Origin of the sequence: Hallella multisaccharivorax DSM 17128 (assembly GCF_000218235.1) — a bacterium.
GTDB lineage: Bacteria > Bacteroidota > Bacteroidia > Bacteroidales > Bacteroidaceae > Prevotella > Prevotella multisaccharivorax.
The window spans coordinates 1-55,530 of record NZ_GL945017.1 but is presented as its reverse complement, the minus strand read 5'-3'; the positions used below and the strand labels follow the sequence as shown (position 1 = coordinate 55,530).

Annotated in this window: 51 protein-coding genes, 1 tRNA gene and 5 pseudogenes; 32 read left to right on the top strand and 25 right to left on the bottom strand. The window is 45.2% G+C overall.

Annotated elements, in window-relative coordinates:
- On the top strand, nucleotides 1-488 hold a 488-nt coding region (locus tag PREMU_RS15450; RefSeq protein ID WP_007572298.1), incomplete at its 5' end, for a group II intron maturase-specific domain-containing protein.
- A gap of 73 nt (nucleotides 489-561) precedes the next feature.
- On the opposite strand, the gene PREMU_RS00585 is transcribed toward PREMU_RS15450, so the two are convergent.
- Nucleotides 562-732, bottom strand: coding sequence for a 4Fe-4S binding protein (locus tag PREMU_RS00585; RefSeq protein ID WP_007572297.1), 171 nt, complete (start codon nucleotides 730-732; stop codon nucleotides 562-564).
- 208 nt (nucleotides 733-940) lie between these two features.
- On the opposite strand from PREMU_RS00585, the gene porT reads away from it, so the two are divergent.
- The 4 genes from porT to rplS all read left to right on the top strand — a co-directional run bounded on the left by porT (nucleotide 941) and on the right by rplS (nucleotide 3,919).
- Nucleotides 941-1,681: a type IX secretion/gliding motility protein PorT/SprT gene (gene porT, locus PREMU_RS00580; RefSeq protein WP_007572295.1), complete on the top strand. Its 741-nt coding sequence runs from the start codon at nucleotides 941-943 to the stop codon at nucleotides 1,679-1,681.
- Nucleotides 1,682-1,709: 28 nt separating this feature from the next.
- Nucleotides 1,710-2,486: a 5'-nucleotidase C-terminal domain-containing protein gene (locus PREMU_RS00575; RefSeq protein WP_007572293.1), complete on the top strand. Its 777-nt coding sequence runs from the start codon at nucleotides 1,710-1,712 to the stop codon at nucleotides 2,484-2,486.
- 32 nt (nucleotides 2,487-2,518) lie between these two features.
- On the top strand, nucleotides 2,519-3,367 hold the full coding sequence (locus PREMU_RS00570; protein WP_007572291.1) for a bifunctional metallophosphatase/5'-nucleotidase: 849 nt from the start codon (nucleotides 2,519-2,521) through the stop codon (nucleotides 3,365-3,367).
- A 192-nt stretch (nucleotides 3,368-3,559) separates the two neighbouring features.
- Nucleotides 3,560-3,919, top strand: a complete 360-nt coding sequence (rplS, locus tag PREMU_RS00565) for a 50S ribosomal protein L19 (protein WP_007572287.1) — start codon at nucleotides 3,560-3,562, stop codon at nucleotides 3,917-3,919.
- Nucleotides 3,920-4,105: 186 nt separating this feature from the next.
- On the opposite strand, the gene PREMU_RS00560 is transcribed toward rplS, so the two are convergent.
- Nucleotides 4,106-4,396 (bottom strand): hypothetical protein, encoded by a 291-nt coding sequence (locus PREMU_RS00560; protein WP_007572285.1) that lies wholly within the window; start codon nucleotides 4,394-4,396, stop codon nucleotides 4,106-4,108.
- A 104-nt stretch (nucleotides 4,397-4,500) separates the two neighbouring features.
- Here PREMU_RS00560 and PREMU_RS00555 point away from each other — a divergent pair, with 104 nt between their 5' ends.
- Nucleotides 4,501-5,682 carry a phosphoribosylaminoimidazolecarboxamide formyltransferase gene (locus PREMU_RS00555; RefSeq protein WP_007572284.1) on the top strand — a complete coding sequence of 394 codons (1,182 nt, stop codon included), beginning with the start codon at nucleotides 4,501-4,503 and terminating at the stop codon, nucleotides 5,680-5,682.
- A 12-nt stretch (nucleotides 5,683-5,694) separates the two neighbouring features.
- Nucleotides 5,695-5,892 (top strand): hypothetical protein, encoded by a 198-nt coding sequence (locus PREMU_RS00550; RefSeq protein ID WP_007572283.1) that lies wholly within the window; start codon nucleotides 5,695-5,697, stop codon nucleotides 5,890-5,892.
- 386 nt (nucleotides 5,893-6,278) lie between these two features.
- Here PREMU_RS00550 and PREMU_RS00545 read toward each other — a convergent pair whose 3' ends face one another.
- The 4 genes from PREMU_RS00545 to PREMU_RS00530 all read right to left on the bottom strand — a co-directional run bounded on the left by PREMU_RS00545 (nucleotide 6,279) and on the right by PREMU_RS00530 (nucleotide 8,545).
- Complete coding sequence (locus PREMU_RS00545) at nucleotides 6,279-7,178, bottom strand: IS3 family transposase (RefSeq protein WP_007572282.1); 900 nt, start codon at nucleotides 7,176-7,178, stop codon at nucleotides 6,279-6,281.
- A 5-nt stretch (nucleotides 7,179-7,183) separates the two neighbouring features.
- Nucleotides 7,184-7,558 carry a transposase gene (locus PREMU_RS15445; RefSeq protein WP_007572281.1) on the bottom strand — a complete coding sequence of 125 codons (375 nt, stop codon included), beginning with the start codon at nucleotides 7,556-7,558 and terminating at the stop codon, nucleotides 7,184-7,186.
- Between the two features lie 106 nt (nucleotides 7,559-7,664).
- The gene (locus PREMU_RS00535; protein ID WP_007572280.1) at nucleotides 7,665-8,270 is read right to left on the bottom strand and encodes a LysO family transporter; all 606 of its coding nucleotides are present in this window, start codon (nucleotides 8,268-8,270) and stop codon (nucleotides 7,665-7,667) included.
- Nucleotides 8,267-8,545 carry a LysO family transporter gene (locus tag PREMU_RS00530; RefSeq protein ID WP_007572279.1) on the bottom strand — a complete coding sequence of 93 codons (279 nt, stop codon included), beginning with the start codon at nucleotides 8,543-8,545 and terminating at the stop codon, nucleotides 8,267-8,269. The genes PREMU_RS00535 and PREMU_RS00530 overlap by 4 nt, the downstream gene beginning before the upstream one ends.
- Before the next feature lie 203 nt (nucleotides 8,546-8,748).
- Here PREMU_RS00530 and PREMU_RS00525 point away from each other — a divergent pair, with 203 nt between their 5' ends.
- Together PREMU_RS00525 and PREMU_RS00520 are read left to right on the top strand one after the other, a co-directional pair.
- Complete coding sequence (locus PREMU_RS00525; RefSeq protein ID WP_007572278.1) at nucleotides 8,749-9,288, top strand: hemerythrin domain-containing protein; 540 nt, start codon at nucleotides 8,749-8,751, stop codon at nucleotides 9,286-9,288.
- Nucleotides 9,272-9,616, top strand: a complete 345-nt coding sequence (locus tag PREMU_RS00520) for a DUF488 domain-containing protein (protein WP_007572277.1) — start codon at nucleotides 9,272-9,274, stop codon at nucleotides 9,614-9,616. The genes PREMU_RS00525 and PREMU_RS00520 overlap by 17 nt, the downstream gene beginning before the upstream one ends.
- Here the strand turns inward: PREMU_RS00520 and PREMU_RS00515 are convergent.
- The 3 genes from PREMU_RS00515 to PREMU_RS15360 all read right to left on the bottom strand — a co-directional run bounded on the left by PREMU_RS00515 (nucleotide 9,593) and on the right by PREMU_RS15360 (nucleotide 10,917).
- Entirely contained in the window at nucleotides 9,593-9,895 is a 303-nt protein-coding gene (locus PREMU_RS00515; RefSeq protein WP_174262879.1) for a helix-turn-helix domain-containing protein, read from the bottom strand. The genes PREMU_RS00520 and PREMU_RS00515 overlap by 24 nt on opposite strands.
- On the bottom strand, nucleotides 9,867-10,598 hold the full coding sequence (locus PREMU_RS00510) for an HAD family hydrolase (protein WP_007572276.1): 732 nt from the start codon (nucleotides 10,596-10,598) through the stop codon (nucleotides 9,867-9,869). The genes PREMU_RS00515 and PREMU_RS00510 overlap by 29 nt, the downstream gene beginning before the upstream one ends.
- A 94-nt stretch (nucleotides 10,599-10,692) precedes the next feature.
- Entirely contained in the window at nucleotides 10,693-10,917 is a 225-nt protein-coding gene (locus PREMU_RS15360) for a hypothetical protein (protein WP_217179792.1), read from the bottom strand.
- A 51-nt stretch (nucleotides 10,918-10,968) separates the two neighbouring features.
- On the opposite strand from PREMU_RS15360, the gene PREMU_RS00500 reads away from it, so the two are divergent.
- Nucleotides 10,969-11,042: transfer RNA gene (locus PREMU_RS00500), tRNA-Met, on the top strand.
- 353 nt (nucleotides 11,043-11,395) lie between these two features.
- On the opposite strand, the gene PREMU_RS00495 is transcribed toward PREMU_RS00500, so the two are convergent.
- The 13 genes from PREMU_RS00495 to PREMU_RS00435 all read right to left on the bottom strand — a co-directional run bounded on the left by PREMU_RS00495 (nucleotide 11,396) and on the right by PREMU_RS00435 (nucleotide 24,754).
- The gene (locus PREMU_RS00495) at nucleotides 11,396-11,620 is read right to left on the bottom strand and encodes a hypothetical protein (RefSeq protein ID WP_007572274.1); all 225 of its coding nucleotides are present in this window, start codon (nucleotides 11,618-11,620) and stop codon (nucleotides 11,396-11,398) included.
- Nucleotides 11,617-11,853 (bottom strand): hypothetical protein, encoded by a 237-nt coding sequence (locus PREMU_RS00490; RefSeq protein WP_007572272.1) that lies wholly within the window; start codon nucleotides 11,851-11,853, stop codon nucleotides 11,617-11,619. The genes PREMU_RS00495 and PREMU_RS00490 overlap by 4 nt, the downstream gene beginning before the upstream one ends.
- Before the next feature lie 5 nt (nucleotides 11,854-11,858).
- Nucleotides 11,859-12,062, bottom strand: coding sequence for a hypothetical protein (locus PREMU_RS00485; RefSeq protein ID WP_007572270.1), 204 nt, complete (start codon nucleotides 12,060-12,062; stop codon nucleotides 11,859-11,861).
- A 216-nt stretch (nucleotides 12,063-12,278) separates the two neighbouring features.
- Complete coding sequence (locus PREMU_RS00480) at nucleotides 12,279-12,635, bottom strand: hypothetical protein (protein WP_007572268.1); 357 nt, start codon at nucleotides 12,633-12,635, stop codon at nucleotides 12,279-12,281.
- An 86-nt stretch (nucleotides 12,636-12,721) separates the two neighbouring features.
- Nucleotides 12,722-13,678, bottom strand: a complete 957-nt coding sequence (locus PREMU_RS00475) for a phage/plasmid replication domain-containing protein (protein WP_007572266.1) — start codon at nucleotides 13,676-13,678, stop codon at nucleotides 12,722-12,724.
- 69 nt (nucleotides 13,679-13,747) lie between these two features.
- Entirely contained in the window at nucleotides 13,748-14,266 is a 519-nt protein-coding gene (locus PREMU_RS00470; RefSeq protein WP_007572264.1) for a hypothetical protein, read from the bottom strand.
- The gene (locus tag PREMU_RS00465; protein ID WP_007572261.1) at nucleotides 14,263-14,553 is read right to left on the bottom strand and encodes a helix-turn-helix domain-containing protein; all 291 of its coding nucleotides are present in this window, start codon (nucleotides 14,551-14,553) and stop codon (nucleotides 14,263-14,265) included. Before PREMU_RS00465 ends, PREMU_RS00470 begins: the two co-directional genes overlap by 4 nt.
- Before the next feature lie 181 nt (nucleotides 14,554-14,734).
- Complete coding sequence (locus PREMU_RS00460; protein ID WP_007572260.1) at nucleotides 14,735-15,577, bottom strand: hypothetical protein; 843 nt, start codon at nucleotides 15,575-15,577, stop codon at nucleotides 14,735-14,737.
- Between the two features lie 14 nt (nucleotides 15,578-15,591).
- Nucleotides 15,592-16,761 carry a site-specific integrase gene (locus tag PREMU_RS00455; protein WP_007572258.1) on the bottom strand — a complete coding sequence of 390 codons (1,170 nt, stop codon included), beginning with the start codon at nucleotides 16,759-16,761 and terminating at the stop codon, nucleotides 15,592-15,594.
- A 957-nt stretch (nucleotides 16,762-17,718) separates the two neighbouring features.
- Nucleotides 17,719-19,542: a GmrSD restriction endonuclease domain-containing protein gene (locus PREMU_RS00450; protein ID WP_007572256.1), complete on the bottom strand. Its 1,824-nt coding sequence runs from the start codon at nucleotides 19,540-19,542 to the stop codon at nucleotides 17,719-17,721.
- 189 nt (nucleotides 19,543-19,731) lie between these two features.
- Nucleotides 19,732-21,555, bottom strand: a complete 1,824-nt coding sequence (locus PREMU_RS00445) for an Eco57I restriction-modification methylase domain-containing protein (protein ID WP_007572255.1) — start codon at nucleotides 21,553-21,555, stop codon at nucleotides 19,732-19,734.
- Nucleotides 21,539-24,526 (bottom strand): Eco57I restriction-modification methylase domain-containing protein, encoded by a 2,988-nt coding sequence (locus PREMU_RS00440; RefSeq protein ID WP_007572253.1) that lies wholly within the window; start codon nucleotides 24,524-24,526, stop codon nucleotides 21,539-21,541. Before PREMU_RS00440 ends, PREMU_RS00445 begins: the two co-directional genes overlap by 17 nt.
- Before the next feature lie 27 nt (nucleotides 24,527-24,553).
- Nucleotides 24,554-24,754: a helix-turn-helix domain-containing protein gene (locus PREMU_RS00435; RefSeq protein WP_007572250.1), complete on the bottom strand. Its 201-nt coding sequence runs from the start codon at nucleotides 24,752-24,754 to the stop codon at nucleotides 24,554-24,556.
- A gap of 560 nt (nucleotides 24,755-25,314) precedes the next feature.
- On the opposite strand from PREMU_RS00435, the gene argS reads away from it, so the two are divergent.
- The 7 genes and pseudogenes from argS (at nucleotide 25,315) to tnpC (ending at nucleotide 32,124) form a co-directional block, all read left to right on the top strand.
- Nucleotides 25,315-27,120: an arginine--tRNA ligase gene (gene argS, locus PREMU_RS00430; protein ID WP_007572249.1), complete on the top strand. Its 1,806-nt coding sequence runs from the start codon at nucleotides 25,315-25,317 to the stop codon at nucleotides 27,118-27,120.
- A gap of 4 nt (nucleotides 27,121-27,124) precedes the next feature.
- Nucleotides 27,125-27,617, top strand: a pseudogene (locus PREMU_RS00425) (ribonuclease H family protein).
- Nucleotides 27,618-27,766: 149 nt separating this feature from the next.
- Complete coding sequence (locus tag PREMU_RS14010) at nucleotides 27,767-29,959, top strand: chitobiase/beta-hexosaminidase C-terminal domain-containing protein (RefSeq protein ID WP_007572247.1); 2,193 nt, start codon at nucleotides 27,767-27,769, stop codon at nucleotides 29,957-29,959.
- Between the two features lie 90 nt (nucleotides 29,960-30,049).
- Nucleotides 30,050-30,214 (top strand): hypothetical protein, encoded by a 165-nt coding sequence (locus PREMU_RS00415; RefSeq protein ID WP_156803922.1) that lies wholly within the window; start codon nucleotides 30,050-30,052, stop codon nucleotides 30,212-30,214.
- A 309-nt stretch (nucleotides 30,215-30,523) separates the two neighbouring features.
- Nucleotides 30,524-30,898 (top strand): hypothetical protein, encoded by a 375-nt coding sequence (locus tag PREMU_RS00410; RefSeq protein WP_007572245.1) that lies wholly within the window; start codon nucleotides 30,524-30,526, stop codon nucleotides 30,896-30,898.
- Nucleotides 30,892-31,206: pseudogene (gene tnpB, locus PREMU_RS00405) on the top strand (IS66 family insertion sequence element accessory protein TnpB); the annotation flags it as partial. The gene PREMU_RS00410 and the pseudogene tnpB, both read left to right, overlap by 7 nt.
- 144 nt (nucleotides 31,207-31,350) lie before the next feature.
- The gene (gene tnpC / locus PREMU_RS00400) at nucleotides 31,351-32,124 is read left to right on the top strand and encodes an IS66 family transposase (protein ID WP_007572243.1); all 774 of its coding nucleotides are present in this window, start codon (nucleotides 31,351-31,353) and stop codon (nucleotides 32,122-32,124) included.
- A 93-nt stretch (nucleotides 32,125-32,217) separates the two neighbouring features.
- Here the strand turns inward: tnpC and PREMU_RS00395 are convergent.
- Together PREMU_RS00395 and PREMU_RS00390 are read right to left on the bottom strand one after the other, a co-directional pair.
- Nucleotides 32,218-33,432 (bottom strand): annotated as a pseudogene (locus PREMU_RS00395) (IS4 family transposase); the annotation flags it as partial.
- A gap of 385 nt (nucleotides 33,433-33,817) precedes the next feature.
- Nucleotides 33,818-34,804, bottom strand: a complete 987-nt coding sequence (locus PREMU_RS00390) for a peptidase associated/transthyretin-like domain-containing protein (RefSeq protein ID WP_007572240.1) — start codon at nucleotides 34,802-34,804, stop codon at nucleotides 33,818-33,820.
- A 621-nt stretch (nucleotides 34,805-35,425) separates the two neighbouring features.
- Here PREMU_RS00390 and PREMU_RS14365 point away from each other — a divergent pair.
- From PREMU_RS14365 to ftsH, 10 genes and pseudogenes are all read left to right on the top strand, one after another.
- Nucleotides 35,426-36,345: pseudogene (locus PREMU_RS14365) on the top strand (IS66 family transposase).
- Between the two features lie 184 nt (nucleotides 36,346-36,529).
- Nucleotides 36,530-38,650 carry a M3 family metallopeptidase gene (locus PREMU_RS00380; protein ID WP_007572236.1) on the top strand — a complete coding sequence of 707 codons (2,121 nt, stop codon included), beginning with the start codon at nucleotides 36,530-36,532 and terminating at the stop codon, nucleotides 38,648-38,650.
- A 295-nt stretch (nucleotides 38,651-38,945) separates the two neighbouring features.
- Nucleotides 38,946-39,275 carry a cupin domain-containing protein gene (locus PREMU_RS00375; RefSeq protein WP_007572234.1) on the top strand — a complete coding sequence of 110 codons (330 nt, stop codon included), beginning with the start codon at nucleotides 38,946-38,948 and terminating at the stop codon, nucleotides 39,273-39,275.
- Nucleotides 39,276-40,370: 1,095 nt separating this feature from the next.
- Nucleotides 40,371-41,789 (top strand): AMP-binding protein, encoded by a 1,419-nt coding sequence (locus tag PREMU_RS00360; protein ID WP_007572233.1) that lies wholly within the window; start codon nucleotides 40,371-40,373, stop codon nucleotides 41,787-41,789.
- A gap of 13 nt (nucleotides 41,790-41,802) precedes the next feature.
- A complete protein-coding gene (locus tag PREMU_RS00355; RefSeq protein WP_007572232.1) occupies nucleotides 41,803-42,048 on the top strand; it encodes an acyl carrier protein in 246 nt (81 codons plus the stop codon).
- Between the two features lie 18 nt (nucleotides 42,049-42,066).
- Nucleotides 42,067-43,437, top strand: a complete 1,371-nt coding sequence (locus PREMU_RS00350; protein ID WP_007572231.1) for an MBOAT family O-acyltransferase — start codon at nucleotides 42,067-42,069, stop codon at nucleotides 43,435-43,437.
- A gap of 107 nt (nucleotides 43,438-43,544) precedes the next feature.
- Nucleotides 43,545-44,456 (top strand): hypothetical protein, encoded by a 912-nt coding sequence (locus tag PREMU_RS00345; RefSeq protein WP_156803921.1) that lies wholly within the window; start codon nucleotides 43,545-43,547, stop codon nucleotides 44,454-44,456.
- Between the two features lie 65 nt (nucleotides 44,457-44,521).
- Complete coding sequence (locus tag PREMU_RS00340; protein WP_040557907.1) at nucleotides 44,522-45,559, top strand: sensor histidine kinase; 1,038 nt, start codon at nucleotides 44,522-44,524, stop codon at nucleotides 45,557-45,559.
- The gene (locus PREMU_RS00335; RefSeq protein WP_007572228.1) at nucleotides 45,556-46,311 is read left to right on the top strand and encodes a LytR/AlgR family response regulator transcription factor; all 756 of its coding nucleotides are present in this window, start codon (nucleotides 45,556-45,558) and stop codon (nucleotides 46,309-46,311) included. Before PREMU_RS00340 ends, PREMU_RS00335 begins: the two co-directional genes overlap by 4 nt.
- Before the next feature lie 217 nt (nucleotides 46,312-46,528).
- Nucleotides 46,529-48,439 carry an ATP-dependent zinc metalloprotease FtsH gene (ftsH, locus tag PREMU_RS00330; RefSeq protein WP_007572227.1) on the top strand — a complete coding sequence of 637 codons (1,911 nt, stop codon included), beginning with the start codon at nucleotides 46,529-46,531 and terminating at the stop codon, nucleotides 48,437-48,439.
- A 141-nt stretch (nucleotides 48,440-48,580) separates the two neighbouring features.
- On the opposite strand, the pseudogene PREMU_RS15435 reads toward ftsH, so the two are convergent.
- Nucleotides 48,581-49,358: pseudogene (locus PREMU_RS15435) on the bottom strand (glycoside hydrolase family 28 protein); the annotation flags it as partial.
- 184 nt (nucleotides 49,359-49,542) lie between these two features.
- Here PREMU_RS15435 and mnmE point away from each other — a divergent pair.
- The 5 genes from mnmE (at nucleotide 49,543) to htpG (ending at nucleotide 55,142) form a co-directional block, all read left to right on the top strand.
- Nucleotides 49,543-50,904: a tRNA uridine-5-carboxymethylaminomethyl(34) synthesis GTPase MnmE gene (mnmE, locus tag PREMU_RS00320; protein ID WP_007572225.1), complete on the top strand. Its 1,362-nt coding sequence runs from the start codon at nucleotides 49,543-49,545 to the stop codon at nucleotides 50,902-50,904.
- A gap of 25 nt (nucleotides 50,905-50,929) precedes the next feature.
- On the top strand, nucleotides 50,930-51,661 hold the full coding sequence (locus tag PREMU_RS00315; RefSeq protein ID WP_007572223.1) for an SDR family NAD(P)-dependent oxidoreductase: 732 nt from the start codon (nucleotides 50,930-50,932) through the stop codon (nucleotides 51,659-51,661).
- 50 nt (nucleotides 51,662-51,711) lie between these two features.
- Complete coding sequence (locus tag PREMU_RS00310) at nucleotides 51,712-52,230, top strand: KdsC family phosphatase (protein ID WP_007572221.1); 519 nt, start codon at nucleotides 51,712-51,714, stop codon at nucleotides 52,228-52,230.
- A gap of 23 nt (nucleotides 52,231-52,253) precedes the next feature.
- The gene (locus PREMU_RS00305) at nucleotides 52,254-52,814 is read left to right on the top strand and encodes a Maf-like protein (protein WP_040557906.1); all 561 of its coding nucleotides are present in this window, start codon (nucleotides 52,254-52,256) and stop codon (nucleotides 52,812-52,814) included.
- Nucleotides 52,815-53,087: 273 nt separating this feature from the next.
- Nucleotides 53,088-55,142: a molecular chaperone HtpG gene (gene htpG, locus PREMU_RS00300; RefSeq protein ID WP_007572217.1), complete on the top strand. Its 2,055-nt coding sequence runs from the start codon at nucleotides 53,088-53,090 to the stop codon at nucleotides 55,140-55,142.
- The last annotated feature ends 388 nt before the right edge of the window (nucleotides 55,143-55,530 follow it).

The window sequence follows — 55,530 nt, the reverse complement described above, 5'->3', positions numbered from 1 at the left end:
CCTTTTATGTGATGAAAGGCAAATGCCAACTCACTGTGCACCCAAAATCCAAAGCCAAGATGAAGTCAAGGTTGAAAGAACTGACAAGTCGCAGCAATGGATGGGGATATGCCAAGAGAAAGCAAAAGCTGAAAGAATACATAAGAGGGTGGGTTGGCTATTATCACCTTGCCAATATGAAGCGTCTCTTGCTTGAAACAGACGAATGGTTAAGACGTAGAATACGCATGTGTATATGGAAAGCTTGGAAGAAAGTCAAGACAAAAGTGGCAAACCTCATTAGATGTGGTATTAATAAATACCAAGCATACGAATGGGGTAATACTCGTAAGGGTTATTGGCATATAGCTAATAGTCCTATTTTAGCAACTGCAATAAGTAACAACAATCTACGTGCAGCAGGGTATGCTACTTTAATGGGGACGTATCTCGAATGGCACCCCAAAATAGGAACCGCCGTATGCGGGACCGCATGTACGGTGGTGTGAGAGGTCGGAAAACGAAAGTAGGAAGAAAACTACTTCGTTTTCCTCCTACTCGATTCCTTAAAAAGTAAATGATTTACTCAGGAAGGCTGATAGCCTCGTTGGGGCAGACAGAAGCGCATGTGCCGCACTCTGTGCACTCATCGGGGTTAATGTGATAGATTTCGCCCTCGGAGATAGCTCCTACAGGGCATTCGTCGATGCAAGTACCGCATGCGACACAGTTGTCACCAATAACGTATGCCATAATTCTTAGCTTTAAAATTTATAATGTTTTTGTTGAATGAACATAGAAACGCAGGCTGTGGCGCCTGCTCTCTTTTTCGTCATTGCAAAGATAAGGAGTTTATTTCTAATACCTACAAATGAGGATAGAAAATTTGGTTATTTAACATTTTTATCATCATTAATGATGAAAGATGCAATAATAAAAGGGAGAATACGTTTGTAGATTGATGAGAAGAATCGTTATATCTTTTGTATTAGCCATCTGTTGTCTGCCAGTATTCTCTCAGGAGCACACTGTGGAGAACCGGCCATACACCGACTTGCGGCCTTTCCATTTCGGCATCTTGGTCGGCACCCATGCCCAGGATCTGGAGCTCACCAATGTGGGACCGCAGACGATGACGCTTGCCGACGGCTCCCAACAGGTCTATACCATCACCGCTGATCAGGACCGTTGGGACCAGGGTTTCAATGTGGGCGTGCTCGGTGAGGCACGTCTTGATGATTATTTCTCATTGCGCATTGCTCCGACACTCTACTTCGGCAGCCGCCATCTCACTTTCCACAACATGGATTTACAGGCTCCCGACAGTCTGCGTGACCGCACGCAGAACCTCAAATCAGTGTATGTCTCTTGCTCAGCTGACGTGATCTTCGCCTCGAAGCGCGCGGGCAACCACCGGCCCTATCTGTTGGCGGGCCTGTGTCCGGCCATTAATCTCAGCGGAAAGAGCGACGACATTCTGAAACTCAAGCGTTATGATGTCTATTTCGAGACAGGGGTGGGATGTGATTTCTATTTGCCTTTTTTCAAGTTGCGCCCTGAACTGAAGTTCATGTTTGGGTTGACCAACAGTCTTGATACTAAGCATCCTCAACAGTTGCGCGACGCCTCGTTACGTCCGTTCGCCATGAGCGTGAACAAAGCCAAGACGAAAATGATCGCATTGGCTTTTTATTTCGAGTAACCCAACACAATAGTCACACATATTATAAATGAATACAACGTTCAGATCATTGCTTGTGCTGTCGGTCATGGCAGCCACATCGGCCTCAGCTTCATGGCGTCCGAAATATCGCGTCGTGAAGATAGAGCGCAGCCGTATCCTTATTGACAGGAAGTATGACGCATATCCTGACGCACGGGCTGCGGCGTTCATCATGCCTTACAAGAGTGAGGTGGATAGGGAAATGTCGCCTGTAGTGGGGACGACGGCACACCCCATGGCATCGCATAGACCCGAAAGCGACCTCAGCAACTTGCTCTCAGACATTCTGGTCTGGGCAGGAGGCGTTTACCATGAGACACCTGACTTTGGCATTTACAATGTCGGAGGTATCCGCGCCTCATTGCCAAGTGGTACAGTTACTTATGGGGACGTGCTCAATGTAGCGCCTTTTGAAAACCACATTTGCTTTCTGACGCTTTCCGGTGACAAGGTGCTCCAGCTCTTTCGAGAGATTGCAGCGCGAGGAGGCGAGGGTGTCAGCCACAGCGTGAAGATGGTCATTACGGGCGGCCATCAACTGAAGACGGTCACTGTCAACGGTGAGCCAGTTGACCCGCAGAAGTCCTATCGGGTGGTCACTCTGGATTATTTGTCGCAAGGCAATGATGGTATGTCGGCTTTTAAGGCCAAGACCAGCGTCGTCTCACCTACGGAAAATACGGACAATGTAAGGTATATCATTGTAGATTACTTCAAGAAGCTCATGGCTGAAGGCAAGGCTGTCGACGCCAAGGTGGAAGGAAGAATCACGGTAGGGGAGTGAGACGGAAGAAGATTAGGTAAATAATAGCAACGATGAAAACAAGAAAATTATTGCCAGGATATATATTGATGATGTTGTTGCTCTGCGGCAGCCTGATGACTTTTGCCCAGAAGCAACTGACAATTCTTCACACCAATGACACGCACAGCTGCGTTTTCCCGCTGTCAGAGCATCTCTCGGATACACTGCAAGCGGGTAGGGGTGGCTTCCTTCGCCGCATTGACATGTTGAAAGAGGAGCGTGCCAAGGATCCCAAGCTGTTGCTCTTCGACAGCGGTGATTTCTCACAGGGATCGCCCTATTATACCTTATTCAAAGGTGATGTGGAAACAGGGTTGATGAACTTGATGCATTATGATGCAGGCACAGTGGGTAATCACGAGTTTGACTATGGTCTTGAGAATCTTGCGCGCCTCATTAAGCGGCTCAATTTCCCCATCGTTTGTGCCAATTATCGCTTCCATGAGTGCGGGCTCGATAAAATGGTCAAGCCCTATGTGATCATCAAGCGTAAGGGGGTGAAGATAGGCGTCTTTGGTCTCGCACCAAAACTTGACGGATTGGTTGACCATCACAATTACCGGTCGACGGAGTATCTTGATCCTGTGAGTACAGCACAAGAGATGGCCGATCTCTTAAAAAAGAAGCATTGTGACCTTGTGATCTGCATCTCCCATCTTGGTTGGGAGGAGCATGGAATGGGCGACCAGGAGGTCATCCGTAACACACGGGGCATCGACTTGGTGCTGGGTGGGCACAGCCACACTTATTTCAAGCGTCTCCGTTATGTCAACAATGCCGAGGGCACTCCTGTGCCCGACGACCAGAATGGAAAGAGTGGCATCTTTGTCGGAAAGATGATATTGACTTTGGATAAATGACAAAACGGCTGTGGAAGCGGATGCTGTGGTCCTTGAATGTTAAAAAATAATAGAATTCACGGCAATGCTTTTTTCTTTCGTTAAAAGTAAGTACCTTTGCACCGCTTTTCGGCCTGACCGCTGGTTGAGGGAAGAGTCCTCAGGCTATGTCGGGTTGGAGCGACGGACAACATTTAATCATTACAATCAAAAATGGATTTAATTAAAGTTGCTGAGGAAGCATTTGCAACCGGCAAAAAGATTCCTGCGTTCAAGGCAGGTGACACAATCACTGTCGCTTACAAAATCGTCGAGGGTTCAAAGGAGCGTATTCAGCTCTACCGGGGCATCGTGATCAAGATCAGTGGCCATGGAGACAAGAAGCGTTTCACTGTGCGTAAGATGTCGGGTACAGTAGGTGTTGAGCGTATTTTCCCCGCAGAGTCTCCCGCTATCGACCATATTGAGGTCAACAAGTATGGTAAAGTGCGCCGCGCGAAGCTCTACTATCTGCGTAAGCTCACTGGTAAGGCTGCCCGTATTCAGGAGAAGCGCGTCGTTACTGGAGAGTGAACAGAATTTCCTCTTTGAAGAAACAGAAAAGCATGACAGTGTTGTCATGCTTTTTTCTGCTCTGTTTTCTCGTGCTAATGGCTTTAGCGGAAACTTGTTGAATGAGTGGTGTCGTGAGGGTATCGCAGCTTTTGCCATAAGGCTGCACTGATAATCAGTCTTTTCCCTGCTGCAATTGCATGATCATTATTTCACGGTGTAGCTTTTGTCTCCGTCGTCGTTCCCGTGGAGTGCATCGTCGAGATCTCCCCAACTCTGAAAGCCGGCAAAGAGTGCCAGGCGGTTTTTGGCGGCTGTGGAAAGCTTTCGCTTGCCGGTGACAAGCTCCATGAGCTTCTTCAACGATGAGACGCTCAGGTTGATATGATGTCTTGACAGCTTTTTGGATAGGTTTCCCAAATCGCAGTTGATGTCATGTTCTCCCTCTTTGGTCTTGCTTCCTACCTCTTTAAGAAGCGCTTTAATGTCCCTTTTCATTTTCTCACATACTTTTTTCTATAACGTGAGGCAAAGATACGACTTTTTTTTCTTAACTTTGCCAAACAGTTTGGTTAATCTCTCATTAAATCTTTATTATTGTAATGAAGGAATACGCACTAAAGTACGGTTGCAATCCCAACCAGAAGCCCGCACGCATCTACATGGAGCATGGTGAGCTTCCCGTGGAAGTCATCAACGGCCGTGCCGGTTACATTAATTTTTTGGATGCCCTCAACTCTTGGCAGTTGGTTAAAGAGCTGAAGGCTGCCACTGGCCTGCCTGCCGCAGCGTCGTTCAAGCACGTCAGTCCTGCGGGGGCTGCCGTTGGTCTTCCTCTTAGTGAGACGCTGAAGAGAATCTACTTTGTTGATGATGTCGACTTTGAGCTTACGCCCCTTGCCAGTGCCTATGCCCGTGCACGTGGTGCCGATCGCATGTGTTCCTACGGTGATTTTTGTGCGCTGAGCGACCCTTGCGACGAGGCTACCGCAAAGCTCATCAAACGCGAGGTGAGCGACGGCGTGATTGCTCCAGGCTATACCCCCGAGGCTTTAGAGATCTTGAAAGCTAAGCGAAAAGGCTCCTATTGTGTCATTCAGGTGGATCCTGACTATGTGCCGGAGCCTCTTGAGCACAAGCAGGTGTTTGGCATCACGTTTGAGCAGGGCCGCAACAACGTGGATTTGGCCGACTCGAAACTCTTTGAGGACGTGCCGACGCAGAATAAGACGTTTACTCCCGAGGTGCTGCGCGACCTGAAGATAGCCCTCATCACCCTGAAATACACCCAGTCAAACTCTGTCTGCTATACCAAGGACGGTCAGGCTATCGGTATTGGTGCCGGTCAGCAGAGCCGCATTCACTGTACTCGTCTGGCAGGCAGCAAGGCCGATGAGTGGTGGATGCGTCAGAGCCCCAAAGTGCTTGGCTTGCCCTTCAAAGAGCATATCCACCGTGCCGACCGCGACAATTGCATCAATGTCTATCTCTCAGAGGAGTATGAGGACGTGCTGCGCGACGGTGCCTGGCAGCAGTTCTTCACCGAGCAGCCCGAGCCTTTCATGCGTCCCGAGCAGAAAGAATGGATTGCGCAGAATACGGATGTATGTCTCGGTTCTGATGCATTCTTCCCCTTCGGCGACAATATTGAGCGGGCTCATAAGAGCGGCGTGAAGTACATTGCACAGGCCGGCGGATCTATCCGCGACGACAACGTCATTGAGACGTGTGATAAATACGGCATCGCCATGGCCATGACTCACGTCCGTCTGTTCCACCATTAAATGGCTATTGTTATGGATGACATCGAGGAGATCCTTGTCAACGGCATTAACTTCAAGAAGGCTTCTGGGCAGCGTCCGGCTGATGACAAGGTGAAGACCAAAGCCAAGAAGAAGAAATATATCACGGGAGCCCATGGCTCCGGATCGGCACGGCAGAAAGCTAAGTACCGCGAACAGCGGGCTCACCGCAAGACACAGCGCAAGAAATAAGCATAGCGCCATCGTTTGACAGCTGTTTGACAATCGTCAGGCAGCTGTTTTACGATTGTGCGGCAGCTGTCGAACGATTGTGCGGCAACTGCCGAACGATGGTCTGCTTCACAAAATTGTCTTTTACTGAAATCGCTTGTCAAAGTTCGACCAGGTTTACTGAATTGCTTGTCAATATTTAGTCAACTTTACTATTTTGCTTGTCATCTTCGACCTTGCCTTACCGATTGGCTTGTCATAGCCGTTTTGACAGGGGAAGATGGATAATACCTGAGTGAGCCTTGCTTTCCGGCAACGTTCGTCGGGGCCCGATGCCCCGACGGACGTTTGGTGTTGATGGCGTAAACCCGTCGTTCACCTTGTTTCCGGCTCGCCAAAGTTACGGATTATTTTTCATCCGGACAAGAACAGCCGTTGGTCTTCTTCCATAAATTCTTGCCGGGCTCTTCATAGCGATATACGTTCATCGGAATCTTCATACCTATGCTCATGTGAGGCCGCTGATAGTTATGAAACGCTATGGCTTTCTCTATCCCAAGCTTCGCATGCTCATAGTTAAGAAACATATCCTCCAAATACAGTTTTTCCGTTTTGAGGATACCGTTCTGTCTCTCTGCAACAGCATTGTCCGTCGGATTATACCGTTCGGTCATGCTGATCTGAATATGATGTTTCCTCAGCAAATCAACATATGCGTAGCAAGCGTATTGGGAACCTCGGTCAGAGTGGTGTATCGTTCCGCAGAGGTTATCTCCCCCAGCCGTTTGTATGGCCATCTCCAAGGCCTTAACAGTATTCTCTGCCTCCAAGGTCTCAGATAGGCACCATCCTATTATCGCATGCGAGTACACATCTGTTACCAAGTGGAGATACAAGACATCACCCACTATCCAGATATATGTAATATCAGCTACCCATATGTGGTTAACATACTTAGCATCAACGCTTTGTATGAGGTTCGGATATTTATGATAAGGATGGTCAGAATCCGTCGTATACCTACGCTTGAGCTTAGGCAAGATGTATCCTTCCTCTGCAAGAAGGCGTAGAAAGGCATCTCGGCCATGAGTAATTTCCTCACCCAACTCCGCCCTTAGGATAATGTAGAGCTTTACGCAGCCTATACGGGGACATAACCAACGATAGTAGTCCACATTAGCACATATGAGTTTCCTGCGCTGACGCTCGGAGATTACCTTGCCTCTGTTCTTGTAGTACCATTGGCGTTTCTTGCCAAACAGTCCGCAGAGTGTCTCGACTGTAACATCGGGATATTCACTCCGCAGCGCCTCTACTGTTTGACACCACCTTTTTTTAATATTGAGATACCTTCTTCTTTCTCCGCAATCTCTATCATCTTCTCGAAGGCACGGCTGCGCATCTTCTCATAGGCCAAGGCTTGCTCCAGATCGGAGATGCGCTTTTGAAGGATCTCTTCATTCGTCAGTTCTGCGTGCTTCATTCTATATTGGTCTATCACTTCCATTGGCAAAGATAACTCTTTTGCATCAACTGGGCAACTCTTGAGCCAATTAGATAAAGTCGTACGAACGATGTTCCACTTACGGGCGACAGCTGTTATTGACGAGCCGTCGGAATAGTAGTCACGAATAGCTCCTAACTTCACCGATAACGGGAATTTTGCTACTTTTGTTTTTCTTGTCATAGTCTTTTACTTCTTATGAAGGTCAGAACGTGACAAGCTAAATCCGTTCAAGACAAATAGTATCTTGTGGATACTATGGTTCGACTTAAAAGTATCTGAAGAGGGTTTAAGCTAATTCGCAAAAGAACGAGACCAGAAATGGCACACTGAAGTCCATGAGGAAACCATGGGCGATGGAGAGCGTGACGAAGTCCTTGCCGCTGTATAGAGTGATGATGGGTAGCGTGGTGTCCATGGATGTCGCTCCACCCACGCTGATGGGGGCCAACGGGCCGAACCAGCGTGCCAGCAGAGGTGCACCGAGTAGCGTGATGAGCTCGCGCACGATGTTGGACAACAAGGCTACGGTGCCCAAGGCGGCGCCACGGTATTCGGTAATGAAAATACTGGAGAGGGAGTAGTAGCCGAATCCGGAGCCGATAGCGAGACTGTCGGTTAGGCTTATCTCCGGCAAGAGCAGACTGACTCCTAAACATCCGGTCAGTGTGCCGACAAGCGTGCACAGGGGTAGGAGAAATAAGCGAGGGTCGGTGTGGCAGAGTGTCTGAAATACGCGGGAGTCGGAGCCGATGCTTACACCTACGCAGAAGATGAGAGCGCACAGGGCTCCCATGCTTACACTGCTGTCGGAGATGGGCGAGGGCAACAGGTGGAAGAACCCGCATACGATGCCGAGGATGAAAAAAACAATGATGATCAGGCTCCCTTTCATTCTGCCAATTCCTTCCGTTTCTTTGTCGACCGCCATAGCAGCAGGGCGCATAGAGAACTTCCAAGGACGCCACCAATGGCCAATAGTGCTGCCTCGCCGCCTAAACGGCTCAGACTACGGATAACGTGGCTGTCGCTTCCCACCTCAACACCCAATAGAAAGAGCAGCGCCCAGATAAGTACGGCAGTGAGCGGCGACAGCCATTTCAAGTCCCGTTTCTGAAGCATACGCCCCACGAGGATGCCGCATGCCATCATCAGAATAATTTTAAGCATATTCAGATTTATGTTAATTGTCTTTTTGCACTGTAGTGCAAACTTACAGCCTTTCCCTGAATTGAGCAAGTGTTTTTTATAGTTTACCGCATGCCCGATGACGGGGAATCATCTTTTAGGAATATTTAACTGACTGAGATAACAATTGTGACGGTTCTGGATAAACAAATTGCATTACCTTTGCAACAAAGATATATTAGGCAATGAATAAACCGGAAATAGCGCAGGGGATACCTTTCGAGAGATGGGATCTCGACCTGTTGGTCGACTATGTACTGAAGTTTCACCATCGCAATACACGTCGTTATGGAGCAGAGATCTATGATTTGCTCGCCGATGTAGACAGCCGCCACCATGAGCTTGACAAGGTATTGGACCACTTCCGCAACAGTCTGCAGGATCTTGACAGCCACTGCATGAAAGAGGAACAGGTGCTTTATCCTTACATTATGGAGATGTTTGAGGCCCACGAGGCTGGTCAGCATATCGCTCCTTTCCATTGCGGTACCATCCAGGCCCCTATACAGATGATGATGATGGAGCATGATGACGAGATGAGCCGGCACGGGCGCATTGCCGAGCTCACTAATAATTATACGGCTTCTGAGGGCACGGAACCACAGTATCAGCAGGTGCTTGACCGCTTGCATGAGTTCCGTGACGAGTTGCTCGAACATATTTGGGTGGAAAACGAAGTGCTTTTCCCCATGGCATTGAGAATGGAAAATGAAAATCAGAATTAAGCGGGTGTACCTTCCCGCAGAGGTTGACGACGGCTATCGCGTGCTTGTAGACCGCTTGTGGCCGCGAGGTATCAAAAAGGAAACCGCGAGGATTGATCTCTGGGCGAAAACGTTAGCGCCTTCGTCGGAGCTGAGAAAGTGGTTTGACCACATCCCCGAGCGGTTTGAAGAATTTAGCAAGAGATATGTGGCAGAGCTGAAAGCCAATCCTGAAGCAACTGCTATTCTCGACAGTTTACGTGCTCACGATCAGGTGACTCTGCTCTATGGTGCAAAAGATGAGCAGCACAACAACGCTGTGGTGTTACTTCATCTTCTGTCGGTCTAAGATGGTGATCTCCCTGCTGTTGATTTTGATGGCACCCTTGCGCCGTAGGTCGGCAAGCACGCGCATGGGGGAGAACTTCTGAATACCGAGAGAATCGGTAATCTCCCGACATGATCGGTAGGGATGAATCACGTTGGATTCCTGCTCTCCCGCACGCTCTATGAGTAGCCAGATTACCTTTTCTCTCACCGTGAGCAGGCTCAGGACGCACAGCCTATGGGTGAGAGATTCAAAAGGGAATGCAGCTCCCTCATAATAGAATTTTTGTGAGCTGTTCAAAGGCTCCTATGCTTCGGAGGTGGGGCGACTCATGCTCTTCATCGGTGTCTTCCATTTGCCATTGCAGGGCATAAGGCACGTGGACGGCATAGCCGCCGAGACGGAGCACAGGCAGGATGTCGCTCTTCAGCGAGTTGCCCACCATGCAGAGGTGATGGATGTTCGTGTTGAAGAGACGGCAAAGGCGCTGGTATTCGTGCGGGGTCTTGTCGGACACGACGATGCAGTCGTCGAAATACCGGGACAGTCCCGACCGCCGGTATTTGTTTTCCTGGTCGAGATTGTCGCCTTTGGTAAATACCACCATTTGATATTTTCCGCTTTCATGCAGTGTCTTTAACGTCTTCTCCACCCCTTCAAGCGGTGTAGCCGGTATGTTGAGCAGTTGTTTCCCCAGGCTGATAACGCTCAGCAATTGGTCTTCGCTAATGGTACCGTTGGAGACTTTGATGGCATTTTCAACGAGTGAAATGGTGAAAGCCTTACAGCCATACCCCAATAACGGCATGTTTGCAGTCTCAGTTTGAAAAAGATGGTGAGAGATCTCCGTCCTGTTTCCGTATGGCGCGAGCATGCGGCAATAGTTATTCTCCACCTCGTTGAAGTGGCCCTGGCAGTCCCACAAAGTGTCGTCGGCATCGAAAGCCAGAAGCCTGATGTCCACCGACCGTGCATGAGTGAAGCTGTTGTCGTTTGAGTTCATGGTGGCAAAGGTACATTAAAAATGTGTCACCAATGAAAGAGAAAGCAACAAAATGGTAGTAAGAGGACCACATCAATGAAAGTTTTATATCGCCTCAACGCCGTAAACGCATCACCTTAGTGCCGTAGACGTATTGCCCCAACGCCGTAAACGCATCGCTTTGGTGCTGTAGACACGTTGTCTCTACATTTTTTTTTAGAAAAGGCCTTGTTTGCACATCTTTCTTTCTACCGTCCTCCGGATCTTTGTCCATCGCTTTAAATCTACACATCGTTTTATCTTTTTTAAAAAAAAGCATATAAAAGTTTGTCCATTCCATTTTATTTATATACCTTTGCATCCGCTTTCAGGGAGTAAAGCGGAAATTGAGGGCGGGATAGCTCAGCTGGTTAGAGCGTCGGATTCATAATCCGGAGGTCGTGGGATCGTGGCCCACCCCCGCTACAAATAATACCATGTAAGTCGTTGATTTACAGGGTTTTTTATTTCTGTAGGGTGCAAATAGGATGCAAATTGCAACAGATACCTAACTTTTGTGGCTTGAAAGCCTCATCTATCCAGATACCCAAACAGACGGGTTACTAATTTGGTAACTCCATTGTTCCTCCATTGTTCAGGCAACACCAAAAATAACAATAAGCCGTTTATTTGCCCTCTGGCGAGCTTTCTTACTCGCTATGGATAGAGTTATAGACAAATAAAAAAATAATGCCTCCTGTGGCTGCTGTTGAGGCTGACAGACAAAAAAAGAAGTGCTTGCCATGATAGCAAACACTCCCTTTGTTGGTTATAAGCAATCATTTAATGCCAAAATGCTCCATGATAGCGGTATTGATACCTTTCAATGTCTCTTGGGCTTGATGCAGTATTTGTCGTTCCTGTTCCAGATATTGCAGCCGCTTTTGTCGTTCCTGCTGCTCACGGGCTTCATAGTCTCGTTTTTTCTGTTCCCATGCCTGTTTGTCTGCTGCTTTCTTTATCGCCCGCTGTATCATTGCATCGGTTAAAGCATCGTGTTTCATTTCATGTGCTCTTTGATATACTGTAAATTATTGTCTATTCTCTGCTGCCGTGCCTCCCGCTCATCGGCCACAATCTTTGCCGTCTGGGCGTTAATCTGGGCGGCTAAGGTCTGTTTATCCTCTTCTGATAAAACAGCCTTGATAATCGTTTTCTGACCGTCTGGAGCTATACTCCAAACATTTCCTTTGTCGTCTGTGTGATACTCTGGTACCATGCTCTTGTAATTACTCATAATTCTTACTTTTTAATGTTATACTTGTTGTTTTGTAATTCTAACTGCTTGATGTCGGTGCAATGCACTTCTATTTCAATATCAAACGGGGCATTGGTCGGCTCATCGCTTCTTAGGGTTCTTTTACCATTGCAAACTACATAGGTTCTTTCCCTGTTACCATTGAGGTTTCCACGCTCCATGAAATTTTTAAGTTGTTGCCTGCTCATTGCCCTCCTTGTTTTTTTAATTGTTGGATATACTGATAAAAACCGCTCTGGTGGTCTGCTGTCCCATTCTCTTGCCTGTACCACCTAAGCAAACTAATGCAAGCGTCCACAGCTCGTTTATTATACTCTCCCTTATCCAGATACTCTCAAAGGTCTATGTCAAATCCCATGTCGCTATCTGTAAGGTCGTTGTAACCTCTTGCAAGCTGCTTTAACTTATCCCTGTTGTCGCTCATTCTGTTTTTCCTCCTGTAATTTTAATACTTTGTTTGTAATTCTGTCAATAAACTCATCGGGGGCATCGTCTATAAGCCGTTCAAGGGCTTTGTATTCTGCATCTATCTGGCTCTTAATGTCCACCGCTGCCTGTTTAGGTAATACATAGCCAATTAACCGCTCTATGAATAACAGCCGCTGATAAGGGGCTAACTCTTTCATGTCGGTTATTATCTGGCTTCTGTTGTTGTCTATCAAGTTTTTGATGAACTCCTTTAGGCTTGCCGTTACCTTGTTGGGCGTTCCCTTTGCCCGCCCGCCTATCCTGCCTTTGCCATCGTTCTTCTGTCTTGCCATGTCAATAAAATTTAATACTACATAAAACTACTATAGGTTACCAAATCGGTAACTAAATACAGCTTAATATAGCGTGAAGTGTTCCACTACCTAAAATAGCGGGTTGCCTCATCTATCTTTTTGTCAAGTTCTTTTATCGTGTCGTTTGGCTTAACCAAACCGACCTTAACCTTGCACGCTTCATTAACCGCCTCTCTAAGGTCGTGTGCTTGCTTCTTGGATATGTCGCCCCGCTTCAATGCTTCTGTTATCTGGGCAATAACCTCCACCTGCCCGCCCCGTTGTTCCACCAAAGCGAGCAGTCCCGCCTTATACAAATCTCTTTTGGTTTTCATTTCTTCAAAGTTTAATTCTATATCTCCTATCTTTTGAATGGTTCTATAATATCCCCGCCATTGCTGAAACAGAGAAATATAAAACGTCTCATCATAGAGTAAGCCGCCTGTAACCTCTGGCACGTTCAGCAAGTTTGTGAGGCGGTGGATGAACCTAAGTTCATACCTTAGCACATTCCTACCCTTATAAAGTTCTGGTATCATATCGCCCGCCCGCCTCTGTTCCCTTACTTTGTCATAAAATGCCAACTGATAATTTGCACCTGTGTAATATAAGCCTGTGGGTTGTGGTAATCGCTTAGTCCATTTCAATACCCCTAAATGCCTCAAATAAACATCTACAGGGGCTTTTGTTACTATGTTCTGACCAACATCTAAGCGGGTAACTTTGGCACGCTTAAACGGCAAATGTAAGTCGTCTGATAGCTTTTCAATACCCTGTTGTATGTCGCCCCGTGTCATGGTCTTGAAATTATTGCCCAATACCCACTTGCAAAAGCTGCTGTCTTTGATAGTAACCCCCATTCTGCTAACTCTCACGTTGAGACTGCCCAAATGCCCACCCAAAACAGGATATTTACCGCCTGTGCCATCGGGGTAATAATGTTCCTGTGGTTCATCGTCAAATCGGCACGGTACTTCTGAAAGAAAATCTATATTATTACCCGCCTCTGAAAGTCCTAAATTCATATTTAAAGTATCTATCATAAAAACATCATCTGGTTACTGAAATGGTAACAAAAAACAGCTTAATATAGCGTGAAGTGAGGAAAGGGGCTATTTTGCCCCCTCCCTCTCTGGGGTCGCCTGTTGTCTTAAGTATTCCATTTCCTCATCTAATAAGCCGTCTGAAAGTTCATTGTAAAGTGCTATCCTATCTTTGGCATAACCACGAGCAACAAACACCTCTATAACCGCCTTGGTTTGTAGCTTGCCATTGACAGACTGTGCATCATGGAAGACAAACAAAAGCGCATCGGCTGTCCCTTTCATATCGCCAAAACCCAAATTACTCTTAGGGTCGGGCGTGTAAATGCTGCTAATGTTTTTACTTTTGGTTAGGGCTTTGCCTGCTTTCCTGTGAACGTCCCCGCCAAATTGCTCTGGAACGTCTCCAAAGTAGCAAAACAGGTCGCCCACGTTGCAGCCGTCCCGCTTGTCGGTGTGCCTAAGTGTTTTTGTGGCTCTCTTTTCCTCCAAAGGCTCATAGCTGCCTGTTGAGGCGGTGCAATCAATCCTAAGTTTGGCTAACGTGCCCTCCAGACGCTCAAAGCGGTAATAATCGGTTAATATCATCGCTTACCTCCTTTCTTCTGGATGTATGCCATTGCCTTATCTGCCAACTCTGTAGCGGTGGCACTCATATTGCTAAGCAACCACCTGTCCACATCGGCACGTTTGAAATAAATCATCTTGCCGTTTGGCTTACTAAATGGTATCTCCTTGTTTGAAGTTACCTTATAAAGGGCTGATTTGCTCATACCCATATACAGGCACGCTTCATCAAATGTTAGGATAGGTTTTGTGTTTATCGCTACCCTGTAGGCTATTCTATTTGCTGCCTCTGCTGTCATTGTCTCCATATTTCTATGAATTAAAAATTTAACTTAGAGGCTGTGCACCGCCCCAACTAACTTTCTGTTAGCTGTTGCAAAATTAGCAAGCAAATAAAAGAGAAAATAGGGTGTTAAGGTGTCCCCATTGGTGTCCCCAAATGTCCCAAAAACAACAAAGCAACTTCTTATTTTGGAAGTTGCTTTGTTTTCAATCTATAAATAAATCATCTATAATTCTATATCCTCGCGGTTTCCCGCTGTTATTATCTACCAATTTCCCCGCTGCTTTCCCCAATCTACTTTCTCCAAACAAATTATTTAGTTCTGTTTCTGGAAATTGTGTCCCGCTTTGTGGGTCGGCTTGATATATCTTTTGTAGGAAATAGGCTAATTGGGCTTTAGTAATGTTGTTCTTTTTATATCCTGTTGCCGTCCTTACAATGATACCCGCTTTCTCTGCTCTATCAAACCGCTTTATAGCCTCATCGGTTTGCAACTCTACAGATAGAGGCGTTGAGGCTTGCAACTGTTGGGGTTTATTGGGTGTTATATTTCCTGTTAGTACCTTTTTGTAATTCTCTGCATACTCTCTCAAATTGCTTATAATGTTTTTAACTGCCATTACCCACATTTGGCAATAATCACCCCACAGGTGTAAACATAGCGTTATATCATTCCTAAGATTTACAGGTATCTGGTTTATATTGTTCAGTCGTTGCACATTTTCATTTGTCATGTCAGCATAACTTTCAATATCAATAGGTAAGCCTACTTGATTAAATTTTGTGCCAACTATTGCAATATACTTAGGAATATCGGCAATATCTGGGCACACTCCTAATAATTCATTTTCCACATCTTTAGGAGTAATAACATTTTTTTTTGCTATTTTCCACGCTTTTTCTATCCCATCCAAAACTTTCATTGCATATTCCACTCCCTCAAAATCTCCCGTGTCCATTCTGTTTACATAAACAGGCATAAGGGAAAAGAGATTTGCAGCATACTTTAATCTCGCTGCAACTTCATCTAACTTAGGTGTTGCTTTCATACTCTTAGACGCTCTTAAATGTTAGTAATATCAATCTGTGGCAAACTATTGATAGCCGCTTTCTTCTGGTCGTCAAGTGCCCTTACATACTTTTGAGTAAACTTTAGGCTGCTATGTCCTAATAACTCGCTTACAACCTTGATATTAGCCCCGTTACTTAACAGGTTGGTGGCAAATGAATGTCGTCCACAATGCCAAGTAATATGCTTGTCTATGCCCGCCCGCTTAGTCCAATGCCTTAGAGCCTTGTTGCTTGCTTCAATAGACGGCAAATTAAAGATTAAATCACTATCCTTTGCCCCCTTTGGCTTTTCTCCAATGATAGCAAGCAAAGTATCATTCAAAGGGATAGGCACACCGCTAACACTGCTATCATGTTGCACCTTGCTTTGTCTGAAAGTCATTAACCTATTGCTGTAGTCGATATTGCCATAGGTAAGGGTAGCCAAATCACAATGCCTAATACCCGTGAAACAGGTAAGGGCAAAAGCACGTCTAATGGTCTCACTCTCCTTTGGGTAGTGAGTGGCAAATAATTGTTGCAATTCCTCACGGCTAAGAATGTCCTTGCCTAATATGTCGTTGGTGTTCATTACCTTTATCCTCAAACAGGGGCTTTTCTTGATAACGCCTTTTTCAACGGCATAGTTAATCAGTCGCTTAAACCGCTGCCAATAGGTTCTAATACCCTCTCCTGTATGCACGTCTTCTATGTAGTGGGCAAAGCGTTCCATCATTTCACGGCTTAAATTCTTAGGTTCTATCCTGTTGGCAAATTGAGGATATTCCTCACTAATAAAGTCTTGGAAGTTCTTTAATGCACCCTCCAGAACATGCTTGTCTGCTACCCCGCTTTGTTCTATGAAGTTGGCAAAGTACACAAACAGGTTAATGCCCTTTTGTTTTAGCCTGTAGCCCTCCCTGTCGTTTAGGAATTGTTGCCCCCTCTCTTGCTTAATCTTTTGGGCGAGTTCCAAAACATCTTTATTCTGTTGGCGTTCTATCGGTGTTCTTGGAGTGCTCACCAAATATAACTTTAGAAACTCCTTTTTCCTTGCCGTCTTGCCGTTGTCGCTGTTGTAACCATAGTTATAAAGCAAATAGAGGCTGTGCCGTCCATCTGCCAACTCCTTATAACCTAACTTAGGGTTATCGGTCTTTGTATTCCATGCCTTTGGCTCCATGTTGCTATATTCTTTTGTTTTCTTTCTGTTGCAAATATAGTTATTTATTTTCTTTTGGTGCAATTCCCACCCTAAAATATTTTCTTTTCACAACCTTTTTAACTGAAATTTAACGGCTTGGGGTGCAAATCATAGCAATATAGTGCTTTAAACACCTTTGTTTACAGGATATTTCAAGCTATTAACGGGGTGCAAATAGGGTGCAAATCATAGCAAAATAAGTGCTTTTAAGTGAAAATATAAGAAAATGAGCCATAGCGAGTATATTTTATAAAGTACTTAATTATCAATCACTTAATAGCATTTTGTTGCCTTTATTTTCCTTTGCTTTGGGGTGCAAAAACTGGGTTGATTACCCACCCCCGCTACATTGAAAGTCAAGGAGTTACGGAAATTCCGTAACTCCTTTTTCTTTTATCTGGGAAAACATTGGGAAAACACAACTTGCTTGAGAACAGCATGATACACCACGAAATATCACATTTATTTCACTTCCTTCCTCGAAATCACCAAGTGTCGTTCCGCATCAAGGTAGACGGAATCCAGTCATAAATCCAAATCGGGAAAACAATGGGAAAACATTTTTGAGGAAGCAGGCTTCTAAAAACGCCCTTCTTATTAGTAATGGCACAGATGAATGAGATACTAATGGAAAAGAAGACTCATATACCAACATTGTAGGTTATGTTAGCGTATGAGTCTTTCTTTGATGAATTGCTATCACTCGAACTTACGGATGGTTTCCAAACTTCTCTTTTCTCTCGTGCGCGAGCTTAGGTTTTTATCTCCTTCCGATACTCCTTATCTATGATTGTTATGTTCTTATCCATATAGCAAAGTTAGAAATCTACTGCAAAAATAGCGTCTTATTTTGATTCTAGCGAAGACGTAAGATCTTCCCAGTAATGAGTCTATCCATGATAACAACAATATTCTTGTTGGATCATACTGGAAACGTCACAGTGCCTCATAGTAGCTGCGAATCTTTGCCGCCATCAATTTTCGCCGTTTCTCAAGGAAGCGGTCATAATCGTCAAAACCCATGTCAAACACATCCGATGGAATACAATTGGTAGTAAGATTGCGGTGTAGTTCCTCTTCGTCAATAATAGAACCAACAGTTGCCTTCTTCGTCTCACATTGCTTAAGTGCTAACCCAAAGTAATCCTTTGGTGCCTTCTTTCCTATTGATTCGTTCACAGGACGGTCAAGGTAAGCATAGTTCCCTTCCTGATTGTATTTTGTCTTATCAACTCCATGTTCTATCAGGAACTTCTTGGGGAAGATATGATGAATATCGCCGCCTAATGTAATGAGTTCAGAAACGGGCACATTAGCAGACAACAAAGAAGTATCCTTAAAGAATATCTGCGAGGCAAGATACACTTGGAACACAGGATTCGTTGTGGAGGTAGTTTCCAATTCCTGCACAAGGCCAATGTTCCAAAAGTTGTCGGACAGTTGAGCCGCTTCAATGTCTTTCAGCACCGCGACCACACCACGCTCTCGGATAAGGCGTATGTCTGTGGCAAAGGCCGATTCTGGCGAAGAGCTATACCTACCCGTAAGCACTGAAAGCACATACCATTTCTGAACTATGCGTTTTACCTCTGCTACAGGTACTTCTTTGGATTTCTGGAGAATAAGGAAAACAGTATATGCGAAATCTATTGCCATCACGGAGTTGACAAGTTTCTTGGATATGAAACCTGCCGAACGTAATGTTATCATAAATTGTGTGAAGTTGTACTGGCTGATGACATTCAGTACACCATCATACATTGACTTGTATGTCTGTTCTATAATCGATTCTTTAAATTCTCGTGTTTCGAAATCACGTCCTGCAAGCATCTGAACCAAGTTTGCCAACTTGGCCCGTTTAATCTCTGACATAAACGCCACGCGGATGACATCATCATAACCTGGGTCATACACCGCCTCCGTATCGTCTTTGAGCCATGCTAACTTTTGGAGATAGGGGGTGGCGACAAACGACGTGTCATGCTCCACTATCTTTTCATAATGATTGGGGGAAACAGCCAGATGGCTGAAATAGTCGATAATCTTACGAAGTGTGTTGCCGCCGTACTTATCGTCAGCAGCCATCTTCGACATCACGAAATCTCCTTGGCTGAGGGCAGTGCCCTTGGAATTGATACGGATAAAGATATCGGTTACAACGTCGATGTCAAGGGAATCGGACAACTCGATGATACCCATCTGTATGTTCTGGATAGACTTCAACTTGTCTATGACATGCGACAGCGTATCACAATCAATGTAGGGATTGTCTTCACAATACTTCAATATGAACTTGAAAGAAGAGAATTCCGGCTTGAAGATTACCGCAATGTCCGGAATCCAGTTCTTGCTCTTCAAATGGGCAGGAGTCTGCACGGCGAAGATTTCGGCATCATTGTCCTTGGATAAAGCAGCGAAAGGGTTGAATGCTATTTTGATACGTGTTTCCTCAAAGTTCTTGTTCATGACTTTCTGCCCGGCGACAGCAGTCATCAAGGCTGTGATACGTTGCTGGCCATCTATCACCACTTTCTTACCTGAGGAGATTGTGCCGTCCTTCAGTTTCACGTTTGGATTCTTCCAAAGGATGAGGTAACCCGTAGGATAACCTTTATATAAGGAGTCCATAAGGTCACGGACTTGTGTCGCCCTCCATACGAAAGGCCGTTGAATCTCTGGTATGGCAATCTCGCGGGCTTCGATAAGTCCAAGGATTGCCTTAACGGTGTATGTTGTATTGGTAAACTTTTCTCCTTGCATGATACTTTTATTTTAGATATTTATCGAGGATAACTTGCTTATTAGCAGCGCACTCTTGCATGCGTGTGCGCATTTCATTAACCTCAATGCCTATGGTTGATATCTCTGGAATTATACGATATTGTTTATTCATATTTTGCAACGCAAATAGAAAGTTTCTAACCCCCTCTTTCAATTATCACTTATGCCTTAAATTACTAAACCATAAAGTTGCTTTACATAATTGTCAACCTCTGTTTTAGAGCGTAACGATAAAATATATCTTTTTTGGGCCTCACTGAAAGGATATACGCCAAAAGACTTCACATAGTTCTTGGCATATGAGTAATAGCCTGTGGAGTACGGCTTACTAGTATTCCTCATATAATAGTCAAAGACACAGGACTCAAGCAGACGCTTCAGAAACAACAACTCTGTCTCAGAATCATTGTATATAGCATATCCACAATAAATCAGCATGTCTTTCTGTGGGGTGTATATAAAATGGGGGAAATCACTGATGTAAGGAAACAGCAACTTTCGCCCACTGTCCGATATAGCTTGCGTCCGTCCAAAAGCATACCACGCTCCATAATTTCCTTCGCCCTTGTCTCTCTTATCAAGGATGGGGCGACATGGTTCAAGATACTGATATGCACATGGGTAATCAGTTTTAAACAATCTTTCCGTAATTACATTGTATTGAGTATCGTATGGGAAGATTATTTTCTCTTCTTTCTCGGGTATCTCCGCCTCCGACTTTAGGATATTAGGCTTGATTACGTCCCTGCAAATTGCTTTCTCTATTGGACATTCCTCACCATTCTTCTCCAGATAATAATAGCTGTTGTCCTCACGTTTCGGCTTAAAAATGAACACATTGTTGGCAAGTGTAGCTATGCCATTCTTGATAACATATTTGTCACCAAGAGCTACTCCTGCATTCTCTATCCGTTGAATATTCTCTAACACATTACTCTTATTAAGATGCCATCCTTTATGATTATCCAAAAAAGTGTAGTCTATAGAACTGTAGTCAATATGAGTATTATACTTCACCTCTTCCACACTTGCTTTAGCGTATTGTAGTGAACAACTTGTTTTCTTTGAGACAAAAGCAATACAGGTGTATGCAAGTTTCTTCTTGAAGACAAGCTGTTCACCGAAATCTATAATCTTAAGCGAAAATTGGTTAGCCGTAAAGAACTTTCGCAAAGATCGTGCATTTACGCTCTTAAAAAAAGTGTTTACAGTAATAAAACCGAGTATGCCGGTGTCACAGAGTACCGACATCCCAATTTCAAAGAAAGGAATATACAAATCCGCATTGCCGACTTTGGATGTATTCCAAAGAGCAAGGTTTTGCTTAACACAAGGGTCAATGTGCTTGGAGCGGACATACGGAGGATTACCGACGATGATGTCAAATCCCCCATTGTCTTTTACCTCTTGCATGGATGTAAAGTCGAAAGTTAGAGTGTCACCGCAGAACAGACGGAAATCGTCTACCTCAACATCCTCATGGTTTATTTTAGCAAGCAAAGCAAGAAGAATCTTAGCCCTAACAATGCCTGTGGGACTGACATCAATACCATATAGATGGTGATATATGGCCGAAAACGGTATTTTGGCATGCTGATGCACGTAAACGGCCAATGTGTATAAAAATGCGCCACACCCGCAAGCTATGTCAGCGCAAAGACAATTCGCTACATCCTTGATTTTGTCTTTATAAACCTGATTGACTATATAATCTCGTATGTATCTTGGAGTATACACTGCACCGTTAGCAGTCTTCTCGTCTTGTGGGATAGCCTGCTCGAAAATGTTTATTACGCTTTCTATGTCACAATCTTTGGCCAGCGAGTCTATGTCGTCAGTCAATTGGTCTTGTTCTTCTGGCGTAAATGCAGCAAGGTAACCTGTACCAATCTCAATATTATAGAATTGGCAGCAAGATGACACTACAAGCTTGTCAAACAATATTTCGTTGTCAGCATATTTCTGTATAATTGTACTAATCTTCTTTTCCATAGGGATTTCTGTCTTTACGTGGAGTGGCATATAGCAAAGCCTTATTCTCCGGCTTCGTTATGCCATATAATTTATCGCACACCTTATCAAGCTGTTGCCACTGGTTCTGCAAAGAGAGTAGCAGACCGGATGTCTGTGTGCCCAGACCATTCTTGATTTGCTCGTTCAGCTTCTCTATCCGCTTCGCTATTTTGGATAGTTTCTGAATATTCTTGTCACCATTAAGGAAAGCTTCTTTGGGCACAGGCACAGGGTCAAGGAACTGCTTGTTGAACTTGTAATATCCTCCCTGCTGAGGATTGGCGATAGAGCGTGCAAAGGAGTTGAAGATCGTTGAGTTGATGATGGCCGCAAGCGCGTATAGATGAGTTTCATCTATAGTATCAACTTGGATAAAGAACATATTGGCATTGTCACAGTAGACATGCTTATCCATGATGACGGAAGCCTGAGTGTATTGCGCCGTCATTGGGACACATATTTTTTCGTAAACAGCACCATGATTATTTACACGGGTGAACAGATGCCAGTACTCGTTTTGGCTGTATGCGCTGTTTTTTTGAGGAAGCGTCTCGACACTGTTGCAAATCACGTCCTTGTGTTTCGACAAGTATGCACTAGCCTTTGGGTATAGCTTAGAAAAATCATCTATGCTCAACTCCGTTACCTCTCCATCATCCGTAACCGAATAGGGAAAAACTGCAAATGTGGTATAAAGTCGTTTTGTCAAAGGTGCAAAATGCTCATTGCAGATAAGTGGTCTGCAAGCATTTTCCTCAATCACAACGTTGTCATCAATTATAGAATGGCCATAGATAAGACTGTTTTCAACCTTGTCTGTAATTATTTGGTAAGCATCGTTCCACAGCGTTTGGAGACCAACTTTCACATGGCAGATGTCCTTAAGCATACCAAGTTGCTCAGACAGTTTTAGCCTGAGTGCGTTGAGTCGCGCATTCTCGAAGTTCCAAGGTGTTTCAGTCAAGGACTTGGACGGAAGCAGAAGACTTGATTTGTCACTTGATTTGACATACCATATATTATGATTGTTATCCCTGTTATTGTCGCAAACGATGATGGCTACGTACGTTATCCTTCCTGCAAACAGGTCGGTCTCTGCATAGTCATAAACTCCGTTAAGCAGTTCGTTGGATGTAAGCAACTTACGAATTCCCTTGCCATAGTCTGTCTTGAAAAAACGTTTTTGAATGATGTAACCAAGTCTTCCGTGCTGGTTGAGCAGGTTAACGCCACGCTCTATAAAAGGTATGGCGAGGTCAATCTTTCCGTTCTTGCTTGAACTATATACCTTTTTTATATAACTGGCCATGTAGGGCAGTTCCAAATTGTAGTTCTTTACCTCCACGTATGGAGGATTGCCAACAACAAAGTCAAAGCCGCCTTTTGCAAAGACTTCAGGGAATTCGGTCTGCCAGTCAAATGCATTCGTAGCCTGTAGTTCATGCAGGTTTCCTAATATGGATGGGTACAAGGTTTCAATGTTTGAACCAACCAACGAATTGCCGCAACGTATGTTCTTGCCAATACCTTTGAGTATCTGAGAACCAAGTATGCCTACTTTTCCGAAGTCTTTAAGTGCATAGTTATCAATGAGCTTTAGCGAAAGTGCCATCTTTGCCACTTCCACGGCTTCGGGATTGATGTCAACACCATAAAGACAGTTGCTGATAATGGCCTTTCTTCCCTCAATGGTAAGAATGTGCTTGCCATTCAACAATATGGCAAAATCGTCATCCACCTCTTCACCAAGAGATAACCTCTTTTCTATCAACTTAACGAGGCAATCATACGCACCGACGATAAACACGCCGCTTCCGCAGGCAATATCCACAATCTTCAATTGTAGAATTTGTGGTATTGTCAGGCTTTCAATAACAGGGGATGTTAACGTGCAGTTGAGGACACGATTAACCAAAGAGACTGGTGTTGTAACCGCCCCATTGCTCTTCTTGAACTCAGACTTCAACTCGTCTGTTACCTTTTCTCCATCTACCACAAGTTGATAGCCAAGGAACAAGTCGTATATGTCGCTTAGTGTCTTTAGCGGGATTACATCAAACCGATATGGTGAAGGATAATATAGGCTTTGCAAGAAATGTTCAAACACTTCGTTATCTATAAACAGACTTTGGAGCGGCGGGATCCTCTTGAACATAGGTCCATCGTAATGTTCGTAGAAGTCTGCGTATGAACTTTTCTTGAACTCAGTCCAGAAATTTCGCTCTGAGAATCGTTTCAAAAGTCCATCTACCTCCAACCCACGGGATTCACACACACGGATGAAAAGAACACGGTTAATGATGATTTGAACATAGTAGCTTAAAGTGCTTATACTGTCTATTTGATTGTTCTTGATGATTGTTTTAGCTAGTTCCTTGCGTATTTCGCCCAGCATAATAGAGAAATTTTCGTCAAGAGCGTTCCCGTTTCCATGAGCAAGCCTAACGTTTCCTGCTATAACATTACTCCTTAGAAGTATAGCCTGTAGCGTTTCGAATTTTTCTATATATTGGTCGCAGGTAAAGAAGAATGTCCTGGCAAAATCGGCTCCTTCGTTTACATTTGGCATAACAGAACAATCGTAGACTGCCATCTGCCCGAAATTGGTTACGATGGAGAACGGTGCTCCAATAGACCATCCGTATGAACGTATCTGAAACGCAACATCCTTATCGTGTTCTATATCCACATTAAGGCCTTTGGCATCTATGAATGCCAGTGGCACATTGCCGTTAACCAATGTGTAATCCGGTCTCGTATTAGTAGAGCCTATTCCATGGAGACGTTCTCTCTCGCTGCGCCCAAGCGTGTGCTCTGTCTGCACCTGTTGGGTATTTTGTACATTCCAACCAAAGATGGATAGTAGCTCATCTATCCAAGCACGTATCGTAGCCTCCGAAGAGTTCTTTAACTGCAAGTTTGTCTTTGCAGCTTGGAATCTTTCTACCAATGACTGTAATCTGTTAATTGCTGCCATCTACTCTGTTATAAGTTCACGTTTCTCACACTCCAGCAGTTCTGCTATCTTGTCAAGTGTTGGCAGAGTGGGCTGGGTGATGTTATTGCACCACTTCGAGACAGTGACAGGCGTAACACCTAGCTGACCAGCAAGCCATGTCCCTGTCTTTTTCTTTTCGACTAGAACCACTTTTAATCTATTTAAATCTTTACATTGCATGTTTAAGAACTTATATTTTTACGCAAATATAATGTGAAAAAACGAGATAAGAGCCTTTGCCGTCTAAAAATTAACTAAATATATTACTTTCGTAGTTCTGACAGTCTATAGGGTCGGGTATCTATGAATTATTGATAAGATAAAACTCTGAAAACTTTCTCGATTAATTCGCCTTCCCCGGTCAAAATACAAAGATAAACACTATCTTTGTGAACGTCAAGACCACATACTGCTCTCATAAGCCTAACTTTTAGAGGGTTAAACAATTAAGACCTCAAAGATAGCAAATAATTGTGACTTAGAGCACGGAAAATAGGATTGGGCGTATGCCGGCCTTGATTTTCCTTGTTATAGCCACAGCGGGAGGAAATCTATTCGGTTTTTTATCTTAACTGGCTTATAACTCGGGAATTTTATCTAAATTTGCGCATAGCTAAAGGTATTTGGTGCTTTGTTCGTTGACACTACAAAGATACTGATTTTCAGCGACTTACGGAAGCCTTTAGCTATTTTTATTCACCCAATTTTGACCTTTTTATTCACTTGCGAAAGTTGAGTACATGAATATTGAGAAGGGAATCAGCTTATCAGCGATAGCAGCCGTGAAAGAGCTTTACGGTCAGGACGTACCGGAGAAGATAGTACAGCTCCAGAAGACAAAGCCTGGCTTTGAGGGTAACCTCACGCTCGTTGTCTTTCCATTTCTAAAAATGTCGCACAAGAAGCCGCAGGACACGGCACAAGAGATTGGCGAGAAGCTCGTGAGCAACTGTAAAGCTGTGGCTGCATTCGATGCCGTCGGCGGATTCCTCAACCTCGTCATCGCTCCAAAGGCGTGGCTGGGTCTCCTTGATGACATCGACCGCGACCCACGCTATGGCGAGAAAGCCGCCACAAAGGAATCGCCCCTCGTCATGGTGGAATACTCTTCACCCAACACAAACAAACCGCTTCACCTCGGACACGTACGCAATAACCTCCTCGGATGGAGCCTCGCAAAGATTCTTGAGGCCAACGGCAACCGCGTGGTAAAGACGAACATTGTCAACGACCGCGGCATCCATATTATGAGGTCGATGCTTGCCTGGATAAAGTGGGGCAATGGATGTACACCGGAGTCGACTGTCAAGAAAGGCGACTACCTCATTGGCGACTTCTACATGCTTTTCGACAAACATTATAAAGAGGAGTGCACCGAGCTGGAAAAGAAATACATCGCCGAGGGTATGAACGAAGACGACGCCAAGAAAAAAGCAGAACAGGAAGCACCGCTTATCAAGGAGGCCCACCATATGCTCGTGAAATGGGAGGCCGGCGACAAGGAAATCCGCGACCTCTGGGCGAAGATGAACGCTTGGGTTTATGCCGGATTTGACGAGACCTACAGAGCTCTCGGCGTAAGCTTCGACAAGATCTATTACGAGAGCAACACTTACCTCGAAGGTAAGCGCAAGGTCATGGAAGGGCTCAGAAAAGGGCTCTTCTACCAGAAAGAGGATGGCAGCATCTGGGCTGATCTCACCAAAGACGGCCTCGATCAGAAGCTCCTCATCCGTTCCGACGGCACCACGGTCTACATGACCCAGGACATCGGCACCGCCGAGATGCGATTTAACGACTATCCTATCGACAAAATTATCTACGTGGTGGGCAATGAGCAGAATTGCCACTTTCAGGTACTATCCATCCTTCTCGACCGCCTCGGCTTCAAGTGGGGCAAGGATCTTGTCCACTTCTCCTACGGCATGGTAGAGCTTCCCAACGGTAAGATGAAGAGCCGTGAGGGTACCGTGGTGGATGCCGACGACCTTATTGATACCATGATCAGCGATGCTCGTAAGACAAGTGAGGAACACGGGCAATCGAAAGAATTCTCTGAAGCCGAGAAACAAGAGATAGCCCGCATTGTCGGTCTTGGCGCACTGAAGTATTTCATTCTCAAAGTCGACGCCCGCAAAAACATGCTTTTCAATCCTGCCGAGTCTATCGACTTCAACGGCAACACTGGACCCTTCATTCAATATACCTATGCTCGTATCCAGTCGATACTGAGAAAAAGCCAAGACAACGTGACTGACAGTGCAACCGGTTATGCTCCCAACATCAAGGAGGTGGAGCTGATTCAGAAGTTGGATGCCTTTAAGATGGCTGTGGCTGATGCGGGGCAGAACTACAATCCTGCAGGTATCGCCAACTACACCTATGAGTTGACGAAGCTCTTCAACCAGTTTTGCCACGACTACAGCATCCTCTCTGCCGACACCGATGCCGAGAAGTCTTTCCGCTTGAAGCTCGCCCGCAATGTGGGTAAAACCATCAAGAATGCTATGGAACTCCTCGGGATAGAAGTTCCAGAACGTATGTAAAGGTATGAAAGACGAAGTAACGAATCTACCTGGAAATCGCCACGACACAGTGCTCCCTTTGCCTTTAGAGGTAAAGGGCACTGCATGGGCAGTTGACGCTGCCTGCTCCGGTAATCCGGGGCCGATGGAATACCAAGATGTTGACCTTGCCACCGGTATACAAGTTTTCCACTTCGGACCTTACTACCCCGATGGCTCAACAGTTTACGGCACCAACAACATCGGGGAGTTTCTTGCCATCGTGCATGCCCTCGCCCTCATGGAAAGACAAGGCATCACCGATAAAACTATCTACTCCGACTCTTATAACGCCATCCTATGGGTGAAAAAGAAACAGTGTAAGACAAAATTGGAACGCGGTGAGCGGCACCGAACCCCTCTTCACTATTATCACCCGTGCAGAACGATGACTCAGTACACACAATGTCACCACTCCCATCATTCAATGGCAGACTAAGGAATGGGGCGATATCCCTGCTGATTCCAAGAAGAAATAAGACTCAAAAACCAACAGCAGCAAGAAAACAGTTTTTATAAAAATAATATCTTTTTAATCTTGTTATAACGCTTTTATGGATATTTTTGGCTACTTTTGCAAGTAAAGAGAAAAACGAGAATATATTATAAAAACTTTAAACAACGCTGTATGAGAAAAACTCTACTTTCGTTTTTGACCCTACTTCTTCTGATTGCAGGAGTGGAGGGAGCGATGGCTCAGACAAAGACTGTCACATTTGATGCAACAAAAGACTTAGGGAAAGATGCCGCTTTGTCCAAAGATGGAGTAACAATAAAAGCTGTAACAAAACATTGTGAACTGGCCAATACTGCCAAATACAGTTTTTACAAGAATTATCCAGTCACTTTCACCTCCACTGTAGGTAATATCACAAAAGTCGTGTTTACGTGTGATGCGATTGGCGACCGCAGACATGGACCTGGATGTTTCAGAGAACCAAGTACAGGCACATACTCTTACCTTGACTCTATAGGGACATGGGCGGGCGATGCAAATTCGTTTACACTTACACCCAAAACCAATCCTGTATGGGTCAAGAAAATTGAGGTGACAATTGGAAAAGATACCAAGAAAGAGACAACGGTGTCTTTCGCTACTCCCAGCTACACCTTTACCCAAGGCTCAGACGATGCCAAAAACTTCAAGGGACAGAAAGCTATCGTGATGGATGGCACCAACATCATCAGCGACGCTACCGTCACTTATACCCTTGACCCTAACAACACAGACCTCACTACGATAGACACAGGCAACGGTACAGTCGTTCTTAACGAGAACAAGACAGGTTCGGTGAAGGTAACCGCCGCTTTCGCAGGCAACGACATTTATGAGCCGTCGAAAGCCAGCTATACCATCAATGTCGGTCCAAAGACAACAGGCGATGGTATGGAAGCCAACCCCTACACCGTGGCCGACCTTATTCTGCTCAACAAGAGTAACGTACTGCCCACGGGCAAAATATATGTGAAAGGCATCATCTCTAAGGTGGGCGAACTGGACAGCTCATACGGTGAGCTTAACTACTACATCTCTGATGACGGCAATGAAGCGAGTGAGCTTGAAGTATATAATGGACTTGGCCTTAATGGGGACAAGTTCACTGCCGTAACCGATTTGGAAGCCGGATGGACAGTAACGGTAATGGGCACTCCCACATTTTATAAGAACACAACACTGGGAATAGCCCAAGGCAGCCAGATAACCAATATCATCAAGCCTCAGATAGGTACACCCGTAATCACCGGCACAAGCCTGTTCCTAAACAATACGCAAGTGGCTATCTCTTGCGACAATGCCGATGCAAAGATTTATTATACACTTGATGGTACCAAACCTACCACTGCTAACACACTTTACAGCGGCGCTTTCACACTCGACAAGACCGCTACTGTCACTGCCGTGGCCTATGTCAACGGAAAGGCTGGCAAAGAAGCACAAATAAGCTTTACCAAGGTAGACGAAAAGCAAATTACCACCGTGGCAGATGCCCTGGCAAAAACCGACAATACGGTTGTCTATGTAAAAGGTATAGTGGCCCAAACACAAAAATACAACAGCAACTACACCAATCTGAACTATTACCTCTCTGACGATGGCACCTCTGCTTCTACGCTCGAAGTGTACCACGGTAAGTATCTCAATGACACTGACATCACAAACGAGTACCAGATAGTGCGTGGTGACGAAGTCATCGTTGCCGGTACCATTACCACATATAATAATGTCAAGGAGCTGAAAGATGCCATACTGTTGAGCCTGACAGAAGGTAAGGAAACTACAACTATCACAACCACTGGCTGGGCAACCTATGTAAGCCGCCGTCCAGTAGACTTTTCCAATGCAAGCGTGAAGGCCTACACTGTAAAATATAACGCCACAAGCAACACCATCACACTCTCTCCGGTAACGAAGATTCCCGGAAACACGGCGGTCGTACTGAAAGGCAACGAAGGTACCTACACACTCGACCATACCGAGAGTGCCGATGCGCTCACCGGCAACAACCTTGAATTCGATTATGCCGACAAATCCATCACTACCGCTAAGACATTCTATGTTCTTACCAAAGTCGGCAATATTTGTGGTTTCTATCCAATGGCAACAGGAGAGATGCTGCCCGCTTACAAAGGTTATATCTATATTAAGGACACGACGGCGGCCAAGGCCTTCTACGCTCTCGGCAACACCACGACTGGCATCAACAATACCGTTGTCGGCAAGCCTCAGCGTGACATGCGTTATAACCTTGCCGGACAGCGCACCGGCAAAAGCTATAAGGGCATTGTCATCCTGAATGGCAAGAAAGTAATCGTCAGATAAAAGCAGTCAACAAACAGAACCGCCGATGACAAACAAGTTTTTAAGACTATGAAAAAAATATATTCAGCACCGGTCGTATATGTTAAGGCAATGGACATAGAATCTCCCATAATGGCAAACTCAAGTGATAAAGGCCTGGAACAGTCGGGTAACGGCTTTACACAAACAGGACTGAACCCGACAACGGATGTCTATGGCCCGGATGCCCTTGCGAAACCCTCCTTCTTCTGGGACGAAGGCGACGAGAACCAGTAAACCATAAGATTGACAGAACACATACTATAAGCACAGGGAAAGCCAAGGAGTTAAGTCGTTCCTTGGCTTTTTTAATGTACTCCGACTGGGGATATCTTGTATCGTTGTAATGTATTGATTATAAGCTGTATATGTTTTGGCGTTACGTCGTTTTGGCGACCTTTTGGCGACCATTAGCAGCCAGTGCCTAATGATTTCTTCTATGAGACGGCTATACCCCACTTCGTAACGTAAACGTCTTATTTTCCGCCTTGACACCGGCTCCTAAAATTATTACCTTTGCGGCATCAACTTTAAAACAGAAAAGTTATGCCAAAAGAAAGAGTCAATTATCAGGAAGTCTATGACCTGTATCAGCTGTGCAGTGAGACTAAGGATCTGAAGGAGTTCTGCTCCGAGTATGGTGTCAACTATGACAAGTTTATGAACTGGCAGCGCCATCAGCTATGGGATGAGAAGCTCGGGAAGACCGTAGAGGTGAAGCAGCCTAATACGGCCCGCGTCCAAATAGTCGGCACTCCGAGCAATCAGCCAACCGTCAAGATACAGCCGGTAAAGCCTGCAGCTCCAGAGCCTATCAAATGGGTGAAGCTCCAGCTGACAAGTGGTGCCAACATCTTCCTGAGAAATACCAACGTACTCGACCTGAGTGTGATGCTCAATAAACTGATAGGGACATGTTAGGACTGAGTGCGAATCTGAAATACTACCTGTTCAATGGTAACGTTGACATGCGCAAAGGTATCTTCCGCCTTTGCGAGCAGATACGGACAGAGCTGTCCATGGATCCAGGTGATACGACTATTGTCTACATGTTCATGTCGAAGTCACGTAAGATTGTAAAGCTGTTGCATTATGAGCGTGGTTTCTATGTTCTCTATGAAAAGCGTCCGGTTCAGGGAAAGTTCAAGAAGCCCGTATTCGACGAATTATCCCGCAGCTACCAAATAAGCTGGTCGGACATGGCTTATCTCACTGAGAGCCTCGTAATCGGCCTTCACTTCAGCAAAGCCACGCTGAACCGCTACATGCAGAATGGTCTGCGAATCCTTAGAGAATACATGGAGGATAGCATGAGACGTGAGGTCATCAGCACTGACTACATTATGACAGACGAGACGACAGAGCCTGTCTGAGTGAAGGATGAAAACGGAGGAAAAAGCTACAGGAAGAAATATCTCTGGGCCTTCTACGCTCAGTTGAAGAAAATCGTTTATTACCTCTATGAGAGTGGTAGCCGTGCCCGTAAGGTAGTTGTTGACTTCCTGACGGACTTCAGTGGTTTTATATCAACAGATGGCTACATCGCCTACAGTATCTTCGATGATGCAGAGAAGCACCCGGGCATCGTACATATCGGTTGCTGGGTTCACGCAAGAAGAAAGTTCATTGATGCTCTTCCAAGTGACCGAAGAGCGATGGAGATCATCAATATGATAGCAGAGCTCTTCAGACTGGAACTTGCCTTTAAAGTTCAGAAGCTATCACCCGATCAGATAAAAGTAAGACGGGAACGACGGTCCAGGACAATACTCAGGCGGATACATGACAGAGTCGTACTGATGTCGACAGACCTGAAACTGATGGCAAACGAGATGATGAGCAATGCTGTCAATTATATGCTCAATCAGTGGAAGTCGCTTGAGAACTTCATCAAGGACGGCAGAGTGCAGATCTCAAACAATCTCTGTGAACAGAGAATGAAACCAGTAAAACTGAACTTGAAGAACTGCCAGAATATAGGAAGTGAGGATGCTGCCAAAAATACAGCCGTCATCTTCTCGCTTACGGAAAGTTGCAGGCTCAACGGCATCAATCCTGAGACATACCTTGAGAAGCTCTTCAAGTGCATAGTCAGCCATGAAACCTATGATAAGCGGCAATTACTGCCCTGTTATATTAAAATATAGGTTAAACTTGGAAAATCATTTTTTTGCTTAGTCCACATAACCGGCTGAAAAACAGCCGGGTGATTGGGCGTGGCGGAAAATAAGACGTTTACAATCAGACATTCGCTTTTCTAAAGCCATCATCGTATATGTTATGTAGCAAAGAGCAGCGTCAGCAATCTGCCCGTTGAGGTTTCGACCGGCATATGTCCCAAGTCCAAGATATTGCTTGGTTTCCCGATTGACAACTTCAATATTCCAACGTATCCGGTAGAGTTCAAAGGCGCGTATGAACGGCATTGAGGTATCTGTGGTTAGCATGATATTCCATCTCTCATTATGTCCGTACTTGATAAGGAAAATTCTGACGGGAAGACTGCCCAGGTATCCTCGAAGCGCTATGTATTGGCATTTATACTTGCGGCAGATGTGTGTATGTTCTCTGCTGCATAAGGCAACCAATTCCTCTGCGTTATTCTTCTTGCCATTGACTAAATATTTGGTGGCGCCCATTTTTGCCAGGCCCACATAGTGTATAGCACCGTCAGCAATATTCCTTATGGATGTGATGAAGTCTTCACAGGCAAACCAACTGTCTGCCAATGCATAATGCGGATGGTGACCACATTTCCACATGCGTTTTACCATCTCTATAGCGCAGTCCAACTTACTCATGCTGCATTCCTGTTCTCTTTGGTAATCAGGATTGTTCTTGTCACGATGTATTGAGAACCTCCGTCTGAGCTGCTTCTTTCCAATTCCTCCATCACCTTTCTTACCGAGCTCCTCGTGTAATGAAAAGTCGAAAGGCAATGTGGATTTTCCATCAAAGAATGTGCACAAGAGCAGCTTGTAGCCGAGAACGTAGTCTCTCTTTACATGGTCAAAGACCTTCGTTATATGCTCCATGAACTTTCCGCTCTTTTCCAATGTGGTGTCGTCAATAATTACACATGAATTTTCATTGTCTGTTTGTATGCCATTCTTTCGAAGAACGCACATGAAACGAATCGCAGTGTAGTTCATAAGCCGACGCCAATCCATGGAAGGACGTTCCAGCATACGATAGTAGCAGTTCTTGCCGGTCTCAAGAAGGCCATAGAAGCCTTTCCTGTACATAGAATGAATAGTCTCTCCGTTGATTCGGAAAAGGCAAAGAGAAAGAATGAGCTGAACTGCAGATATGCCATCATGTTTCTCTAATGACAAACGGCATAGCAGATGGCCAAGCCCAAATTTGGAGAATAGGTTGAGAATATCAGTGCTCATCTTACTTTTAACACTCAAGAGTTTGGAGATCTCACTGAAATTGCTTAATTTTATATCCATAACAGTTCCTCTTTAATTTATTGGTAATCAATGTAATCGGACACTACAAAGTTACTAAAAATTATCGAGAAACTGTTATTTCATACCACTTTATATAGGGTGGGAAACTTTAGTTCATTACCTTCGTAGCGCATATCCTGACATTCCTGTCGGGAGACGCCTAAGGCGTTTTGCATTATGCTGGTATTCATGTTCTTGGAGTTTGGGCACTACAAACAAAGATACATAATACCAGCTCTTTTAATATATATACAACAGCCTATCTATTCATTTAACGGAAGAACCAGTTTTTCTGCGAAGGACCTTTAGGCATTGACGCAAACTCAGAATCTCAAAATCAGGGAGTAGCCAAAAGACAAATGATAATTTCCAATATACTGATCTGTTATTTTTTACTTGGATTGTAGGGTCGCATAAAGCACAATCGATCTTTAATACTATTATTAATCGACGGAATAGAGTTTTCCGCCCTGAATACATCAAAATCAACACTTTCCTTGTCTTGCTTCTGCAATCTCTCTCTTTCTTTTCTATTGATAAGGAAAGCTTTTATAACATGCACTTCTTCCCATTGATCAAAGACCTTGTTAACACCTTTATATTCAATAGTCATCTGCCTCGACTGGCGGTAAGAAAGCAGATCTGAATAAGTTAAAGGCTCCTCACTACGTTTATAGACCTCATTCAAATAGTTCTTTTTACGATGAATTATATATTTACCAAATCTAAACGTTGCGACAGTGTCTGGATATAACTTGTCGGAAGCGTATCTTATTTCTGAAACAGATGAGGTATCAACCTTTATATAACCTTCTTTTTTGTCAGATAGAGCGTTAAACTCTAAATACGGTATAGATGGATTATAAGAGTATGCACTGCCTTCACTCAATTCTATTTTCCGAACACTATCATTAGCAAGATACTTGGAAGCGATAATACGGTGGTCTACGCGCCCATTCTTCAGTTTTACAAAATAGATTATTTTGCCCTCAAAATAATATTCAAGTTCAGAATTGAAAAATTGAGGACACCTGAAATAGCATTTCAAAACAGCATACTCAGGTCGCTTTGTCGTTACTGCAATTTCGTTGAGCATCTGCACTCTTGGCATCATATATATGATGCCATGTGTTAAGGTATCTAAGTCCACGGCCTTGTTTTCATAGCCCACGTGAGAGACAGACAATTTATGAACACCATAAGGAATGCGTATTACTCCTAGTACATCTGAGGAAGATAATAAAGAACCCTTGCCGTTAAATACAGAAGCAAATTCTACTGGTTTATGAGTATTTGCATCTAACAGCTTTACTTGGGCAAAGCTATTAATGATTAAAAAATATAGAAAAATAAGAGATAAAAGTCTTTTCATTTTTATTAGATATCCGTGGGAAGTAGGAAGCCCGAAAGACTTCCTACGACATTGACTTAATGATTAGGCATTTTTCCCGTGATAGATTCTAATGCCAAACAGGAAAATCTCAGTATTCCCTTTAACCCCATCGTGAGCTCCTCTTATTGTAAGGATGTTGATAAAGCCACCTCCACAAGTTGAGCGCATCTCATTCTCAGATAAAACTCTCATTTTCATTTTGATGTTAATTAATTAGTTAATAATTCTTGCAAGTTGTCGACCTCTTATGCTTGCAAAATTAATCAGTCAGAATGCAAATAAATTTCATTTTACAGTATTTAATACAATCATAAGATTCATAGTAACTATTCAGCAATATTGTTCATGACAAGTTCTGTCTTAGTACAAACTTACCCATCAACCTTTGAATGCGGTTGTCCGCAATGAAGAAAGTCTTTATTGTCAGGAAAATACACACCTATTTACTTGCATATCTCAGATATTTTTCGTATCTTTGTACCTATGAAAGAGCAAGTTACGGACATGTCGCAAGCACTTAAAAGGCTGACTTCGGAGATGGCATCCATGCGAGAGGGTATGGATGCGATGCGTACGGAGAATGCCAACTTGCGCCGTAATGTGGAAAAATTGCAGGCTGAAAACCATACCTTGCGCAAACAGCTGGAGAAATACGAGGGGCCAAAGAAGAACTCGAACAACAGCAGCACGCCACCTTCCAAGGAACCCATGAAAGACGAGGTGGTCCGACGCACAAAGTCATTGCGGAAGAAAAGCGGACTCAAGCCTGGCGGACAGCCGGGACATGAAGGGCATCTGAAGGAATTGGTCGCAGTCCCTGATGTGATAGAGGAATGCGGAAGAAATCCGCTGTCGTGGGCTTTGACGAATCAGGATGTTACAACAACAAGAAACTGGACTGGGCATGGATAGCACAGACGGCATACGTTACACTCTGTTTCCGGGCGACAGGACGCTCCTCAAGAGTGCTTGAGGACAAATTCGGCGAATCCCTGAAGAACATGGTAGCCGTCACAGACAGGCACAGCGCTTATTTCGCGCTCAACTTCCTTGACCACCAAGTATACCACGCCCATCTTTTGCGCGAACTTGAATATCTGACCGAGCTTGACCCCACACAGAATGGGTCTAAAGACGTAGCAGGCCTGTTGCGGAAAGCCATCCACGAAAGGAACGAGCATCCTGCGGATGTAATAGAAAAGAAAGCGTGGCTTGAAAAATTAGACATCCTGCTGCAAGCCAACCTTCTCCATCTGAAAGACCATTTCGAAAGGATGCGCAAGGGGCTCTTCAAATGCAGAGACTACATATTCAACATTCTGGAGAATCCGAGAATACCATCTGACAACAATGCCAGCGAGCGGGGAATCCGAAAACTGAAGATAAAGCAGAAAATCTCCCGAACATTCAGGTCTGACAGTGGAGCAGATGCTTTCTTTGCAATACATTCCATCGCAGACACGGCATGGAAGAACCATCGGTCACAACTCAATGCTATCAGCACCATCCTATCATTATAGGATGGACATGGCGTATGGCTATTGCTGAATAGTTACTGGATGGCTTGCTGAAAAAGACTGAGTAGTTACAAAACAGGTCTTATAATGACAATAAACTAAAATAACATAAATTTAGAATGACTTTCAAGTATGCTCCTCATTTTTTTAATTATCTTTGTAACCTAATTAACCAAATTTTTACACGATGAATGCTAAGTATAAAAAGACCCTGCTCACGTTAGGATTATCATCCGTCGTCATGTTTTCTATGGCTCAATCTTCAACAGCAATCAATCCGTTGCTTCATCCGAGCTCATTGCTCTTCGGTGCCCCTGACTTCAGTAAAATCAAGACAGAGTACTATCTTCCTGCTCTCCGACAAGGCATTGCCACACAACGCAAAGCCATCAACGCCATTGTTGTCAACAAGCAGAAGCCTACGTTTGCCAATACCATTCTGGCTTACGAAAACAGTGGAAAGCTTTTAGACCGTGTCTCCAGCGTTTTCTATTGTCTGACAAGTGCTGACAAGACACCCGAGATAGCCGCTATTGAGAAGGCCATCACCCCTGAGCTGACCAAACTTGGAAATGACATCTCATTTAATCAAAAGCTCTTTGAGCGCGTCAAGTATGTTTACGACCACGAATATACAAGGCTTAAAGGTGAAGACAAACGCCTTCTGGAGGAGACCTACAAAGACTTTGTGCGCAGTGGGGCACTTCTCTCAAAAGAGAAAAAAGTCCGGATGGAACTGATCAACAACCGCATCTCTGATTTGCAACAACAATGGGGCAACCTGCTTCCTGAAGCTACCAACCATGCCGTCGTATGGGTGAATAGCAAGGAAGAGCTTGCTGGCCTGAGCGATGCCGATATTGCCCAGTGCAAGAAAGATGCAGAAAGCCGTGGAGGCAAGGCGCCATACGCCATCGTCATCATCAACACCACACAGCAACCCATACTGGCCAGTCTCAGCAACAGAGACCTTCGCCGTCGTGTCTACGAGGCTTCCATCCATCGTGCCGATGGCTCCGGACAGTTCAATACCTTCCCCATCGTAGTGGAAATAACGAATCTCCGAGCAGAGAAGGCCGAGTTGATGGGGTATAAGAATTATGCCTCCTACTCATTGGAAAAGACCATAGCAAAGACACCCGAAAACGTATATGCGTTTCTCAACAACCTGATTGCGGCTTATCGTCCCGCTGCTGATAAGGAAACTGCCGACATTGAAGCCTATGCCCGGAAGACAGAAGGCAGTGACTTCAAGTTACAGTCTTATGACCGCTTCTATTACTCGCAGAAGATGAAAAAGGAGCTGCTCAATGTCTCTGACGATGAAGTGAAGCCGTATTTCAATATCGACAGTGTACTGGTCAAAGGTGTGTTTTATGCTGCCAACCGAGTCTACGGTCTTACGTTCAAGCAGCGCACGGATATTCCCACCTATCATGCAGACATGAAAGTATTTGAAGTCTTCGACAGAGATAGAAAGCCTCTCGCACTATTCTATACCGACTATTTTCGCCGTCCCACCAAGCGCGGTGGCGCCTGGATGAGCTCGTTTGCCAAACAAAGTAAGGAGTGGAAACAACAGCCGGTCATCTTCAACGTCTGCAACTTTGCCAAGGCTCCCGACGGCCAGCCATCCTATGTTACATGGGATGAAGCCACCACGATGTTCCATGAGTTTGGTCATGCCCTGCATGGCATACTCTCCAACTGCCGCTTTAACAGTCTGTCTGGCACAGCAGTACCACGCGATTTCGTGGAGATGCCGTCGCAGTTCAACGAGAGCTTTGCACCTATTGACGAAGTTTTCGACAACTACGCCATCAATGCTCAAGGCGAGCACATGCCCGCTGAGCTGAAAGCAAAAATGTTGAAGTCCATCAACTTCCAACCATGCTATGCCTTGGGTGAAAACCTTGCAGCCACATGTGCTGACTTGGCTTGGCATATGCTCCCGGCAGCCAAGGTGCCCACCGCAGACAAAGCACTTGACTTTGAACACGAGTCACTGAAAGCTGTCAACTTACTCGACTTGCAAGTGCCGCCGCGCTATTCTTCTTCCTATTTCAACCATATCTTCGGTGGCGGTTATGCTGCTGGTTACTACAGTTATCTATGGACAGAGGTGCTTGCTGACAACATTGCCGAGGCATTCCAAAAGAAAGGCGCGCTGAAAAGGTCAACAGGCGATGAAATGCGCAATATCATTCTCAGTCGCGGTTACACTGTCGATCTGATGAAAGCCTTCACTGAGTTTACGGGATTTCAACAACCTGACGCCCAAGCCCTGCTAAAGGCGAGAGGATTGTAAACTATCATTTAAGAGTGACCACACAGGTCACCCTTATTCTGTCTAATGTCTGCAAAATGAATAAGGAAAACCTTGTAGAAATATAGAAAACTTACTCCATAACCGAAGATGGGAATCTTGACAACTACTCGTATGGGTCACCAAAGTGACCCCTATTCATTCTTGTTTTTTGCCTGGTTGATAACACTTGTTACCCCACGAACATGGAAAGATTTGCTTGGTATGGTCTTTGCAGATGGGTTTGCAGGAAGTGACAACAAACTGTAACAACAAGGAGTAACAAAAAAATACAATTATGGAAACAAAAGGTATTGAGACAAAGAAAGTATTCGACTACAAGAGTCTGATTGGTTACAAGCCTGGTGAGGTTGTGGAGAAGATGGTAACGTTCGTCAAAGGCGGTGGTGTGGAACTGAAAGCCGCTGATGCCGGTACTGATATTGCAGAGCACAGTGTCCCTTTCCAGGCTACTCTCTATGTTCTCGACGGCGAGGCAGAGGTAACCATCGAAGGTAAGGTTTACAATCCTCATAAAGGACAACTGCTAATTGTGCCTGCCAATGCCAAGCACAGTCTGCATGCCAACAAGCGCTTCACGGTGCTGCTGTCTGTCATCGCAGCATAGCAGATCAATAGAGTTCAGATCCTGACAGCGACCGCATCTGTGCATCATCACTGGTGTAACAGATGCGGTCTTGTCAAATTTTGTTTGAGATATTTATTGAGACGCCACCATTCAATTTGTTTCCCTGTATTGCATCAGTGTCATTACCTGTAAGGTGCCTGAGAAACTTGCTGAAAAGGCTATAGTTAGGAAAGCTCAAAGCGTCAGCTATCCAATTAACCGGTTCCTTACTGTGCTTAAGCTGTAACTTGGAGATAGTGATGAGCGCCTGATCGATCCATTCCTTCGCTGTCCTTGTGCTTGCCTTCCACAGAAAGAACAAGATGAAAGTACAGGTAGCCATTGCACGAAAGATGCCTGCCTGCGTATGGCACATCCTCAGCCAGAACGTCCGGTACAAGGACTTCGGCGACAGAATCGAAACATCCTATAAAAACGGATGACACGATATACCGGACATGAGAAGGTTATTATCTTTGTGATGGCATATAACCTCGTTTTGCAAATTAATCAACGACATGTCCGGCGATGGAACCCAGTGTGAGCCCTGAGCTCGAAGAGGAAAGTATCATTATCGTTTATACAGACTTGGAGACAGGTCTGTGTACGTGCTTAATCTTAATATGGAGCGAAGCAGCCAACATCGGGCATTTGAGTTACCTTGGCAGGCATTTATTTTCAGTTTTTTATATTATAGAGGAAAGATAAAGATTATATACCAAGTCTTTATACCAATACCTTGCGAAGTGGCAAAAAGAATAATTGAAATGGAATATTATCATGGTCAATGATCTGAGTTTCAAGCATAGAACTAATCGTTCTACCATTCAATTCTAAAACCAAAGTAAAAAAGACAAATGATTCTCTTACAAGCACCGGTTTTCAGTTCACTGCCTTTTTTTACCGCTTAACACGCCTATTCGGTCGGTTTGTCGATTTCATAAGTCAGTATCTACAATATCTGTTGTAACTTTGCTCTTAGTTATTTTAAGGATTGGAATAGAAGATATAGGATCATCTTTATTAGGCATGGTTATAGAATTACAAACAAACTTTGTCAGCCGCTTATTCAGTTCGTTGTCTACAAACAGCAAAATGAACGCATTTTGCATTCGAGATACTTTCTATACTTATCATCAACTCTCTGAACGAGTCTGTATTATCAGAAATGCATTGGCGACTATCGATGAGCAATATATTGGACTGGTATCCAATGATGACCTCAATACCTACGCCTCCATCCTTGCCATCTGGATGGAAGGGAAGTGCTACGTGCCTCTTCATCCGATGCAACCGTTGGTACGCTGCCTTGACATTGTTGAGCAAGTGGGTATTCATACGATCTTAGATTCAAGTGAGACAACAAGATATACCCATCAAAATACAATTGCTACAGCTCGCCTTAAAGGAACCACCGGTTCCCTGCTTTCAAAGCCTGCAGCTTATGATGTGAATCACGATGCCTATGTACTCTTTACCTCTGGCAGTACCGGACGACCGAAAGGAGTACCCATCACTTTCGGTTGTCTTGAGGCTTTCATAGAGGCTTTTGTGGGGTTGGGCATCCATTTGACGACTGAGGACCATTGCCTGCAGATGTTTGATCTCACCTTTGATCTCTCTCTGGGCAGTTATTTGCCGCCATTGCTCGCCGGTGCATGTGTTTACACGGCAGGGCTGGGCGGGCTTAAATGGCAAGAGGCATTCAGGCTACTCGATGAATACCAGCTCACTATGACCCTGATGGTGCCGTCAGTGGTCCATTATCTCAGACCGTATATGGACGAGATAGATGCTCCACAGCTACGCTACTCGCTGTTCTGTGGAGAGGCGCTTATGATAGAGGATGCCAAAGCATGGTTGGACGCAGTGCCTCAGGCGCGTGTATTGAATGTATATGGACCGACGGAAAATACCATCTATTGCACTGCATATGAAATCCAGAACGATATTTGCGGGCACAACGGTATTGTGAGCATTGGCAAGGACATGCTACACACACGGTCAATGATTGTAAATGAAAACCTTCAGCCCATAGATTCAGGGCAGGAAGGCGAGCTGTGTCTCTCAGGACAGCAGTTGACAAAGGGTTATTGGCAAAATGAAGAAAGGAACAAAGCAGCCTTCTTCATGTATGGCAATGAGCGGTGGTATCTGACAGGCGACCTCTGCCGGTATGCTGATGATGGCAATATCATCTATCTTGGACGTAAAGATTCACAAGTGAAGATACAGGGCTATCGTATAGAGCTCAGCGAGATTGAGGAAGTTGCACGCCGATTCTACAACCACAAAATTGCTGCTGTAGCTGTAGCAGTTGGAGAAGCACCCAATAAGAAACTGGTGCTTGCTGTGGAGAAAGAGGACGATGGAAATGAAAATCAGCTATTGGAGTTTTTAAAAAAGTTTCTGCCTTCCTATATGATTCCAGCTAAGGTGGTGTATTTACCCCAATTCCCTCAGAATGCAAACAACAAGACAGATAGGAAAAGAATCGGGGAAATCGTGAAATAAAGTAATTATAAATATGGATAGAGAAGAGGTACGCTCTCGATTGAGCGGTATTTTTGAGACAGTATTGGACAAGCAGGATCTCAAACTCACCGACAACATGACAACCGATGACATTGACAATTGGGACTCACTGACCAACATGACGATCATCAGCGAAATTGAACGTCAATGGCAGATCAAGTTGAAGCTGCGCGACATCATCAAAATGAAGAATATTGGCGATATGATTGACACTATCGTGAAAAAGTGTAATGCATAACCATCTGTAGACTGGGAAATGGAGTTTCTGTCTTTGCCCTTTGTGGCTTGTATGATCATCACCTTTGCGCTCTATTACGCGAGAACATCCCGCCGATGGCAACACGCCGTGCTGTTGGCGGCAAGTATGGTTTTTATAGGATGGTATCATATCGCCTATCTATTGATAGCTGTTGCGGTCAGCACCTTCACCTTTTTCGTCGGAAAGAAACTGCATGCCACGCTCGACACTCCCGCATGCAACTATTGGCTATGGGGGAGCATCGCTTCGCTGGTGGCTTTTTGGCTGGTAGCTCGCTATTGGTTTCCATTGTTTCCACTGGGCATCTCGTTTTATACCTTTCAGGCATTATCTTACCTCATAGAGATTTACTGGGAGGAAGATCCGGAGGACGACTTTGTAGATTTCACCCTTTACATGCTGCTTTTTGTGAAGTTTCTCTCCGGACCTATTGAGCGGGCCGCCGACCTGCTTCCACAACTGAAGAAGCCACACCTTTTTGATTATACGATGGTAACTCGCGGCTTAAAGCTTGTGGCGTGGGGACTGTTTATGAAAGTGGTCATTGCCGACCGAATTTCACCTTCACTCGATATTGTTTTGGACAATGTCCGTGAAGCGACTGGCATACAACTGCTTACGGCAACAGCCCTGTACCCCATTCAGCTTTATGCCGACTTTGGTGGATACACCTGCATGGCACTGGGACTGGGCCGGATGCTTGGTTTCAATCTGCAGCCGAATTTCAACCGTCCTTTCATCGCCAAGTCTACAGGAGAGTTGTGGCGTCGCTGGCACATGACATTGTCGTTCTGGATACGTGATTATGTATTCACGCCACTCAATGCCTCTCTGCGTGGCTGGGGACGATGGGGCACCTATGTGTCGCTGCTCATCACCTTCGTCAGTATTGGTGTATGGCATGGTGCAGGGTGGACCTTTGCTTTCTATGGCCTCTTCCAAGGTATTGTCATCATTATAGAGACTTTTCTCGGCAAAAGAAGAGAGCTGATCTATGGTATTTTCGGTAAATGCCTGGGCAATGCGCTAAAAATCGTACGCACTTACATCCTTTTTGCACTGTCACTGCTTTTCTTCCGCATAAATCGTCTGTCAGATGTTTTCTACACCTACATTCATATGCTGAATGGATTCCAGACAAGTATCAAAGAACTGCGTTTAGGAATGACAGATTTCTATTGGATCGTTTTCGGTGTGGCAGTCATTTTACTCTTTCTTGTTGAACATTTCAACGACAAGAAAAACCTTATCACAGCTTCTGAGCATCTGAAGACACCGTGGAGATGGATGTTATACTTCGGCATTCTCTTCATCATCATGTTTTACGGATCTTTCGGAGTAGAGAACTTCATTTACATTCAATTCTAGGGATGAAACAGTCAAAACAGGATTTACTCAAATTCTATTTTCGCTGCCTGCTGTTGGCGTTACCTTTATTGGCATTGGTAATATTGTATATTATCAAAGATCCATTCATGGTTCTCTATCATTATGATGACTATGATCACAGCCATATCATGCAAAATGAGGGTGCCATAGGATGGGAGAAATTCATAGATGCCCGCAGCCAGCAGCATTACGACTCTTTCATCTTAGGTACTTCCTGCACCAAAGCCTTTTCCTGCCATGAGTGGAACAAATACATCCATGCGCATCCCTTTCGGCTCTTTTCCAATGCCGAAGGACTCGGCGATATGTATTTGAAGCTCAAAGCCATCAATTCATTCAAGGATACACCGGTGAAGCATCTGCTGATTGTTACTGAACGCAGCTTCTTTGAGAAGACAGTAGCACAATCGGGTATCATGCATGTAATGCCCCCTACGTTGAGCGGAAAGAGTATGCTGAGCTATCAAACTACGTATTTTCAAGGATTCTTATCCCCGTCTTTTCTCCTACCCTATGCCAATTATATGCTGACAGGCAGGATTGGAGAGAGTGGCGAGAATATCATTAATGCACATATCCCCGTCAGGGAGAAGGTTACCAATGATGCCGTATTATGGCAAGAGCAAACGATTGCTACTGACAGAGAGAACTATTGGAAACAGACAAGCCTACTTCCCATGAGGGAGAAGGCAAGTATGAAGACTGCTCCACGGGCTATCGGCAAGCAGCAGATAGATATTCTGCTATCCATCCGAGATTTCTGTAGAAGGCATCATACGGATATTCAATGGGTCATTGGACCAAGATACCATCAAGAACGTCTCAATCCTCATGATGTCTCAATCTTGCAGCAAATCTTCGGGAAGGAGGCCGTACATGACTATTCAACCAGCAAGCGATGGGAGGATTATCATTATTGGTATGACTCGGATCACTACCGCAAATTGGTGGGTAACGACATTCTTCATGACATTTATGCTGGCAAGAAGAAGTATTAGCAATTGAAAATGCTTGGGTAATGATAGAAATTTATTATTTTTGCACACGTGTTATTTCCCAAGCAATGACAAAGAATCATTATTTCAATCTCTTTGTAGAGTGGGCGACCTTTACGCTGGCATTCTTCTTCCTCTACGACGTGATATGGTTGCTTGCCGATATCGACGATTTCACACAGAACCTACAGGGTGACTATAGGTGGCTGTTGGTCGACTTCGGCTACTGCGGTCTCTTTGCGCTTACCAGTCTGCTGCTGAACCACTGGATCATCCGACTCGACCGCTTCCACAACAATAAGAACGGCTGGAAACCGCTTATCGTGAACGCCATTATGGTGTTGCTGTCCAACTTGTTCGTAGCCGGACTGTTGGAGCTGTTCCTCTCCTGTTTCTTTCCTAATTTCGTGAGTGGTGACATATGGGGCAACTCCTTTCTGTTCGGACTGATTGCCAGTATGATGGCCTGTGTCTGGCTGACCATCCATTATGCAAAGTTGCTCGTTAAGAAAAGCAATGAGAATGTGGCTCTTCAAAAGAAATATCTCAAACTGCAACTGAACCCGCATTTTGTGTTCAACAGCCTCAGCTCATTAGTTGGGATGATAGAGACAGATCCCGAGATGGCAGAGCAATATGTCATCAAGTTAGCAGGCGTCTTCAGGTATATGCTCAAGCATATTGAAAAAGACCTGATAACCATGGAGGAAGTCAGATACTTTTCAACGACGTATGTAGAGATGCTCAATATCAGATACAACAATATGATTTCATTGGAAATGGGCAACTTTTTTGGCTGTCGCAATGAATTCGTCCTTGCCCTAAGTCTACAGCTGCTCATTGAGAATGCTGTGAAACACAATGCGCCCATCTCCGGTCAAATGTTGCATATTGTGATCAACCGTCAGGACGACAGCTTGGTCGTGAGCAACAACAGAATCTTCCGATCATCGCGTAACGACCAAAAAATAGAATCTTACGGCATGGGCATCAGTAACCTTCGCAAACGGTATGTCATAGAGTGCGGAAAAGAGCCGGAGTTCAAAGAGACACATGATACCTTCTCTGTTACATTGCCTATCATCCATATTGACACAGCATCATGAAGAAAGTACTGATTATAGAAGACGATATATTTAGCGCCCGCCATTTGACCAAACTGCTTCGCGATATTGATGACACTATCGAGGTGCATGGACCACTGTCAAGCGTGGAGGAGGTTATCGATGAGCTCTGTTCCAACAACGATTACGACCTCATCTTCTCCGACATCCGTTTGGTAGATGGTGACGTATTCGACGCTTTCAGTGAGGTAATGCCCCAGGCCTTTGTCATATTCACTACAGCCTATGACGAATATGCCATGCAAGCCATCAAGAACAACGGGCTCGATTATCTCATGAAACCCATCGACGGCAAGGAGCTCTTACAGGCTATCGGTAAATTAAAGCTCTCTGATGCTGCTGATGCCGACGCTAACCTTGTCAAACTGGACAGGATGCTCAGCGACTCTCACCATTACCGTAAGCGATTCCTTGTCAATAAAGGTGACGAACTGATCATGGTGGACGCCAACAAAATCAATTATATCAGTATGGACAATGGTAAGGTCAATGCCCATATTGACGGAAGCTCCTGCTTCTCACTGCCTGTTACTATGGCAGAGTTAGAGACGCAGCTCGATCCAGAGGAATTCTTCAGGCTCAATCGCCAATATATCGCTAATATCAAAGGCATCCGGAAGATTAGCCTGTCTTTCAATTCCAAGCTGATTATCCGTCTGAAAGGACTTGACAACGAGGAGATTGTCGTCAGTAAAGAAAAAACGGCCCAGCTCAAAAGATGGCTCGACCAGTGAGGAAAGCCAGTCATTGATTGATGTCTTGAATTGCCTATATTGTAAATACTGAACTGAAGGGAACCTCTCTCTTGTCAGAATCGCTAATAACATGTGCCATGCCTTCTATGATGATGTCATCAATATAGATGAATTTCCAATACCTTAGCGATGTTGTGGTACATTCTTTGTTCTTTTCGTTGACAGAAAGACTATTTCATCCATAAATTAATATTTTATGAAGAAGCAGACAACGCCGGAGAAACGGCAACAATGGTTCAACTGGAATGGGGTAATTATAGGTATCTTCATTCTTGTGCTCCTAAACTCTCTCCTGTTTCCCTATGTCGGAAAGTCAGAGATCAAAGATGCTGACTACATCACATTTATTTCCCAACTTGATAAGGGTAAAGTATCTAAGGTCGTCATCAAGGACGGCTATATCTATTATGACATTCTGTCACCGAAAGATAAGAATACCGACAAAACGTCAAAGACTTATAATCCTTTCTCTCAGCAACAGTCAACCGTGCAGACCTATCGCACATCTGAGGTCAACGACCCGCAACTCGTCACGCGCTTGCTGAATGCCAAAGCTCCGACGAAGACCGGTAAAATAGAATTGTCGAAAGAAGTGCCCCAGAAGAACTCTCCATTGGTAGATTTCTTCATTTGGTGGATTTTACCCGGGTTGATTTTCTGGTGGATTTGGCGTGCCGGAACGAATAAAATGATGAAAGGTGTCGGTGGTGGCGCAAGTTTTCTCTCTATCGGCAAATCCGGTGCAAAGGTCTATGCCGAACGTGAGGTGAAGACACGCTTTGAGGACGTTGCCGGCCAGGATGAGGCTAAAGCGACGCTCATGGAACTCGTCGACTTCCTCCATAACCCTAAAAAATATACATCTCTTGGCGCCCGTCTGCCAAAGGGCGCTCTTCTCGTCGGTCCCCCAGGAACGGGAAAGACGCTCATTGCCCGAGCTGTCGCCGGTGAGGCTCATGTGCCATTCTTCTCAATCAGCGGTTCAGAATTCGTACAGATGTTCGTTGGCATGGGTGCCGCAAAAGTCCGTGACCTCTTCCACCAGGCTGCTGAGAAAGCTCCTTGTATCATCTTCATCGATGAGATCGACGCTATCGGCAAGAGCAGAGATCAGGCTATGGGAAATGATGAGAGAGAACAGACACTGAATCAATTGCTCACGGAGATGGATGGCTTCGATGCCACAAAGGGAGTCGTCATCCTCGCAGCCACGAATAGGCCGGAAAGCCTCGATAAGGCCTTGTTACGCCCAGGACGTTTTGATCGCCGAGTTATTATGGAACTTCCCGACCTTGAAGGTCGTAAGGCTATCTTCAAGGTTCATCTCCGTCATGTTAAGCATGCTGACATCGATTTCGATGCCGTCGGTAGGGCTACAGCCGGCTCCAGTGGTGCCGATATAGCCAATATCGTTAATGAGGCAGCACTTCGTGCTGTCCGACTTGGCGAACATGCCGTAACGACACAGGATATCGAGGAGAGTGTAGAAACGGTCATTGCGGGAGAGCAGAAAAAGGGCGCCGTTATCTCTCCCGAAGAAAAGAGGATTATCAGCTATCACGAAATAGGACACGCAATGGTCGCTGCCATGCAGACGGGAACGGCACCAATACAGAAAATTACGATCGTGCCGCGTACGAGTGGGGCCCTTGGTTACACAATGCAGGTCGATGCCGGGGAGAAGCATCTCATGAGTAAGACTGAGATATTACAGCAAATCACCACGCTTACCGGCGGTCGGGCTGCTGAAGAGGTGATGTGTCATACATGTACCACAGGTGCTTCCAATGATATCGAAAAGGCCACTCAGCTTGCACGATTGATGATCACCACCTATGGAATGAGCGACCATTTCGGCATGGTCCAACTCGAGCAGCAGCGCAACCGCTACCTGGGAGGTGCAAGCAGTATCACATGCAGTGCTGAGACAGAGAAGGCTATCGATGACGAGGTTACACGTATAATCAGTGAGGCTCACGCGAAAGCCGTGAAACTGATTACTGACAATCAGGACAAGATGAATGCAGCCGCTGCCATTCTTTTGAGGAAAGAGACCATTACTGGCAAGGAGTTTATGGATGTAATAAAGAATGAGCCATCCAACTAAAAGATACTTGAATTGGTGTAAACCGATATCCCTATGAGTAGGTAGACAAACATAGCAGCGGGAACGTCGAAAATAAATTTCGATGCTCCCGCTTTCATTTATACATACCTTGGCTTATCAATCATCTCAAGGATTTTTATAGATACTGTCCATATTCTCTGACCCAATCTTGACTGCGTAAGAGCGCGAGATCATTGTACAATTGTTGACGGTGATGTCGCGTCAAGAGCCATAAGCCTCAAACTCACGTCTGTTTTTCAGGCAGATACAGTCGTCACCGGAAGTGTGATATGGCAGTTGCTGATTCGCACATTCTTTAAATGATCAATATCGATGCCGTCTCCGTTTCTGATCTTGAGGTTATTGAATAGGTTGACACCGTCGATGACAACATCATTGCAACCCGCAAGATGAACCGTCCAGTATAGGCTCCGTTTCTGATGGTCAGCTCATGGATAAGGGTATTGCTGCAGCCGAAAAGGGTCAGCACATGGGGGCGCGGGTCAACATCGGCGACAGGCTTTAGCTCATAGCTGTCAGCCGATTCTCTGCCCATGAATGCTGCGCCGTTTCCATCTATGGTGCCTTGACCGCTTATCTTAATATTCCTTGAATCCCTTACCCAAAGCCAGAGCATGCCTTCACCACGATTGGATCCGAAAGCACTGGTGGTGTAAAGGTGTTCATCGGGGTCCGCTTTCCAAACGGCTCCGGAAGGAATCACGATTTCAACATTACTTTTCAGTTCAATAGGCCCCGATACAAAGGCGGTCTCGCCATGATAGCCATCGGTACGAGGAATGAAGCAGACACGGCCGCCGCCACTTGCGCAGCACGCATCGATAGGATGTTGAATAGTCTTTGTAAAGTCTTTTTGTTGCTGGTATACTATGGTGAAATCTCTTGCGTCAGCCCACAGGAAGCATGCAAGAAAGGCGAATAATAGGTTCGATCTTTGATTTCATATACGAGCCTCATTAATGATGGCAAAGTCAAACAATAAATAATATATAAAAAAATATTATTCGTTAAATTTGTAGGATCAGCATTTGCTTGTCTCATAAAAGAGTCGTAATTTTACACTGCAAAACAAATAGATAAATATGTCCTTACTTCATGATGGAACCATTTCTGCCCTTTCCACTCCGATAGGGGGAGCCATTGCTGTGATCAGAATGAGTGGGCCGGAAGCTCTGTCGATTGCCCAGCAGGTATTTACAGGGAAGATAATGGTTGCTCAAGGTGGCACTTTCCATTATGGTGAGATTCGCACTCAGGAGGGTGAAACGATTGATGATGTCATTGTCTCCGTCTTCAGGGCACCCCATAGTTATACAGGTGAAGACAGCGTAGAAATATCTTGCCATGGGTCACGGTACGTGGCCCAGCGCATCCTCATGCTCTTGCAGTCACAAGGCGCCAGACAGGCCGGCCCCGGCGAGTTCACGCGGAGGGCTTATCTCAACGGGAAATTGGATCTCTCGCAGGCAGAGGCTGTGGCTGACCTGATCGCGTCAACCAATAAGATGCAACATCAGCTTGCTATCAGTCAGCTGAAAGGGGGATTCAGCAAAGAATTGGGCTCCTTGAGGGATAGATTGCTTAAGATGACTTCGCTTCTGGAATTAGAGTTGGATTTCTCTGATCATGAGGATCTCGAGTTTGCTGACAGGCCGGCATTAGGGCAACTTGCAGAAGAAATTGACCAACGCATCGTGAGCCTGGCAAAGAGCTTCGAGGCAGGAAAGGTGATGAAATCGGGGGTGCCAGTCGCTATTGTGGGGAAAACCAATGTGGGAAAGTCCACCCTACTCAATGCCTTGTTGGGTGAGGAGCGCGCCATCGTGTCAGATATAGACGGCACTACGCGCGACACGATAGAAGACACCACAACCATCGGTGGCATACTCTTCCGCTTCATTGATACAGCCGGTCTAAGAAAGACCAGCGACAAGATAGAGAATATCGGCATTGCGAGGACTTTAGAAGCCATGAGAAAAGCATTTGTCGTGTTGTGGGTGATCGACAGCCAACCAACGGATGAGGAGATCTCCCGCATGCAGGCATTAGCAGCAGACAAACATCTTTTTGTTATTGTCAACAAGTCAGACCTTCACCATCACAGCCCCATCCTTCCTGTCTCCTTACAGCGCATTGAGATCAGCGCAAAACAAGGCACGGGTATTTCAGAGCTTGAATCTCTCATCCTCCATGGACTTGACCTACCCTGTATGTCCTCAACAGATGTCATTGTAACCAATGCGCGCCATCAAGCCGACCTGATGAAGGCACATGCCGATCTTGCCCGTGTCATCACAGGGATCTCATCTAATCTCTCGTCCGATCTTCTTGCCGAAGATCTGCGTCTCGTCATTGATGATCTCGCCGATATCACCGGACAGAAACGTATTACTCCGCAGGAGACGCTAAATAATATCTTCTCACATTTCTGCATCGGAAAATAGCTGAAAGTAAAACGTAGCTCACAAAATGAAGAAAGCCATTATCATGGGAGCCTCTTCCGGCATGGGGCTGGAGATTGCGCGTCTGCTGCTGGAGGAAGGCTGGAAGCTGGGGCTTGCCGCACGTCGGAAAGACAGCATTCAAGATCTGAAGAATGTTTACCCAAAGCAAGTAGTGCCCGCCGTTATCGATATCACTGAAAAGGGTGCCGATGAAAAGCTGCTACGGCTCATTGAGGAATTGGGAGGTATTGATCTCTATCTCCACATCGCCGGCATTGGTTATCAGAACTATGACCTGAGTGCTGACAAAGAGTTGAGCACCATCTCAACAAATAGTCTCGGCTTTGCCCGAATGACAGGCGCTGCTTACCGCTATTTCTCAAGACAAGGCCATGGCCAAATTGCGGCCATCTCTTCCATTGCAGGGACAAAGGGCCTGGGAGCAGCTCCCGCCTACAGTGCCACAAAAGCTTTTCAGAGCTGTTATCTACAGGCATTGGAGCAACAGGCCAACATGCGGAAGCTCAACATTCGCTTCACAGACATACGTCCAGGCTTTGTAAGCACGGCTCTGCTCAACGATGGCAGACACTATCCCATGCTTATGGACCCGAAAAAGGTTGCAAAGAGCATTGTGGAAGCCATAAAGAGTAAAAGACATGTAACCGTTATTGACAGCCGCTACCGCTTGCTGACATTCTTTTGGAGATGGATACCCAACTGGCTCTGGAGACATCTGAGGATCAGAACTGAATAAATAATAGAGTTACCCTGTTTTCCTTCGCTTTTTTTGTTTACCTTTGCCGTATGATAGAATATGACCTTACAAAAATCAAGGCAGTCATCTTTGATGTTGACGGAGTACTGTCTGCCAATACTGTGTCGATGGACAGTAGTGGTATGCCACTTCGCACCCTTAATATCAAGGACGGATATGCCATACAACTTGCCGTGAAGATGGGCATTCATCTTGCCATTATGACGGGTGGAGACTCTGTAGCCATCCGTAAGCGCTATGAATATCTTGGCATGAAGGATGTTTTCATGAAATGTGCGGTAAAGATTGAGACTTACGAGCGCTTCCTTGGAGAGTATGGTCTACATGACAATGAGGTCATTTATGTTGGCGATGACATTCCTGACTATGAGATAATGTGTAGGGTAGGATGCCCATGTTGTCCTGTGGACGCTTGCGAGGAGATAAAGAATGTATCGGTCTATGTATCGCCATACAAGGGCGGATATGGTTGTGCCCGTGATGTCTTGGAGCAATTGTTGAAGGCGAAGGGGCTGTGGTTGAGTTCGGAGAAAGCTTTTGGATGGTAACAAGAATAAATGCGCTATAACAATTGAAAAAGTTGATATTGGCCAGCAACTCGCCGCACCGCCGCGAGTTACTCAAAGGTTTGGACCTTGCTTTTGAAGTAAAAGTGATACAAGGTGTCGGTGAAAGTTATCCGGAAAGTCTTCCGGTTGATAAAGTTCCTGAGTTTATTTCGCGTGAGAAAGCATCGGTATACCATGTTGCTGGCGATGAATTACTGTTGACTGCCGACACGGTGGTCATCCTCGATGGCGATATTTTGGGCAAGCCCTGCGATGCTGACGAAGCCCGCAGTATGTTACGCAGGCTGAGTGGACATACACATCAAGTCGTCACGGGTGTGTGTTTGACTACCAGCGAATCACAAAAGTCTTTCTCGGAGACTACAGCGGTGACTTTTCGCAATCTCTCTGATGCGGAGATCGCCTACTATGTGGAGCATTACAAGCCATTCGACAAGGCCGGTGCTTATGGCGTTCAAGAATGGATCGGCTATATAGGAGTGACGAGGTTGGAAGGCAGCTTCTACAATGTTATGGGCCTTCCGGTAGAGCGTGTTTATGAGGCGCTCAAAGAGCAGTTGTAAAGCACCGACAGACTTACTGTGAGCTAAAAACAAGAATCCCCATTCCCCGGTCTCACGACTCAGAATGGGGCACCTTTTAACCTTTTAAAAACTAACCTAAACCTATTGAAATGAATTAACGTCCCAAAGATAATATAAATATTTGATTGTGTTGTCAAAAAATCGGTTTTTTTACATCGAAGTATGAAAAAACTCATTTCATTTTACATTTTCTGTTATTTGGCATACTTATTGCACTCTTTGGGGCAGTAAAATCAAAATATAACAGACAAAATGAAGAAAGGCAATATCGGGGTTACGACCGAGAACATTTTCCCCGTCATCAAAAAGTTTCTCTATTCAGATCATGAAATCTTTCTGCGCGAGATGGTCTCCAATGCCGTTGATGCCACTCAGAAGTTGAAGACGCTTCAGCAGAAAGGCGATTTTACGGGGGAAGCGGGTGATCTCACTATTCATATCAAGCTTGATGCGGATGCCAAGACTTTGACCATCAGCGACAGAGGCATCGGGATGACGGCTGAGGAAATTGACAAATACATCAACCAGATTGCCTTTTCGGGCGTGACAGATTTCCTTTCCAAATACAAGGATGAGGCGAACGCCATCATTGGCCACTTCGGTCTTGGATTCTATTCTGCTTTCATGGTGTCAGATAAGGTGGAAATTTTCACCAAGAGCTACCGCGACGGCGCACAGGGTGAGCACTGGACGTGTGACGGTTCTCCGGAGTTCACGCTGGAAGAGGCGGAGAAAGCCGATCGCGGCACCGACGTCATCTTGCATATCTCTGACGACTGCAAGGAATATCTGGAGAAGAATAAGATTCAGTTATTACTGACAAAGTACTGCCGTTTCATGCCTGTACCAGTGGCTTTCGGCAAAAAGACGGAGTGGAAAGACGGCAAGGAAGTGGAAACACAGGAGGATAACATTATTAATAATGTGGAACCTCTGTGGACAAAGGCACCGTCGACTCTGAAAGACGAGGACTATAAGAAGTTCTATCGTGAGCTTTATCCTATGCAGGACGAGCCGCTGTTCTGGATTCACCTTAACGTGGACTACCCCTTCCACCTCACGGGTATTCTTTACTTTCCACGAGTGCACAGCAACATCGACTTGCAGCGCAACAAGATTCAGCTCTATTGCAATCAGGTCTTCGTCACCGACCAAGTGGAAGGCATTGTCCCCGACTTTTTGACGCTACTCCATGGCGTCATCGACTCACCCGATATCCCGCTCAATGTCAGCCGGTCATATCTGCAGAGCGATGCCAACGTGAAGAAGATTTCCACGTATATCACTAAGAAAGTGGCCGACCGCCTGCAGCAGACCTTTAAGGATGACCGTAAGGACTATGAGAATAAATGGGATGACCTGAAGCTTTTCATCAATTACGGCATGCTGTCGCAGGAGGATTTCTACGACCGCGCCAAGGAATTTGCGCTCTTCAAGGACGTAGAGGGGAAATATTTCACTTTCGACGAGTACAAGTCCCTTATCAAGGACAACCAGACCGATAAGGGCGGCGATCTCGTGTACCTCTATGCCACCAACAAGGAGGAGCAGTATACTTATATCAAGTCGGCTCAGGAGAAGGGCTATAGCGTGTTGTTGCTTGACGGCGAGCTGGATGTTCCCATGGTGAGCATGCTGGAGCAGAAATTTGAAAAGAGCCGTTTCTCGCGTGTGGACGCTGACATTATCGACCGGCTCATCACTAAAGATGATGCTCAGAAAGAGGAACTTGACAAGGACGACCGTGACAAACTGACAGAAGTCTTCCGTTCGCAAATGCCCAATGTTGACAAGGCAAACTATGCCGTCGATGTGCAGGCTCTTGGTGAAGGCAACGCACCGGTGGTCATCACGCAGAGTGAGTATATGCGCCGCATGAAGGAGATGAGCCGTTTCCAGCCTGGTATGAGCTTCTATAACCAGATGCCTGATTCGTATATGGTGGTGCTCAATAGTGATCACAAGCTTGTGAAAGAAGTGCTCGACGATACTAAGAAGAGTGTGGAGGCACAGCTAAAGCCCATCGAGAGTGATCTTAAGGGACAGGAGGCCCGTCTGGCAGCGCTGCATCAGAGCCAATCGGGTAAGAAGCCTGAGGAGATCAGCCAGGAAGAAAAGGACGATCTGCAGAATACAGAGAAGGTTATCAACGATGAGCGTGACAAGAAAAACAAGGTTCTCGACGAGTATGCCAAGGGCAACAAGATTGTTCACCAGCTCATTGACCTTGCATTGCTGCAAAACGGCATGCTCAAAGGCGAGGCTCTCGACCAGTTCCTTAAGAGAAGCGTGGAGCTGATCGGTTGATGGGTTTTATGACATGTGATTAAACCGTATAGAGGTATCTAAGGCCTGTGTTGAATGGAGGCGGTTGGCTATGCTGCCATCCACTCTGATTCAACACAGGCTTTTTTAGTGCCTTTTGCGGGATGTTGATGGATGCCTATGCAGAAGGGGCATCGCGTTTACGGCGTAAAGGCGATGCGATTACGGCGTAAAGGCATCGCGATTACGCCGTAAGATATTTATTAAAGTGTATCTAATTGAAAATAAATAAGTTACATTATTAATGCAACTAAACTGGTAACGATTTGGAAACGAGCGAGCTACTTGGCTTCGCTGTTTTCTGCCTAACAAAGAACGCTTGTTATTCTGTTTGCAAAGATAATACTTTACTGGCGAATAACAAGCGTTT

Coding starts and splice junctions, on each gene's coding strand:
- PREMU_RS00585 (WP_007572297.1), bottom strand. CDS start 732: ATGGCATACGTTATTGGTGACAACTGTGTCGCATGCGGTACTTGCATC.
- porT (WP_007572295.1), top strand. CDS start 941: ATGAGAAGAATCGTTATATCTTTTGTATTAGCCATCTGTTGTCTGCCA.
- PREMU_RS00575 (WP_007572293.1), top strand. CDS start 1,710: ATGAATACAACGTTCAGATCATTGCTTGTGCTGTCGGTCATGGCAGCC.
- PREMU_RS00570 (WP_007572291.1), top strand. CDS start 2,519: ATGAAAACAAGAAAATTATTGCCAGGATATATATTGATGATGTTGTTG.
- rplS (WP_007572287.1), top strand. CDS start 3,560: ATGGATTTAATTAAAGTTGCTGAGGAAGCATTTGCAACCGGCAAAAAG.
- PREMU_RS00560 (WP_007572285.1), bottom strand. CDS start 4,396: ATGAAAAGGGACATTAAAGCGCTTCTTAAAGAGGTAGGAAGCAAGACC.
- PREMU_RS00555 (WP_007572284.1), top strand. CDS start 4,501: ATGAAGGAATACGCACTAAAGTACGGTTGCAATCCCAACCAGAAGCCC.
- PREMU_RS00550 (WP_007572283.1), top strand. CDS start 5,695: ATGGATGACATCGAGGAGATCCTTGTCAACGGCATTAACTTCAAGAAG.
- PREMU_RS15445 (WP_007572281.1), bottom strand. CDS start 7,558: ATGACAAGAAAAACAAAAGTAGCAAAATTCCCGTTATCGGTGAAGTTA.
- PREMU_RS00535 (WP_007572280.1), bottom strand. CDS start 8,270: ATGAAAGGGAGCCTGATCATCATTGTTTTTTTCATCCTCGGCATCGTA.
- PREMU_RS00530 (WP_007572279.1), bottom strand. CDS start 8,545: ATGCTTAAAATTATTCTGATGATGGCATGCGGCATCCTCGTGGGGCGT.
- PREMU_RS00525 (WP_007572278.1), top strand. CDS start 8,749: ATGAATAAACCGGAAATAGCGCAGGGGATACCTTTCGAGAGATGGGAT.
- PREMU_RS00520 (WP_007572277.1), top strand. CDS start 9,272: ATGAAAATCAGAATTAAGCGGGTGTACCTTCCCGCAGAGGTTGACGAC.
- PREMU_RS00510 (WP_007572276.1), bottom strand. CDS start 10,598: ATGAACTCAAACGACAACAGCTTCACTCATGCACGGTCGGTGGACATC.
- PREMU_RS15360 (WP_217179792.1), bottom strand. CDS start 10,917: ATGGAATGGACAAACTTTTATATGCTTTTTTTTAAAAAAGATAAAACG.
- PREMU_RS00495 (WP_007572274.1), bottom strand. CDS start 11,620: ATGAAACACGATGCTTTAACCGATGCAATGATACAGCGGGCGATAAAG.
- PREMU_RS00490 (WP_007572272.1), bottom strand. CDS start 11,853: ATGAGTAATTACAAGAGCATGGTACCAGAGTATCACACAGACGACAAA.
- PREMU_RS00485 (WP_007572270.1), bottom strand. CDS start 12,062: ATGAGCAGGCAACAACTTAAAAATTTCATGGAGCGTGGAAACCTCAAT.
- PREMU_RS00480 (WP_007572268.1), bottom strand. CDS start 12,635: ATGGCAAGACAGAAGAACGATGGCAAAGGCAGGATAGGCGGGCGGGCA.
- PREMU_RS00475 (WP_007572266.1), bottom strand. CDS start 13,678: ATGATAGATACTTTAAATATGAATTTAGGACTTTCAGAGGCGGGTAAT.
- PREMU_RS00470 (WP_007572264.1), bottom strand. CDS start 14,266: ATGATATTAACCGATTATTACCGCTTTGAGCGTCTGGAGGGCACGTTA.
- PREMU_RS00465 (WP_007572261.1), bottom strand. CDS start 14,553: ATGGAGACAATGACAGCAGAGGCAGCAAATAGAATAGCCTACAGGGTA.
- PREMU_RS00460 (WP_007572260.1), bottom strand. CDS start 15,577: ATGAAAGCAACACCTAAGTTAGATGAAGTTGCAGCGAGATTAAAGTAT.
- PREMU_RS00455 (WP_007572258.1), bottom strand. CDS start 16,761: ATGGAGCCAAAGGCATGGAATACAAAGACCGATAACCCTAAGTTAGGT.
- PREMU_RS00450 (WP_007572256.1), bottom strand. CDS start 19,542: ATGCAAGGAGAAAAGTTTACCAATACAACATACACCGTTAAGGCAATC.
- PREMU_RS00445 (WP_007572255.1), bottom strand. CDS start 21,555: ATGGAAAAGAAGATTAGTACAATTATACAGAAATATGCTGACAACGAA.
- PREMU_RS00435 (WP_007572250.1), bottom strand. CDS start 24,754: ATGCAATGTAAAGATTTAAATAGATTAAAAGTGGTTCTAGTCGAAAAG.
- argS (WP_007572249.1), top strand. CDS start 25,315: ATGAATATTGAGAAGGGAATCAGCTTATCAGCGATAGCAGCCGTGAAA.
- PREMU_RS14010 (WP_007572247.1), top strand. CDS start 27,767: ATGAGAAAAACTCTACTTTCGTTTTTGACCCTACTTCTTCTGATTGCA.
- PREMU_RS00415 (WP_156803922.1), top strand. CDS start 30,050: ATGGACATAGAATCTCCCATAATGGCAAACTCAAGTGATAAAGGCCTG.
- PREMU_RS00410 (WP_007572245.1), top strand. CDS start 30,524: ATGCCAAAAGAAAGAGTCAATTATCAGGAAGTCTATGACCTGTATCAG.
- PREMU_RS00390 (WP_007572240.1), bottom strand. CDS start 34,804: ATGAAAAGACTTTTATCTCTTATTTTTCTATATTTTTTAATCATTAAT.
- PREMU_RS00380 (WP_007572236.1), top strand. CDS start 36,530: ATGAATGCTAAGTATAAAAAGACCCTGCTCACGTTAGGATTATCATCC.
- PREMU_RS00375 (WP_007572234.1), top strand. CDS start 38,946: ATGGAAACAAAAGGTATTGAGACAAAGAAAGTATTCGACTACAAGAGT.
- PREMU_RS00360 (WP_007572233.1), top strand. CDS start 40,371: ATGAACGCATTTTGCATTCGAGATACTTTCTATACTTATCATCAACTC.
- PREMU_RS00355 (WP_007572232.1), top strand. CDS start 41,803: ATGGATAGAGAAGAGGTACGCTCTCGATTGAGCGGTATTTTTGAGACA.
- PREMU_RS00350 (WP_007572231.1), top strand. CDS start 42,067: ATGGAGTTTCTGTCTTTGCCCTTTGTGGCTTGTATGATCATCACCTTT.
- PREMU_RS00345 (WP_156803921.1), top strand. CDS start 43,545: ATGGTTCTCTATCATTATGATGACTATGATCACAGCCATATCATGCAA.
- PREMU_RS00340 (WP_040557907.1), top strand. CDS start 44,522: ATGACAAAGAATCATTATTTCAATCTCTTTGTAGAGTGGGCGACCTTT.
- PREMU_RS00335 (WP_007572228.1), top strand. CDS start 45,556: ATGAAGAAAGTACTGATTATAGAAGACGATATATTTAGCGCCCGCCAT.
- ftsH (WP_007572227.1), top strand. CDS start 46,529: ATGAAGAAGCAGACAACGCCGGAGAAACGGCAACAATGGTTCAACTGG.
- mnmE (WP_007572225.1), top strand. CDS start 49,543: ATGTCCTTACTTCATGATGGAACCATTTCTGCCCTTTCCACTCCGATA.
- PREMU_RS00315 (WP_007572223.1), top strand. CDS start 50,930: ATGAAGAAAGCCATTATCATGGGAGCCTCTTCCGGCATGGGGCTGGAG.
- PREMU_RS00310 (WP_007572221.1), top strand. CDS start 51,712: ATGATAGAATATGACCTTACAAAAATCAAGGCAGTCATCTTTGATGTT.
- htpG (WP_007572217.1), top strand. CDS start 53,088: ATGAAGAAAGGCAATATCGGGGTTACGACCGAGAACATTTTCCCCGTC.